General features: G+C 65.8%; 49 protein-coding genes, 1 tRNA gene, 1 pseudogene and 2 riboswitches (1 of these 53 cut by a window edge). Of the genes and pseudogenes, 25 read left to right on the forward strand and 26 right to left on the reverse strand.

Annotated features, from left to right (window positions below; translation table 11 throughout):
• Window positions 1–670 (reverse strand): AMP-binding protein (locus ABFX29_RS15980; RefSeq protein WP_346038506.1); only part of this gene is annotated, 670 nt, incomplete at its 3' end.
• Between the two features lie 334 nt (window positions 671–1004).
• Between ABFX29_RS15980 and ABFX29_RS15985 the strand changes: the two genes are divergently transcribed.
• Window positions 1005–2135, forward strand: coding sequence for a VIT1/CCC1 transporter family protein (locus tag ABFX29_RS15985; RefSeq protein WP_152229536.1), 1131 nt, complete (start codon window positions 1005–1007; stop codon window positions 2133–2135).
• A gap of 83 nt (window positions 2136–2218) precedes the next feature.
• Here ABFX29_RS15985 and ABFX29_RS15990 read toward each other — a convergent pair whose 3' ends face one another.
• The 3 genes from ABFX29_RS15990 to ABFX29_RS16000 all read right to left on the reverse strand — a co-directional run bounded on the left by ABFX29_RS15990 (window position 2219) and on the right by ABFX29_RS16000 (window position 5628).
• Window positions 2219–3856: an MDR family MFS transporter gene (locus ABFX29_RS15990; RefSeq protein WP_152229535.1), complete on the reverse strand. Its 1638-nt coding sequence runs from the start codon at window positions 3854–3856 to the stop codon at window positions 2219–2221.
• Window positions 3853–4491, reverse strand: coding sequence for a TetR/AcrR family transcriptional regulator (locus tag ABFX29_RS15995; protein WP_152229534.1), 639 nt, complete (start codon window positions 4489–4491; stop codon window positions 3853–3855). The genes ABFX29_RS15990 and ABFX29_RS15995 overlap by 4 nt, the downstream gene beginning before the upstream one ends.
• A gap of 81 nt (window positions 4492–4572) precedes the next feature.
• Window positions 4573–5628, reverse strand: coding sequence for a zinc-dependent alcohol dehydrogenase family protein (locus ABFX29_RS16000; protein WP_152229533.1), 1056 nt, complete (start codon window positions 5626–5628; stop codon window positions 4573–4575).
• Window positions 5629–5991: 363 nt separating this feature from the next.
• Between ABFX29_RS16000 and ABFX29_RS16005 the strand changes: the two genes are divergently transcribed.
• Together ABFX29_RS16005 and ABFX29_RS16010 are read left to right on the forward strand one after the other, a co-directional pair.
• Window positions 5992–6567, forward strand: coding sequence for a hypothetical protein (locus ABFX29_RS16005; RefSeq protein ID WP_152229532.1), 576 nt, complete (start codon window positions 5992–5994; stop codon window positions 6565–6567).
• A gap of 155 nt (window positions 6568–6722) precedes the next feature.
• Window positions 6723–8285 (forward strand): alpha/beta hydrolase, encoded by a 1563-nt coding sequence (locus ABFX29_RS16010; RefSeq protein WP_152229531.1) that lies wholly within the window; start codon window positions 6723–6725, stop codon window positions 8283–8285.
• A 58-nt stretch (window positions 8286–8343) separates the two neighbouring features.
• Here the strand turns inward: ABFX29_RS16010 and ABFX29_RS16015 are convergent, their stop codons facing one another.
• From ABFX29_RS16015 to ABFX29_RS16035, 5 genes are all read right to left on the reverse strand, one after another.
• The gene (locus ABFX29_RS16015; protein ID WP_152229530.1) at window positions 8344–9732 is read right to left on the reverse strand and encodes a sugar porter family MFS transporter; all 1389 of its coding nucleotides are present in this window, start codon (window positions 9730–9732) and stop codon (window positions 8344–8346) included.
• A 78-nt stretch (window positions 9733–9810) separates the two neighbouring features.
• Entirely contained in the window at window positions 9811–10713 is a 903-nt protein-coding gene (sucD, locus tag ABFX29_RS16020; RefSeq protein ID WP_152229529.1) for a succinate--CoA ligase subunit alpha, read from the reverse strand.
• A gap of 31 nt (window positions 10714–10744) precedes the next feature.
• The gene (gene sucC / locus ABFX29_RS16025; RefSeq protein WP_152229528.1) at window positions 10745–11914 is read right to left on the reverse strand and encodes an ADP-forming succinate--CoA ligase subunit beta; all 1170 of its coding nucleotides are present in this window, start codon (window positions 11912–11914) and stop codon (window positions 10745–10747) included.
• 201 nt (window positions 11915–12115) lie between these two features.
• Window positions 12116–14617 (reverse strand): DNA helicase PcrA, encoded by a 2502-nt coding sequence (gene pcrA / locus ABFX29_RS16030; RefSeq protein WP_152229527.1) that lies wholly within the window; start codon window positions 14615–14617, stop codon window positions 12116–12118.
• Window positions 14618–14690: 73 nt separating this feature from the next.
• Window positions 14691–15491 (reverse strand): inositol monophosphatase family protein, encoded by an 801-nt coding sequence (locus ABFX29_RS16035; RefSeq protein WP_152229526.1) that lies wholly within the window; start codon window positions 15489–15491, stop codon window positions 14691–14693.
• A 74-nt stretch (window positions 15492–15565) separates the two neighbouring features.
• Here ABFX29_RS16035 and ABFX29_RS16040 point away from each other — a divergent pair, with 74 nt between their 5' ends.
• Window positions 15566–16210 carry a hypothetical protein gene (locus tag ABFX29_RS16040; RefSeq protein WP_152229525.1) on the forward strand — a complete coding sequence of 215 codons (645 nt, stop codon included), beginning with the start codon at window positions 15566–15568 and terminating at the stop codon, window positions 16208–16210.
• A gap of 18 nt (window positions 16211–16228) precedes the next feature.
• On the opposite strand, the pseudogene ABFX29_RS16045 reads toward ABFX29_RS16040, so the two are convergent.
• A pseudogene (locus tag ABFX29_RS16045) lies at window positions 16229–18196 on the reverse strand (MMPL family transporter); the annotation flags it as partial.
• Between the two features lie 104 nt (window positions 18197–18300).
• Between ABFX29_RS16045 and ABFX29_RS16050 the strand changes: the two are divergent.
• Both ABFX29_RS16050 and ABFX29_RS16055 read left to right on the forward strand, forming a co-directional pair.
• Complete coding sequence (locus tag ABFX29_RS16050) at window positions 18301–18801, forward strand: MarR family winged helix-turn-helix transcriptional regulator (protein ID WP_170287823.1); 501 nt, start codon at window positions 18301–18303, stop codon at window positions 18799–18801.
• Window positions 18802–18881: 80 nt separating this feature from the next.
• Window positions 18882–18955: transfer RNA gene (locus tag ABFX29_RS16055), tRNA-Arg, on the forward strand.
• A 21-nt stretch (window positions 18956–18976) separates the two neighbouring features.
• Here ABFX29_RS16055 and ABFX29_RS16060 read toward each other — a convergent pair.
• The 3 genes from ABFX29_RS16060 to ABFX29_RS16070 form a co-directional block, all read right to left on the reverse strand.
• Window positions 18977–19891, reverse strand: a complete 915-nt coding sequence (locus ABFX29_RS16060) for a carbohydrate ABC transporter permease (RefSeq protein WP_211372437.1) — start codon at window positions 19889–19891, stop codon at window positions 18977–18979.
• 1 nt (window position 19892) lies between these two features.
• Window positions 19893–20816 (reverse strand): carbohydrate ABC transporter permease, encoded by a 924-nt coding sequence (locus ABFX29_RS16065; RefSeq protein WP_152229522.1) that lies wholly within the window; start codon window positions 20814–20816, stop codon window positions 19893–19895.
• Window positions 20817–20886: 70 nt separating this feature from the next.
• Window positions 20887–22119: an extracellular solute-binding protein gene (locus tag ABFX29_RS16070; protein ID WP_152229521.1), complete on the reverse strand. Its 1233-nt coding sequence runs from the start codon at window positions 22117–22119 to the stop codon at window positions 20887–20889.
• Between the two features lie 357 nt (window positions 22120–22476).
• Here ABFX29_RS16070 and ABFX29_RS16075 point away from each other — a divergent pair, with 357 nt between their 5' ends.
• From ABFX29_RS16075 to ABFX29_RS16095, 5 genes are read left to right on the forward strand one after another with little or no spacing between them, the layout of a single operon-like run.
• Window positions 22477–23409, forward strand: a complete 933-nt coding sequence (locus ABFX29_RS16075) for an SIS domain-containing protein (protein WP_246167757.1) — start codon at window positions 22477–22479, stop codon at window positions 23407–23409.
• An 8-nt stretch (window positions 23410–23417) separates the two neighbouring features.
• Window positions 23418–24356: an ROK family protein gene (locus ABFX29_RS16080; protein WP_152229520.1), complete on the forward strand. Its 939-nt coding sequence runs from the start codon at window positions 23418–23420 to the stop codon at window positions 24354–24356.
• Window positions 24353–25342, forward strand: a complete 990-nt coding sequence (locus ABFX29_RS16085) for a 1-phosphofructokinase family hexose kinase (RefSeq protein WP_152229519.1) — start codon at window positions 24353–24355, stop codon at window positions 25340–25342. Before ABFX29_RS16080 ends, ABFX29_RS16085 begins: the two co-directional genes overlap by 4 nt.
• Entirely contained in the window at window positions 25339–26199 is an 861-nt protein-coding gene (locus ABFX29_RS16090) for a class II fructose-bisphosphate aldolase (RefSeq protein WP_152229518.1), read from the forward strand. Before ABFX29_RS16085 ends, ABFX29_RS16090 begins: the two co-directional genes overlap by 4 nt.
• A gap of 6 nt (window positions 26200–26205) precedes the next feature.
• Window positions 26206–27000: a DeoR/GlpR family DNA-binding transcription regulator gene (locus ABFX29_RS16095; protein WP_152229517.1), complete on the forward strand. Its 795-nt coding sequence runs from the start codon at window positions 26206–26208 to the stop codon at window positions 26998–27000.
• A 4-nt stretch (window positions 27001–27004) separates the two neighbouring features.
• Here ABFX29_RS16095 and ABFX29_RS16100 read toward each other — a convergent pair whose 3' ends face one another.
• The gene (locus ABFX29_RS16100; RefSeq protein WP_152229516.1) at window positions 27005–28903 is read right to left on the reverse strand and encodes an ABC transporter ATP-binding protein; all 1899 of its coding nucleotides are present in this window, start codon (window positions 28901–28903) and stop codon (window positions 27005–27007) included.
• A gap of 217 nt (window positions 28904–29120) precedes the next feature.
• Here ABFX29_RS16100 and ABFX29_RS16105 point away from each other — a divergent pair, with 217 nt between their 5' ends.
• Complete coding sequence (locus ABFX29_RS16105; RefSeq protein WP_152229515.1) at window positions 29121–30803, forward strand: ATP-binding protein; 1683 nt, start codon at window positions 29121–29123, stop codon at window positions 30801–30803.
• Here the strand turns inward: ABFX29_RS16105 and fdhD are convergent.
• A complete protein-coding gene (fdhD, locus tag ABFX29_RS16110) occupies window positions 30800–31657 on the reverse strand; it encodes a formate dehydrogenase accessory sulfurtransferase FdhD (protein WP_152229514.1) in 858 nt (285 codons plus the stop codon). The genes ABFX29_RS16105 and fdhD overlap by 4 nt on opposite strands.
• 75 nt (window positions 31658–31732) lie before the next feature.
• On the opposite strand from fdhD, the gene ABFX29_RS16115 reads away from it, so the two are divergent.
• Window positions 31733–34084: an FdhF/YdeP family oxidoreductase gene (locus tag ABFX29_RS16115; protein WP_152229513.1), complete on the forward strand. Its 2352-nt coding sequence runs from the start codon at window positions 31733–31735 to the stop codon at window positions 34082–34084.
• Here the strand turns inward: ABFX29_RS16115 and ABFX29_RS16120 are convergent.
• The 8 genes from ABFX29_RS16120 to ABFX29_RS16155 form a co-directional block, all read right to left on the reverse strand.
• Window positions 34035–35324 (reverse strand): molybdopterin molybdotransferase MoeA, encoded by a 1290-nt coding sequence (locus tag ABFX29_RS16120; protein ID WP_170287822.1) that lies wholly within the window; start codon window positions 35322–35324, stop codon window positions 34035–34037. The two genes, ABFX29_RS16115 and ABFX29_RS16120, sit on opposite strands and share 50 nt — an antisense overlap.
• Window positions 35321–35605 carry a DUF6457 domain-containing protein gene (locus ABFX29_RS16125; RefSeq protein WP_246167755.1) on the reverse strand — a complete coding sequence of 95 codons (285 nt, stop codon included), beginning with the start codon at window positions 35603–35605 and terminating at the stop codon, window positions 35321–35323. The genes ABFX29_RS16120 and ABFX29_RS16125 overlap by 4 nt, the downstream gene beginning before the upstream one ends.
• Window positions 35606–35614: 9 nt before the next feature.
• Entirely contained in the window at window positions 35615–36295 is a 681-nt protein-coding gene (gene mobA / locus ABFX29_RS16130; RefSeq protein ID WP_246167753.1) for a molybdenum cofactor guanylyltransferase, read from the reverse strand.
• Window positions 36292–36789 (reverse strand): HNH endonuclease, encoded by a 498-nt coding sequence (locus tag ABFX29_RS16135; RefSeq protein WP_152229511.1) that lies wholly within the window; start codon window positions 36787–36789, stop codon window positions 36292–36294. The genes mobA and ABFX29_RS16135 overlap by 4 nt, the downstream gene beginning before the upstream one ends.
• 228 nt (window positions 36790–37017) lie before the next feature.
• On the reverse strand, window positions 37018–37782 hold the full coding sequence (locus tag ABFX29_RS16140; RefSeq protein ID WP_152229510.1) for an NlpC/P60 family protein: 765 nt from the start codon (window positions 37780–37782) through the stop codon (window positions 37018–37020).
• A gap of 29 nt (window positions 37783–37811) precedes the next feature.
• A complete protein-coding gene (locus ABFX29_RS16145; protein ID WP_152229509.1) occupies window positions 37812–38606 on the reverse strand; it encodes an NlpC/P60 family protein in 795 nt (264 codons plus the stop codon).
• Window positions 38607–38609: 3 nt separating this feature from the next.
• Window positions 38610–38766: riboswitch (cyclic di-AMP (ydaO/yuaA leader) on the reverse strand.
• A 125-nt stretch (window positions 38767–38891) separates the two neighbouring features.
• Window positions 38892–39656 carry a M23 family metallopeptidase gene (locus ABFX29_RS16150; RefSeq protein WP_246167752.1) on the reverse strand — a complete coding sequence of 255 codons (765 nt, stop codon included), beginning with the start codon at window positions 39654–39656 and terminating at the stop codon, window positions 38892–38894.
• A gap of 3 nt (window positions 39657–39659) precedes the next feature.
• Window positions 39660–39869: riboswitch (cyclic di-AMP (ydaO/yuaA leader) on the reverse strand.
• 85 nt (window positions 39870–39954) lie between these two features.
• On the reverse strand, window positions 39955–40656 hold the full coding sequence (locus ABFX29_RS16155) for an iron-dependent transcriptional repressor DtxR (RefSeq protein WP_152229508.1): 702 nt from the start codon (window positions 40654–40656) through the stop codon (window positions 39955–39957).
• A 224-nt stretch (window positions 40657–40880) separates the two neighbouring features.
• Here ABFX29_RS16155 and serC point away from each other — a divergent pair, with 224 nt between their 5' ends.
• Window positions 40881–42005 (forward strand): phosphoserine transaminase, encoded by a 1125-nt coding sequence (gene serC / locus ABFX29_RS16160; RefSeq protein WP_152229507.1) that lies wholly within the window; start codon window positions 40881–40883, stop codon window positions 42003–42005.
• Window positions 42006–42065: 60 nt separating this feature from the next.
• Here serC and ABFX29_RS16165 read toward each other — a convergent pair whose 3' ends face one another.
• From ABFX29_RS16165 to ABFX29_RS16175, 3 genes are read right to left on the reverse strand one after another with little or no spacing between them, the layout of a single operon-like run.
• A complete protein-coding gene (locus tag ABFX29_RS16165) occupies window positions 42066–43388 on the reverse strand; it encodes an MFS transporter (RefSeq protein ID WP_152229506.1) in 1323 nt (440 codons plus the stop codon).
• Window positions 43389–43442: 54 nt separating this feature from the next.
• A complete protein-coding gene (locus ABFX29_RS16170) occupies window positions 43443–43919 on the reverse strand; it encodes a DUF3027 domain-containing protein (RefSeq protein WP_152229505.1) in 477 nt (158 codons plus the stop codon).
• Window positions 43920–43934: 15 nt separating this feature from the next.
• A complete protein-coding gene (locus ABFX29_RS16175) occupies window positions 43935–44318 on the reverse strand; it encodes a cold-shock protein (protein ID WP_091607783.1) in 384 nt (127 codons plus the stop codon).
• A gap of 229 nt (window positions 44319–44547) precedes the next feature.
• Between ABFX29_RS16175 and ABFX29_RS16180 the strand changes: the two genes are divergently transcribed.
• The 11 genes from ABFX29_RS16180 to ABFX29_RS16230 all read left to right on the forward strand — a co-directional run.
• A complete protein-coding gene (locus tag ABFX29_RS16180; protein WP_152229504.1) occupies window positions 44548–44868 on the forward strand; it encodes a hypothetical protein in 321 nt (106 codons plus the stop codon).
• A gap of 40 nt (window positions 44869–44908) precedes the next feature.
• Window positions 44909–47344, forward strand: coding sequence for a helicase-associated domain-containing protein (locus tag ABFX29_RS16185; protein ID WP_152229503.1), 2436 nt, complete (start codon window positions 44909–44911; stop codon window positions 47342–47344).
• Window positions 47337–48983: a DNA repair helicase XPB gene (locus ABFX29_RS16190; protein WP_152229502.1), complete on the forward strand. Its 1647-nt coding sequence runs from the start codon at window positions 47337–47339 to the stop codon at window positions 48981–48983. Before ABFX29_RS16185 ends, ABFX29_RS16190 begins: the two co-directional genes overlap by 8 nt.
• Window positions 48984–49127: 144 nt before the next feature.
• On the forward strand, window positions 49128–49487 hold the full coding sequence (locus tag ABFX29_RS16195) for a DUF6507 family protein (RefSeq protein WP_152229501.1): 360 nt from the start codon (window positions 49128–49130) through the stop codon (window positions 49485–49487).
• Window positions 49484–50692 carry a glycine zipper domain-containing protein gene (locus tag ABFX29_RS16200; protein ID WP_170287821.1) on the forward strand — a complete coding sequence of 403 codons (1209 nt, stop codon included), beginning with the start codon at window positions 49484–49486 and terminating at the stop codon, window positions 50690–50692. The genes ABFX29_RS16195 and ABFX29_RS16200 overlap by 4 nt, the downstream gene beginning before the upstream one ends.
• Before the next feature lie 28 nt (window positions 50693–50720).
• Window positions 50721–51152 carry a hypothetical protein gene (locus ABFX29_RS16205; RefSeq protein ID WP_152229500.1) on the forward strand — a complete coding sequence of 144 codons (432 nt, stop codon included), beginning with the start codon at window positions 50721–50723 and terminating at the stop codon, window positions 51150–51152.
• Window positions 51139–51594 (forward strand): hypothetical protein, encoded by a 456-nt coding sequence (locus tag ABFX29_RS16210; protein ID WP_152229499.1) that lies wholly within the window; start codon window positions 51139–51141, stop codon window positions 51592–51594. The genes ABFX29_RS16205 and ABFX29_RS16210 overlap by 14 nt, the downstream gene beginning before the upstream one ends.
• Window positions 51587–52405 carry a hypothetical protein gene (locus ABFX29_RS16215; protein ID WP_152229498.1) on the forward strand — a complete coding sequence of 273 codons (819 nt, stop codon included), beginning with the start codon at window positions 51587–51589 and terminating at the stop codon, window positions 52403–52405. The genes ABFX29_RS16210 and ABFX29_RS16215 overlap by 8 nt, the downstream gene beginning before the upstream one ends.
• Window positions 52406–52573: 168 nt before the next feature.
• Entirely contained in the window at window positions 52574–55162 is a 2589-nt protein-coding gene (locus ABFX29_RS16220) for a winged helix-turn-helix domain-containing protein (protein WP_152229497.1), read from the forward strand.
• A 576-nt stretch (window positions 55163–55738) separates the two neighbouring features.
• Window positions 55739–56449 (forward strand): response regulator transcription factor, encoded by a 711-nt coding sequence (locus ABFX29_RS16225; RefSeq protein ID WP_091607814.1) that lies wholly within the window; start codon window positions 55739–55741, stop codon window positions 56447–56449.
• 3 nt (window positions 56450–56452) lie between these two features.
• Window positions 56453–57671: the 5' portion of a sensor histidine kinase gene (locus tag ABFX29_RS16230; protein ID WP_338079135.1), read on the forward strand. It continues 260 nt past the right edge of the window; the window shows 1219 of its 1479 coding nt (coding positions 1–1219); its start codon is at window positions 56453–56455; its stop codon lies off the right edge, out of view.

Raw genomic sequence — 57671 nt, forward strand, 5'->3', positions numbered from 1 at the left:
CGAGGTCGGTTTCCTTGGGGTGCGGATAGCGGCGCGGCAACGGCCGGTTGTCCAGCAGTTCCTTCCACTCAAGGACCCTTCGGCCGGCACTGCGCGGCTTCTTTTCCGGAGCCAAGGCGGCCCTGCTGCGGCGGGCCGCGGGAAGGGGAAGCTTCAAGGCCAGCCGGGTGGTGCGCGGCATGGCGCTGATCAGGTCAACGGACACGATGGTCCGGACCGGGATGTCTGCGGGCAGGGACTGGATCCGATCCGCGGCCTTGTCCCAGACGATGGCCACGGTTGCTCCGTGGTCCTCGAACTGGTGGCGCAGTTCGCGGTCGGTGTAGAGCGGATTGTGCTCCACTACCACTGCGCCCAGCCGCAGGACGGCGTAGAAGGCAACCACGTGCTGCGGCGCGTTGGGCAGGACCAGTGCCACACGGTCTCCGGGCCCGACGCCGAGGCGCTTCAGGCCCGCTGCGGCACGCCGGATCTGCTCCCCCATTTCCCGGTAGCTGGTGGTGGCACCGAAGAACTGCAGCGCGGGCTTGGAACCGTACCGGCTGACGGATTCCTCCACCATGTCCACCAGCGAGCCCTTGGGCAGCTTGAGGTTCTGCGGCACGCCTTCGGCGTAGTGGCGTGTCCACGGCCGGTGAAAGTCAGGGAATCCCTTGGAAGCTCTACTCACGGTTTGAACTCTATCCCTTGCTGGACGGGCGCCATGCACCCGGACGGAACGGGGGCCACCTGCATTTCGGTCACCCTCCTAAGCGGAATCGCGGCTGGTCTGAGCTACACTGAAAAGCTGAAGGGGAGTAGCTCCGGTACACCCCCAATTCTAGTTTCGGCTCCGGCCGCACAGAAATTGGGCTCAAGACCGAGGCCTGTCGACATACTGGCTGCGTAAGCAGCCCGGCAGTCCACCCGCGGTGCATGGCACCGGGGCGAGCGAGACCTTCGGCCAGTACGTAGAAGCTGGCCGGAGCCCTCCCAGTTCGCTCCGGCCATGACCAGGAGCGTGTGTGAAAAACCCACCAACTCAAGGGCAGCCGCCCCCTGAGCACCCCACCCCCAGCCCGGCCGACCGCCGTCGCTGGAGGCAGTACCTTGCCGATGAGCAGGCCGAAGCAGCCACCTACCGCTACCTGGCCGAACGCCGCGAGGGAGAAGAGCGGGACATCCTGCTGGCACTCGCCGAGGCAGAAGGCCGGCATGAGGAGCATTGGCGCCAGCTGCTTGGCCCCGAAGCAGACAAGCCCATGCGCCCGTCCCTGCGGAACCGCATGCTCGGGCTGCTGGCCCGCCGGTTCGGGTCGGTGTTCGTGCTGGCCCTTGCGCAGCGCGCCGAAGGCCGCTCTCCTTACAGCGATGACCCAAACGCCACCAGCGCCATGGCTGCCGATGAGCAGATCCATGAAGAAGTGGTGCGCGGCCTCGCAACCCGCGGCCGCACCCGCCTTTCCGGCAACTTCCGCGCCGCCGTGTTTGGCGCCAACGACGGCCTTGTTTCCAACCTGGCCCTGGTCATGGCTATTGGTGCTACCGGCGTTTCGAGCACGTTTGTGCTCTTCAGCGGCATTGCCGGCTTGCTCGCCGGGGCGCTGTCGATGGGTGCCGGCGAGTACGTCTCGGTCCGTTCCCAGCGGGAGCTGCTGGAAGCCTCCAGACCCACCCAGGTGACCCTGTCTGCGGCAAAGTCCCTGGACATTGACGCCAATGAGCTCGTCCTCGTGTACCGGGCGCGCGGCATGTCCCGGGAGGCGGCCGAGCACCGGGCAGCGGAACGCATGGGACTGTACACCTGCGACTGTGACCCGTCACTGTCCCTCCAGCCGGAGAAGATGAAGGAAGCCGGGGACGAGGACCACGAAACCGTGGGTACCGGGATCGGAGCAGCGCTCTCGAGCTTCTGCTTCTTCTCCTCCGGCGCCATCATCCCCGTGCTCCCGTACCTGTTCGGCATGGGCGGGCTCGCCGCCGTCGTGCTTTCCTGCGCACTGGTGGGGATTGCGCTGCTGCTGACGGGATCCATCGTGGGCCTGCTTTCCGGAGCGTCCCCGCTCAAGCGCGGACTGCGCCAGCTGGCGATCGGCCTGGGCGCTGCTGCCGTGACGTACGTCCTCGGGCTGCTCTTCGGGACCGGCCCGCTCTAGGCCCTTCCCCCTATCCAGATAACAGAAACTGCCCGTATGAGCGCTCATACGGGCAGTTTCTGTTATCTGGATGCCGCGTCTGCTTAGCGCGGAGTGGACGCGCTGACCTGCCGCAGCTCCGTGGTGCTGGGACCGTTGCCCTCGTCATCGGTGCTGATCAGTACGTTGCCTTCGCCGATCGCTTCGGGCATGACCTCAGGCTCGAGACGGGTCGCCAGCGGCTTTTCCTTGATGAACAGGCACAGGATCGTCGCCACCACTGCCATCGGAACCATAAAGAGGAACAGCGGAATCAGGGCCTCGTTGTAGGACCGGATGATGATGTCCTGGATCGCCTCGGGCAGCTCATGGACAAGCTTGGGGGTCAGTGAATTGCCGCCGCCGGTCGCCGAAGCCGCGCTGGCCGGAAGCCGCTCGCCCAGCAGGTCCGAGAGCCGGTGCGCGAAGAGGCTGCCGACGACGGCGGAGCCCAGCGTTGCACCGATCTGGCGGAAGTAGTTGTTGGCCGCCGTGGCCGTTCCTACCTGGCGCATCGGGAAGGAATTCTGGACCACCAGCACCAGGATCTGCATGTTCAGGCCCAGCCCGAGGCCCAGGATGCCGATGTAGACGCACAGCTGCCAGACCGGGGAATCGGCCGTGATGGAACCCATCAGCAGCAGCGCCAGGATCATGATCGCCGAACCGGCGATGGGCATCCACTTGTAGCGTCCGGTCTTGGAGACCAGGGAACCGGAGAGCACCGAGCTGAACAGCAGGGCTCCCATCATGGGGATCATCAGCATGCCGGCTTCGGTGGCGCTGGCACCGGTGGCCATCTGCAGGTACGTGGGCAGGTACCCGATCGCACCGAACATGGCCACGGAAGTGAGCAGGCCGGAGGCAGTGGCAAGGTTGAAGTTGCGGTCGTGGAAGAGTTCCATCGGAATGATCGGCTCAGCCGTCCGGCGTTCGACCATCACAAAGACGACGGCGGAGAGGATCGTGGCGCCAATGAGGCCCAGGATCACCGGGTCGCCCCACGCGTAGGTGCTGCCTCCCCAGCTGCTCACCAGCACCAGGCCGGTGGTGGCCAGGGCAATGAAGACCATGCCCCACAGGTCGATCTTGGGCCGGGAGGTGACTGCCCGCGGCTTCAGGAAGAACAGTGCGCCGAGCAGCGCCAGGACGCCCACGGGAATGTTGAACCAGAACGTCCAGCGCCAGCCCGGTCCTTCGGTAAGCCAGCCGCCGATCAGTGGTCCAACCACCGAGGAGAAGGCAAACACGCCGCCCATCCAGCCCATGTACTTGCCGCGCTCACGTGCCGGCACGACGTCGGCAATGATGGCCTGGGAGAGGATCATCAGGCCGCCGGCACCAATGCCCTGGATAACCCGGGCAACAATCAGCCAGGTCATGTCCGGTGACAGGGCACCGACCACTGAACCGGCCAGGAAGATGATGATCGCAGCCACCAGCAGGTACTTGCGTCCGATCAGGTCGCCCAGTTTGCCGTAGATGGGCATCATCACCGTGGAGGCCAGGATGAAGGCCGTGATGACCCAGAGCATAAGGTTGGCGCCGTTGAGCTCGCCCACGATCGTGGGCAGGGCGGTGCCAAGAATGGTCTGGTTCAGCGCCGAAAGGAGCATGGCCAGGACCAGGGCGGTGAAGACAAGCACGAGGCTGGGTTTTTTCCCGTGGCTTGCGGGCGCTGCAGCGGCAGCTGATTTCGTCATAGAAGTTCCTTGAAGACATCTCGAAGAAGTTCCAGGCCCTGATCGAGGGCCTGGAACTGGGCGGTGGCGGTCGGATTGGACCAGGTTTTCTGCATGACGTGTCGCATGCGGGTGCTTGCGGTGAGGACGATCGTGAAGGCGACGTCGTCGACGTCGTACCCCTGCCAGGCCGAACCCGCCGGCAGCTCGCGCCAGCGCCGGGACTCGGCAAGCTGGCTGCGAACCGTCTCAAGGACCAACTGCTCAACCTTGAGGATGTACTGGTAGCGCCTCAGGCGCAGGTTGGGGTAGGCCTCGTAGATGCGTCCGCGGAGTTCGGCTGAGTCGTCACCGCCCTGGATGGTGCGTACGACGGCGAGCATCAGGCGGCTGACTTCCGTCAGGAGATCGCCTTCCACGTTGAACGCCGCCAGCATCTCGGGCTCCACGCACGGTTCCTTCAGCCCCAGGACGGCGTCTTCCTTGCACGGGAAGTAGTTAAAGAAGGTCCTGGCGGAAACGCCGGCTTCCTCGGCGACCACTTCGACGTTGACGCCTTCCAGCCCCTCGTTGAGGGCGCGGCGGGCTGCGGCATCGTGCAGCGCCGCCCAGGTCTCGGCGCGCTTGCGATCGCGGAGGGAAGGTAGTTGACTCACCGAACTACTTTGTCATCCGCACCAAGATTTCACAACTGCAAAATTGCAGTTGTGCAAGGAATCACAGGGCTCGGCAGGCCCTTAGGGCTTGAGCATCACCTTTACGGCCTGGCGCTGGTCCATGGCGGCATAGGCCTTGGGCGCGTCCTCCAGCGGAAGCACCGAATCAAAGACCCTGCCCGGGTGGATCTTCCCGGCGAGAACGTCTTCGAGGAGCTCTGGCAGGTAGGTGCGCACGGGGGCCATGCCGCCGCCCACGGTAATGTTCTTGGCGAAGAGGACACCGATGGGGAGTTCCGCGCCGCCGGCGGGGACACCGACGAATCCGACCCGCCCGCCGGGACGGGTGGACCGCAGGGCCTGGTCCATCGACTCCGCCGTCCCGACGCACTCCAGCACCGCATCCGCCGGCACTCCCCCAAGCAGCTCGCGTACCCGTGCCGCACCCTCCTTGCCGCGTTCGGCAACGACGTCGGTGGCTCCGAATTCACGGGCGAGTGCCGCCCTGTCCTCGTGCCGGGACATGGCGATGATCCGTCCCGCACCCAGCCGCGAGGCCGCGAGCACCGCACAGAGTCCGACGGCGCCGTCGCCCACCACCACGACGCTCGCTCCAGGCGAGACTCCGGCGCTGACCGCTGCGTGGTGCCCCGAACCCATTACATCGGAAAGGGTCAGCAGGTCCGCGAGAAGGGCATCGTCCGGATCGGAGACCCCGGGAACCTTTACCAGGGTTGCCTCGGCATTGGGGACCCGGACGGCCTCGCCCTGGGCACCCTGGACGAAATCGCCGTGGGTGTCCTTGCTGCCCCAGCCCACCAGTTCCTCGCAGGCGACGGTGACGCCCGAACGGCACGGAGGGCACGTGCCGCAGTTGCCGGTAAACGGCGCAATCACGAAGTCTCCGGGCGCGAGGGACGTGACCTCCGTGCCGACGCTCTCCACCACGCCTACGAACTCGTGTCCAATGGCGCGGGGTTCAGGGGTTTCCCGGATCCCGCGGTACGGCCAAAGGTCCGATCCGCAGACACAGGCCGCGCTGACCCGCACCACCGCGTCCGTTCCGCGGAGGAGAGTCGGGTAATCCCTTTCCTCAACGCGGATGTCGCCGGGGCCGTGGATGATCGTGGCGCGCATGGCAGCCTTCCTGTTTGCGGGCAGAGGTTCCATACCAGCCTAATGCCGCAAGGGAAAGCGGGGTGCATGGGTAGTTCTCCCCATGTCGCCTTTCCAGGTTCCGGTCTAGCGTGAGCGTGAGGGCAGAAACGAAAGCTGAAGAACGAAGTCACGAGAAGCCAAAGGACAGGTGGAAGATGCTGAGGCACTGCAAGGGATTGCCGGTCCGGCTGGCTCCGCGGGAGCGGATGCCGCGCACTCTGTGCCGCCGGAACTGGAACCGAATCCCCCGCTGCGTTCGGGCAGCGTAGGAATCCACTACTCTCGACAGATTTTCTTCTCACCGGCACAATGCCGCAGATGAGAAGGCCAGATCCACGCTCCTTGTGCGTCGTAGCCGCCGGGATCGTGCTGGCAGCAGGCTCGGCAGCCCCCCAGCCGCCCGCTGCCCGCGCCGCCGGTCCCCCAGCCGGCGGCGCCGAACTTACCGCCGCCGAAATCGGCGAAGCGCAGCAGACTGTGGCTGGAGCGCTGCTGGCAGCCCTCGGTTCCTCCGGATGGACCGGGCCGGCCGGGAGCGCTCCGGTTCCGGGTGAGCTGCCCAAACCGCATGCGGTTGCCTGCTCCCTTCAGGGGACGGCAGTCACGCCCGGGTCCGGCCCCGGCGCGGGTGCCAGAAGGCACCTGCTTTCGCTTCAGCTCACGGGTCCTCTCCCCGAGTCTCCGGAACGGGCCCGAGACCAGGCCCAGTCCGTCCTCACTGCCCTGGGCGCCGAGATGCTCTCGGCGCTGACTCCGGGTCCGGATGCGCCGCCCGAAGCTGAGTTCACCTTTACGGCAGCCCACGACGGCGGAGTGGTGACGTACGCGGCCAGCGGCCAGCTGCAAAAACTCAAGATCACTTCTCGCTGCTCCGCGGACCCTGCGCTGGCCGCAGGGACAAGCACCCCCGCCACCTAAGCGTTTCGGCTTCCCGGCAAAAAACTTTGGACCTTCTCCGGCCTGATGGAGGCCGGTGCCTTGTCCGCCGATCTTTAGGGCACCTAGTCTCTGGCTAACCTACTGGCCGGTAGAAAAGAGCCGGCCTGACAAAGACGTCACAGAAAAGGTCCTCCATGCGAAAAACCCCAGCCCTGCTCGCCGCAGGCGCCCTCCTGGCAGCGTCCGTCCTGGCAGCGCCCCCGGCCTCGGCATTGACCGGGCCCGGCGCGGCGGCTGCGCCGCCGGCGGCGCGTACCGACGTCGTCGTTCCATCCTTCGACGGGACGCCGATCCATACCAACTTTTTCCCCGCGCTGGGCCTGCAGGCGGGCGAAACCGCACCCACCGTCATGGTGGGCCCGGGCTTCGGACTGCCGGGAAGCCGTACTCCGTCAACGACCACCAGCACCCTGATCGGCTCCATCGGGATCGCACCGCTGCGGGAAGCCGGCTACAACGTGGTGACGTGGGATCCGCGCGGCTTCGGCCTCAGCGGCGGGGAAGCGTATGTTAACAACCCCGCCTTCGAAGGCCGCGACGGGCAGGTGCTCATCGACTTCATTGCCCAGCAGCCGGAGGCGGAACTGGATGCTCCCGGCGATCCGGTGCTGGGCATGGCGGGGGCCTCCTACGGCGGCGGGATCCAGTTTGTCCTCGCCTCGCTGGATCAGCGCGTGGACGCCATTGCCCCCACCATCGCGTGGAACAACCTGACCACCAGCCTCTACAAGGCCGGGTCGTTCAAGTCCGGCTGGGGGACCCTGCTCTGCCTGGAGGGAACGCTGACCGGGCAGCTGGGGGAACTGGTCGGCAACAGCGGAGCACTTGCCGCTCCGGTGCGGAAGGCCTGCCGGGAAGGCATGACGTATCCGAACACCCTCAGCCCGGAATCGGTTGCCTACTTCGATTCCCTGACGCCGCAGAGCATGTTCACCTCCATCACGGCACCCACACTGATCATCCAGGGCACGGTGGACACCCTGTTCACCCTCGATGAAGCCACCCGGAACTACAACCTCATCAAATCCACCGGCACCGAGGTCAAGATGCTGCAGTTCTGCGGCGGCCACGGACTGTGCTCCTCCGGGGTGGCCGGACCGGACCGCATTACCGGCGCCGTGCTGGACTGGTTCAGCAAGCATCTGGACGGCAATGACGTTCCAACCGGACCAGGCTTCGAGTTCATCGACCAGCTGGGAACCACCAGGGCGGCCGAGGGATACCCTGCACCCGTGGGCTCCCTTATCGGGACGGGCAAGGGCACCCTGCTGCTATCCCCCGCGGCTGTCAGCGGGGGAGTCATCGCCGCAGCCTGGGCGCCGGTGTCCGTCAACGCCCCGGTAGCGGCCCCGGCCGAGGCCACGCAGGTCTTCGGGGCGCCCCAGCTGACGCTGACCTACAGAGGCACCTCCCGGACGCCGAACACGCACGTCTATGCCCAGATCATCGACAAGTCCCGGAGCTCGCTGGTGGCCGGGAACCAGGTGACACCGGTGCCACTGATCCTGGACGGCACGGAACGGACCATTACCGTTCCGCTGGAGGAGATTTCCTACCTGGTAACCCCGCAGAGCCGGCTGGTACTGCAGGTGACCCCCAGCTCCTCGGTCTACACCTCCCCGAAGGTCACGGCCCTGGCCTCCTTCACGGCCTCAGTCTCGCTGCCGGTGGTTGGCAACTACCCGGTAGTGCCGTAGCCGCGGCGTCCGTTCGCCGGGCCGCTGGGTGCGGTCCGGCGAACGGACCGCACCCAGGCTAGGCCTTGCGCAGCTTCAGTTCGACCTCTTCCAGGGACAGACCCCGGGTCTCCGGCATGAACCGGCGGACGAACAGCACGGCGCAGATGCCCAGGGCCACGAAGATGAAGAACGTGTTGGAAATACCCAGGGCGGCCATCAGCATGGGGAAGGAGAAGCCGACCGCGAAGTTGGCCATCCACTGCACGAACACGGACAGACCGATTCCCAGGCCGCGGACCCGCAGCGGGAAGATTTCCGCCAGCATCAGCCACGTCACCGGCGACACCGCACCCTGCTGGAAGGCCAGGAACAGGACAGTCAGGGACAGGACGGTGAAACCGCGGGCGGTGCCTTCGGGCATGAGGATCGAGGCAGCACCGATGAGCGCAAGGGTGGTGGTGGTACCCAGCAGGCCGGTGATGAGCATGGGCCGGCGCGATACCTTACCCAGCAGCCAGATGCCGATCAGGGCGGCGGCAACGGAGACAACGCCGTTCGCTATGTTGGCGGTCAGCGCCGCTTCCGTGCCGAATCCGGCGTCAGCCAGGATCTGCGTGCCGTAGTAGATGATCGCGTTCACGCCGGTAATCTGCTGCACGATGGACAGACCCATGCCGATCAGCAGGACGCGCAGCAGCCACGGCTCGGCGAAGTCCTTCAGCCGCCCGGTGCGTGTGGTGCCTGCCAGCCCCTTGATCTCTTCGTACTCCGCCTGGGCTTCTTCGGCGCTGCGGATCTTCTGCAGCGCTTCAAGCATCTGCGCGTACCTGCCCTTCGACCCCAGCCAGCGCGGGCTTTCGGGCACAAAGTGCATGCCGATCCACAGTGCTACTGCCGGAACGGTGGCCACCAGGAGCATCCAGCGCCACACGTTGCCTTCCTCGCCCCAGAGGTTGCCGATCACTGCGTTGCAGACGAAGGCGGCGAGCTGCCCGGTGACGATCATCAACTGGTCACGGGTCACCAGCTGGCCGCGGCGGGATGCGGGAGCAAGCTCGGCCAGGAACATGGGTACGACGGCGGATGCGCCGCCCACTGCCAGGCCCAGGACTACGCGGGCCAGCACCATCAGCCCTACCCCGGGCGCTGCGGCAGTGCCCGCGGCTCCGAGCATGAACACGACGGCGAGGATCAGCAGCAGCCGGCGCCGGCCCAGCCGGTCGGCCAGCTGCCCGGCTCCCACGGCGCCGAAGGCCGCACCGAAGAGCAGGCTGGAGGTGATCAGTCCCTCGGTAAAGGGGGTAAGGCCCAGGTCATCCTGCATGTAGGGCAGCGCCCCGTTGATCACTCCGGTGTCATAACCGAAAAGGAACCCGCCAAGGGTCGCGATCCAGGTGGCGCGGCGCAGGGCGCGCCGGTGATCTGCCGGCACCGGCGTACCGGGGGCGGCTCGCTTGGAACTCATCAATATGTCTCTCTGGTGATGGACGCACAAAACCCCCGTGCACCGGAAAACCGGGCACGGGGGTATGTGCTGGTGGAACTAGAGCGAAGCGAAAACTTCGCGCAGCAGTTCAGCGGTCTCGGACGGCGTCTTGCCGACCTTCACGCCTGCTGCTTCAAGTGCTTCCTTCTTGGCCTGTGCGGTTCCTGCGGAGCCGGAGACGATGGCGCCTGCGTGGCCCATGGTCTTGCCTTCGGGAGCGGTGAAGCCGGCCACGTAGCCAACAACGGGCTTGGTGACGTTGGCCTTGATGAACTCGGCTGCGCGCTCTTCGGCGTCGCCGCCGATTTCGCCGATCATCACGATCGCCTTGGTCTCGGGATCAGCTTCGAAGGCTGCGAGGGCGTCGATGTGGGTGGTGCCGATGATCGGGTCGCCGCCGATGCCGATGGCGGTGGAGAAACCGAGGTCGCGCAGTTCGTACATCATCTGGTAGGTCAGGGTGCCGGACTTCGAAACGAGGCCGATCGGGCCCTTGCCCGTGATGTTGTTCGGGGTGATGCCAACGAGGGCTTCGCCCGGGGTGATGATGCCGGGGCAGTTCGGGCCGATGATGCGGGTGACCTGGTTGCCGTCGGCGTCGACCTTGGACTGGGCGTGGGCCCAGAACTCGGCGGAATCCTGTACGGGAACACCTTCGGTGATGACCACAACGAGGCCGATGCCGGCGTCGATTGCTTCCATCACGGCGTCCTTGGTGAATGCCGGCGGAACGAAGACGATCGAGACGTCAGCCTCGGTCTTTTCCATGGCCTCGGCCACGGTGCCGAAAACGGGGAGCTCAACATCGCCGTGGGTCACGGTGGTGCCGGCCTTGCGGGCGTTGACGCCGCCAACAACCTGGGTCCCGGCCTTGAGCATCAGGGCGGTGTGCTTGGTGCCTTCGCCGCCGGTGATGCCCTGAACGATGACCTTGGAGTCCTTGTTCAAGAAGATAGACATGTGTGAATTCTCTTTCTGGGGATCGGCTCGGTCAGCGAGCTGCGTTGGCGAGCTCGGCAGCCTTGTCGGCGCCGTTGTCCATGGTGGTTGCGAGGGTAACCAGCGGGTGGTTGGCCTCGGCCAGGATGCGGCGGCCTTCCTCGACGTTGTTGCCGTCCAGGCGGACGACCAGCGGCTTGTTGGCCTCGTCACCGAGGATCTCCAGGGCCTTGACGATGCCGTTGGCAACGGCGTCACAGGCGGTGATTCCACCGAAGACGTTCACGAAGACGGACTTGACCTGCTCATCGTTGAGGATGACGTCCAGGCCGGCGGCCATGACGGATGCCGAAGCTCCGCCGCCGATGTCCAGGAAGTTGGCGGGCTTCACGTTGCCGTGCTTTTCGCCTGCGTAGGCAACGACGTCGAGCGTGGACATAACCAGGCCTGCACCGTTACCGATGATGCCAACTTCGCCGTCGAGCTTGACGTAGTTGAGGTCGTTCGCCTTGGCCTTGGCTTCCAGCGGGTCAGCTGCATCCTTGTCTTCCAGCTCGGCGTGGCCGGGCTGGCGGAAGTCAGCGTTCTCGTCCAGGGAGACCTTGCCGTCCAGGGCAACGATGTCGCCTGCGCCGGTCTTGACCAGCGGGTTGACCTCAACGAGGGTTGCGTCTTCCTTGGTGAAGACGTCCCAGAGCTTCAGGATGGCGTTCACGACGCCTTCGCGCAGTTCCGGAGCGAAGCCGGCTGCATCGACGATTTCTTCGGCCTTGGCCTGGTCGATGCCGACTGCCGGATCGACGGCAACTCGGGCAAGGGCGTCGGGGCGCTCGACGGCGAGCTGCTCGATTTCCATGCCGCCTTCAACCGAGCACATGGCCAGGTAGTTGCGGTTGGCCCGGTCCAGCAGGACGGAGAAGTAGAACTCCTCGGCGATGTCCGCACCCTGGGCGATCATGACCTTCTTGACCGTGTGGCCCTTGATGTCCATCCCGAGGATGTTGCTGGCGTGCTCGAAAGCCTCGTCAGCGGTCTTGGCGACCTTGACGCCGCCGGCCTTGCCGCGGCCGCCAACCTTTACCTGGGCCTTGACGACGACGACGCCGCCAATCTTCTCGGCTGCGGCTTTGGCTTCTTCAGGAGTGTGCGCCACGATTCCGGCAAGCACGGGTACTCCGTGCGCCTCAAACAGATCGCGCGCCTGATATTCAAACAGGTCCACGGGCTAGTGTCCTTCTACGTCGAAGTAGGTTTACATATTGATCAGCTGATCAAGAAGCAGATGCGTCGAGCCGGGCTGCCCCAATGGCACTTTAGTCCCTTAGCACCGGGGGCCCACCACAGACTACCGCTTTAGTGACGAAGGGCACAGTTCGACAGTTTGTAGAAGAACCGGCCTGTCCGCTATGGGCCTGAGGCTGTGTTATGACTCCTTGGTCAGCGGTGCATAACGCAGCAGCAGGCGCTTCTCGCCGACGTCGAACTTCACCTTCGCCACGGTCTTGTCCCCTGAACCTTCCACGGCCAGCACCTGACCGTGGCCGAAGGACGTGTGGTTGACCTTGTCCCCCACCGCAACCGAAATGACTTCCTTCTGCGGCTGGACACGGCCCATGGCCTTGGAGACAGGCGCAGCGGCGATGCTCCCGCCGGTGGACGACGCCGAGCCGGCACCCCAGTGCGACCCGCTGTAACGGCTGGAGGTGATGCTTCCGCCGCCGCCCCAGGTGGGCCGGTCCATGCCTTCGCGCTTCCACTCAATGAGTTCAGGAGGCACTTCCCCGACGAACTGGCTGGCCGGGTTGTACTGGCTCTGCCCCCACATGCTGCGGACCTCTGAGCGGGTCAGGTAGAGCCGCTGGCGGGCGCGGGTCAGTCCCACGTAGGCCAGGCGGCGTTCCTCGGCCAGTTCGGCCGGATCGGTGGCGGAGCGCTGGTGCGGGAAGATGCCCTGTTCCATGCCGGTCAGGAACACCACCGGGAATTCAAGGCCCTTGGCAGTATGCAGGGTCATCAGGGTTACTACGCCCTGGCGGCGGGATTCCTCGACGGCGGCTGCCACTTCCTCGGCGGAGCCTTCCGGCGCATCCGGGATCTGGTCCGCATCAGCAACCAGGGAGACCTGTTCCAGGAACTGTTCGAGGGTTCCTTCGGGATTGTCGCGTTCGAATTCGCGGACGACGGCGACCAGTTCCGCCAGGTTCTCCACGCGGGACTCGTCCTGCGGGTCGGCGCTGGAACGCAGCTGCGCCAGGTACCCGGTCTGTTCCAGCACCGCTTCCAGGGCCGCGGAGGCACCGGAGCCGGATGCCACTTCGGCCAGGTCGTCGATCAGCTTCACGAAGCCGTTGACGGCGTTTAGCGAGCGCGTTGCCAGTCCGGGAGCATCTTCGGCCCGGCGCAGGGCAGCCATGAAGCTGATCCGCTCCCGTTCCGCGAGTGCGGCCACCGAGTATTCCGCCCGGTCACCGATGCCCCGCTTGGGTTCGTTCAGGATGCGGCGCAGGTTCACGACGTCGTCCTGGTTCGCCAGCACGCGCAGGTACGCCAGCGCGTCCTTGATTTCCTTGCGCTCGTAGAAGCGGGTGCCGCCAACCACCTTGTACGGCAGGCCCACGCGCACCAGCACGTCTTCAAGCGAGCGGGACTGGGCATTGGTGCGGTAGAAGATGGCGACGTCGCCGGGGCGCAGGTCCTCTTCATCCTGCAGCCGGTCGATTTCCTCGGCGATGAAGCGGGCTTCCTCGTGCTCGTTCTCCCCCACGTAGCCGACGATCTTCGCGCCGTCGCCCTCTGCCGTCCAGAGTTTCTTCTCCGGACGGTTGGGGTTGCGGGAAATCACCGCATTCGCCGCCGAGAGGATGGTCTGGGTGGAGCGGTAGTTCTGTTCCAGCAGGATGGTGCGCGCGGACGGGTAGTCCTTCTCGAAGTCCACGATGTTGCGGACGTCCGCCCCGCGGAACGCATAAATGGACTGGTCCGAGTCGCCCACCACGGTCAGCTCAGCCGGCGGGATGTCCAGGTGGCCTTCGCCTTCCACTCCCACGAGCTCGCGGACCAGGGCGTACTGGGCGTGGTTGGTGTCCTGGTACTCGTCCACCAGGATGTGCCGGAACCGGCGCCGGTAGTATTCGGCCACGCCAGGGAAGGCCCGGAACATGTAGACCGTCTGGGCGATCAGGTCATCGAAGTCCATGGCGTTGGCCTGGCGCATGCGCTGGGTGTACCCGGTGTAGACCTGGGCCACGGCCTGCTCGAACGGGTCCGAGTAGTTGGCGCTTGAGGCGTAGGACTCGTCGTCGATGAGCTCGTTCTTGAGGCCGGAGATCTTGTTGGCAATGGCCTTGGGCGCGAATCGCTTGGGGTCAAGGTCCAGGCCCTTGGCCACCAGCGTGATCAGGCGCAGGGTGTCCGCTGAGTCGTAGATGGAGAAGTTGGAGTTCATCCCCACGGCTTTGGCTTCCCGGCGCAGGATCCGCACGCAGGAGGAGTGGAAAGTGGAGATCCACATGGTTTTGGCTACCCCGCCCACGAGAGACTCGATGCGCTCCCGCATCTCCGCCGCAGCCTTGTTGGTGAAGGTGATGGCTAGGATCTGGCCGGGGTTGGACCGTCCGGTGGCCAGCAGGTAGGCGATCCGGTGGCTGAGCACCCTGGTTTTGCCCGACCCGGCACCGGCGACGATCAGCAGCGGGGATCCGGCGTGCTTGACGGCCTCCTCCTGCTGCGGGTTCAGTCCGCGAAGGAGGTCCGCGGCCCGGGCTTCGTCCACGCGTCCGGAACCGGCGCGGGGCTGTCCGCCGGCCGCTGCGGTGTTGGCGCCCGGTTTCCGGCCGGCTTCTTCCCCGGCCGGGGCTGCATCGGGGTCAGCGGAGGCCTTGGTCTTGGCGGGCGTGGAAAAGTACGGATCAAAGAGATAGTCCATGGTGGTTTTAAGTCTAGGTGCTGGCCCCGACATTTTCCCGGACGCCGTTTCCGCCCGGCCGGCCCGGGCGCCCTTAGCTTTCCGCTAGCCGGTGCCGGATCTCCCGCACCGCCGTCGCAGGGCCGGCAATGTGCCAGCGGAACCCGTTAACTTCAAGAACCGCCGTCGTGCCGCCGGAAGCCTCCACAATCGCCTTCCCGGGCAGCCAGTCCCATTCCGGGCAGCTGTGCTGGAACCAGGCGCCGAGCCTGCCGGCCGCCACCGAACCCAGGTCGCAGGAACCGCTGCCCAGCATCCGCAGGGTTGCGGCGCCGGCAGCGGCACTGATCCATGGGCCGGCGACGTCGTCCCGGCGCAGCCAGGTTGGGTGCAGGTACGTGCCGGCGCTGAGACGATCCAGCCCCGCGTCAGCCTGTGGTGCCAGTACCGCTCCGTTCAACGTGGCGGGATGCCCCGGGCCACCAAGCCAGAGGCGGTCCTCCTGGGGCTGGTAGATGGCACCCAGCAGCACCTCGGGGTCTTCCGCCTGCGGGTCCGCCGGCTCGGCCCGCAGCGCCAGGGCCGAGCACCAGTACGTCGATCCCGAGAGGAAGTTATAGGTACCGTCCACGGGATCTATAACCCAGGTGCGCCCGGACGTTCCCTGATGGCTGGCGCCTTCTTCGCCGAGGATCCCGTCCTCGGGGCGCAGCCTGCGCAAGGTTTCAAGGACCAGCTTTTCTGCTGCATGGTCTGCTGCGGTCACGACGTCGGAGACCGAGGTTTTTTGTTTTCCCGTCAACCCTTCGCTGCGCATGGCCAGGGCAAGGGCACCGGCCTCCCGGACCAGGGACCCGGCAAGGGCGAAATCTTCTTCAGTGGCATTCGCGCTCATGGGCCTTAGCCTAAACCGTCCGTTCCCCGGCTGCCCGCAGGAATGCCCGCTGCCCCCTCCGCCATACTGGAAGCATGGGTAAAACTCCGGCACAGCGCGCCGCGAAGCACGGCGACAAGGCACAACTTCCGGCAGGGCAGCAGATCCCCGCCAATACAACAACGCAGCGGACGCCGCAGCAAGCCAAGACCAACGCCAATTTGGTCGTGATTGCCGCAGCGGCCACCGCGCTGTTTATGTTCTGGTACTACCACCTGCTGGTGCTGAACCAGATGACCCAGCTTTCGGGGGGCCTGGCCATGCCGGACTCGCTGATCGGCGGGTACGACATGGAGTACCTGGCGGCCCTGCGCTCGGCATTGGATGCCGATGCGCTGGGCCAGCTCAGCTATGTCCACAAGACGGCAGGTACCCTCTTTCCCCTGATGTTCGGATTCGCCTGGCTGCTGATCATCGGGCTCAATACCCGGCGACGTTCGCTTCGCTGGGTGTTGTGGGCCTTTCCGATCCTCTTTGCCATAGCGGATCTCTGGGAAAACGTCGCCATTGACGGCGTTCTGGGGTCCGCGGAGCTAGCGGCCGGTGACGCTGGCCTGGCCAGCATCCTCACGGTCGCCCGCTGGGTCCTCCTCGGGCTCAGCCTGGTGGCGTCCGTGCTTGCCGTTTTTAGCGCCCGGCCGGGACGGCCACCAGAACCTGTCACCGAGGACAAACACTAGGGCCGGCACAATAACGGTCCGCACGATCAGGGTGTCGAAGAGGACACCGATTGCCACGGTGAGGCCCACCTGGGCGAGCGTGACCAGCGGCAGCACACCCAGGACCACGAAGACTGCAGCCAGCAGGATGCCGGCACTGGTGATCACGCCGCCCGTGGAGCGCAGCGCTGCCAGCATGCCCTTCTTGGTACCCATGATGGCGGCGTTCTCCCGGGCCCGGGTGACCAGGAAGATGTTGTAGTCCACGCCCAGTGCCACCAGGAACAGGAAGCTGTACAGCAGGGTGAGCGTATCCAGGGCCGGGAAGCCGAGGACGTTGACAAACAGCAGCCAGCTAATGCCGCTGGCGGCGAAGAAGGTCAGCAGCACCGAGGCCACCAGCAGAACCGGCGCAACGAGGGACCGCAGCAGGGCCACGAGCACCAGGAACACCAGCAGGATCACCAGGGAGACCACCAGCGTCACGTCGTGCGTATTAGCGTCCAGCTGGTCAACCCGCTCGGCTGCTTCGCCGCCTACCAGGGCTTCGTAGCCCGGGTTCTCCGCGAGGTCCGAACGCAGGTCGCGGATGAAGGTGTTGGCCTCATCGGTTCCTGCTTCGTAGGTTGTGATCAGGTCGATCCGGGTCAGGCCGTCGTGTTCGTCGCTGATGGTGGCGTTGTCCACGCCGTCCACGCTGCCCAGCTCTTCGAGTGCGGCGTCGGCCTCGTCCGAGTTCACAAGCACGATTACCGGGAAGGTCGAGCCGGCTGCGAAGCCCTCTTCGAGGGTCTCAGCGGCGGTAACCGCTTCTGGCTTGTCCGTGAACTGTTCGTTTTCGCTCAGGCCGATCTTGGCGCTGAACAGGCCGCTGGCCATGACCAGGAGGACGATGACGGCGATCCCGGCGATGGTCTTCGGCTTGCGGGCCGTTGCGTCCCCGAGCTTGCCCCAGAACTTGCCCTCGCGCGCCGGGTCTCCGACCTTGGGCACGAACGGCCAGAACAGCTTCCGGCCCAGCAGTACAAGGGCCACCGGCAGCAGGAACAGTGCACTAAGGATGGCGAAGACAATTCCCACCGCAGCAGAGAAGCCCAGCCCGCGGTAGCTCATCGTGTCGGTGAACAGCAGGGTCAGAAGTGCCAGGATGACCGTGCCGCCGGAGGCGATGATTGCTTCGCGGGTGCGGCTCAGGGCCTTGCCCATCGCCGCGTAAACGCTGTCGTGGACGCGCAGTTCTTCCCGGTAACGGGCGATGAGCAGCAGGGCGTAGTTGGTCGCCGCACCGAAGACGAGGACGCTGGTGATGCCGACGGCGGAGGGATCAACCTCGATGCCGACGATGGGGGCCAGCACGTCCACCATGCGCAGCGAGAGCTGCTCGATGGTACCCACGATGGCCAGCGGGACGATCCACAGCCATGGAGAGCGGTAGGTGACGATCAACAGCAGTGCCACTACTGCTGCTGTTACTGCAAGAAGCGTGAAGTTAGCTCCGGCGAAGACGCCGGCCAGGTCGGCGGTGAACGCAGCACCGCCGGTGAGTTCGGCTTTGAGCCCCTGCGGAGCGGCGTCGCTGACTGCCCCGCGCAGTGCCTCGACTTCCTCGCCCACGGCATCGCCGTCGTCGGCGGCTGCCTGCAGCGTGACCGGAATGATCGCGACTACGCCGTTTTCGGAGACCAGCGGGGGAACCTGGGCGGGAGGAGCCTCGACGCCGGCGTCCGTTGCGGCCGCAGTGATTTCGGCAATGCCCGCTATGTCCGTCTCGCTCATTTCGCCGCCGTCTTCGCGGGAAACAACAATCAGCGCGGTGGACTGCTGGGCGTCAGGGAATTCCTTGAGCAGTTCCTGCACCTGGGTGACCTGGTACTTGTCGCTGAGCTGGCCGACCGTCGAGGTCTCGTTCGCAGGGACCGGAATGGCAAAGAGCCCCACGATCACCACCAGGCCGAGGAACAGCGTGACTAGCGCAGCCCTCGCCGATTTAACTATCTTCGCGCTCATGGGGTACTCCAGAGGTGTAGGTGTTGCAGCGGTCAAGTAACTAGAGAACAAAGTATCTCTTATTTAGAGATACTTCAACGTGAAGCTACTATATGGTGGTGGAGATGAACGCGCTGCGTCGTGAAATTGTGGAGGCTGTCCGGGGCATGGGGCTGGACGGCCAGCTCGTCGCGGACGCATTCGCCCATAAGCACGGTCTGAACTCGACGGATATGCGGGCGCTGACGCTGGTCATGGAAGCCGAGGTACGCGGTGTACCGCTGACCGCCGGACGGCTGAGCACGCTGCTGGGAACATCCACGGGCGCAACCACGGCCGTGATTGACCGGCTGGAACAGATCGGCCACATCCACCGGGCCCGGTCCGAGGCAGACCGCCGGAAAGTGACCCTGCACTTTGAACCCCTGGCCCGCGAACTGGCCGGCGCCTACTTCGGTCCGCTTGGGGCTTTGACCACCGAGGTCATGGACCAATACTCGGAAGCTGAGCTTCAGACCGTCCGCAGCTTCCTCATCGGGATGCGGCAGGCGTACACCACCTACCTGCAGCATCTGGAAGATTCAGCGAACAGCCCCGCTCCGGCAGGACCCGCACCCAAGGCATAGCAGCGTGTCCATGCAGGCCGCGAGGCACCTGCAGCCGAAAACAGGTAAGCTGTTTATCGCTGCCGGGCACCGGCGGCGACGCCTCCGTAGCTCAGTAGGATAGAGCGGCCCTCTCCTAAAGGGCAGGTCGTCGGTTCGATTCCGGCCGGGGGCACTTTTTTGTATCCGGCGGCCGCTATTTGACGGCGCCGGCGGTCAGGCCGCCGATGAGCCGCTTCTCGATCACGGCGAACAGAATGATCACAGGAACAATCGCGACGATCGATATCCCGAAGACGTACTGCCAGCTGGTGGAGTACTGCCCAATGAACTTGGTCAGCGCCACCGAGAGCGGCTGGTTCTCCGCCGTCGACATGATCACCAGGCTGGCAGCGAATTCATTCCAGGCGGAGACGAAGGTGAAGATCACCGCAGTGACAATGCCCGGCCAGACCAGCGGCAGGTTCACGGTGAACAGCACGCGCAGCCTCCCGGCGCCGTCAATCTGGGCAGCCTCGTCGATTTCCTTGGGGATGGCCGCGAAGAAACTGTGCATGATCCACAGGGCGAAGGACAGGTTGAAGGCCGCGTTGATGAGGATCATGGCGAGCCAGGTGTCATTCAGGTCCAGCCAGAGCATTTGCCGGAACAGGCCTGCGGTGAGTACTGCGGGCTGCAGCATCTGCGTGACAATCACCAGGAAAAGGAACACCATTCGGCCGGGGAAGCGGAAACGTGCCGTGTAGTACGCCGCCGGCGTCGCCACCAAAAGCACAAGGATCGTGGAACACACCGCAATGATGATCGTGGACATCAGGTTGAACGGCAGCGGTGTTTCCGGGGTATCCCACATGGTGGTGTAGTTCCCGAACTGCAGCCCGTCCTGCGGCAGGTAGGCCGGCGGAACACCCAGGATCTCCGACCGGGTCTTCAGCGATCCGACGGCCATGATCAGGTACGGCGCCAGGAACGCCAGGGCAATCACGGCTCCGATGGCTGAGCGAACTGCCATCCTGCGGCTGCTGGAACCGTCCGACCGCGTCCTTGCGGTGCTTGCGGGCAGCTGCAGCGGTGACTGGGTCTTGACCGGGGCGGGGGCGGTGGCGGCCATCTCAGACCTCCTTCATGGGCTTGACGAGTTTGACGTAGACCGCGACTATCACCAGCACCACCGCGAAGTTGACCACACTGAGGGCGCTGGCAATATCCAGCCGCCGCTCGTACTGGAGCACCTTGAAGATGTAGGTCATCAGGGTGTCTGCGTTATAGCCCGGTATTGAACCCGTCATGATCCGCAGGATTGGCAGGTTGTTGAAGACGTTGATGATGTTGATGAGCACGGAGACGGCCAGGGCACCGCGCAGCTGGGGAAGGATCACGCCGAAGAAGGTGCGGACCGGCCCGGCACCGTCCATTTTGGCGGCTTCAAGCGTGTCCCCGGGGATGGCCTGGAATCCGGCGAGCAGGGTGTAGGTGGTGAAAGGCAGGGAGACGAAAACACCAATCACGATCGCTGCCGCCAGTGCCGAGGCAACGTTCTTGGTGAAGCCGTACGGGGAATCCATGAGGCCGATGTCCACCATGAACTTGTTGATGATGCCGTAGTCCCGGTCAAGTCCGTAATAGAAGACGGTGGTGGTCATGACGACGCTGGCGGCCCAGGGCACAACCACGGCCATCCGCACCAGCGTGCGTCCCGGGAAGGGCTTGTTCAGGAAGTTTGCCAGCGCCAGCGAGAGCAGCACCGTCAGGGTGACCACCACAACCACCCAGATGACCGTGTTCAGCAGGATCCGGGGAAGGTTGGGGTCCGCGAACACCGTCGCGAAGTTCGCCAGGCCAACGCCTTCAACGTTGGTTCCGGCCTGGCTGATCCGCCGGGTGGAGCTGTAGACCATATAACCGGCAGGAAAGATCACCACGCCGAAGATCAAAAGCAGTACCGGCCCGATCCAGGGCAGGGCGGCCAGGATCTCCCTCGCCTTGCGTGGTTTCTGTGTGGTGGCCGTCGTCCGCGGCCGGGTCAGTGTGCTCATCTGCTGGTCCCGTTCTTGGGCTGAGGGGCCGGCTCCCCGTGCAGGAAGCCGGCCCCGGGTGGGGCTGCTTCTAGGAGGCGTCAGCCTTGGACTGGATCTGTCCAAGCACCTCGGCAGCGTCCTGGTCCTCCAGCTGGCCCATCAGCGACTTGAACGCTCCGTCAGTGGCGTTCCATGCCGGGTTGGTGGTCGGGTAGAAATTGGCGCTGGGCAGCATCTCCAGGAACGGCTTGAGCGTCTCGTCCGATCCCATGGCTTCGGAGCCGCTCTTGGTGGTGGGCAGGAACCCTTCGGTCTGGACCCAGTTGACGTACTGGTCTTCGGCGAAGAAGAAGTCCATGAACTTAGTGATGGCTTCAGCCTTGTCACCGTCATTCTTGAAGGCCATCAGGCGGTCCGCCACACCCAGGGTGGAGGGCTCGCCGGTGTTGGTGGGAACGCTGGCCACGCCGTAGTTCAGGTCCGGATTGGCTTCCTCAATCTGCCCGACGGTCTGCGGCAGGGCATAGACCATGCCGATCTGGCCCTGGGCAAAGACATTGAGCATGGGCGTGCGCTGGGTGGCTCCGGGGTCCGGCTGGGTCACGCCGTCGGTGATCATCTTCTTCATGAACTCCGCGGCCTCGATGTTTTCGGGGCTGTCCACCGTAATGGTGGACTCGTCCCCAAAACCTCCGCCGTTTCCGGCGAACCAGATCAGGCTTTCACCCTGGGCTTCTTCGGAGCCAAGCGGCATGCCGTATCCGGGGGTTCCGGTAGCGGAGATCTTCTTGGCGGCATCGTAGAGCTCATCCCAGGTCTCCGGCGGCGCTTCCACTCCGGCCTGGTCGAACAGGTCCTGGTTGTAGAACAGGGCCCGCACCGAGGCGATCAGCGGGAGGCCGTACTGGGTCCCGTCCAGCGCCTCGTTCTCGGCGAAGGATTCCTGGAAGTCGCCGATGGTCGATTCGGAGGCAACTTCCTCCGCGGGGTAGAGCAGGCCTTCTTCGGCGAAAGCAGAGAAAGCACCGCCGTTGTAGATGTCCGGCGCCTCTCCGGCCTGGATCTTCGTCTGCAGGACGGACTCGATGTTCTCCCAGGATTCCACCTGGAGAACGACGTCGATGCCCTCGTTCGCTGCCTCGAAGTCCTCGATGACTCCTTCCCACAGCGCCTTGGTGCCGTCGGAGTACGTGGGAACAAGCATGTTCAGGGTCGTGGCGCCGTCTTCGCCGCCGCCTCCCCCGCCAAAGCCGCAGGAGGAGACCGCCAGGGAGCCCGCAGCTGCCACGGCGATCAGGCCCAGGGGGAGTTTTCGCTTCATTGAGTCCTCTTTCAAGTGATGGAACCGGCAGCGCACCCGGGCCGCCGCTGATCGCGGGACACCTGGTTACCGTCGCGGATGATGCGTTATGACTTTTTCTGCCCACTCACAATCACGATTGAGCAGACGATTTCCACATAGTTTCCTGCTGAATGCGCGGAGTCAAGAGTTTTCTAAAAGATTCACGGGCCTGAAACATTGCCTGTGGCGGGCTGCGGCAATACCGGGCAACCCATTGCAGTCGGTCGAGGAATGTGATTATTTGTGATTGTTGGACCGTAGAACCAATCATTGATCACCATGAAGCATCCATGCGTCCCTGCAGCGGGACGCATTCCCAAAAGGAGCGCACCCCGCATGTCCGAAACTGCACCCGCATCAACGCCTGCCGCCGCACTGCCTGGCCAGTGGATGCGGGAAGAGCTCCGGTCCCAGCCCGGCGTCTGGGAACTCGCGGTTCAGCAGGCGAAAGCTGAAAACCTGCTGCCGGCACCAAACGCCCGGGTAGCCGTGGTGGGCTGCGGCACCTCCTGGTTCATGGCCCAGGCCTACGCGGCAGCACGGGAGTCCTCCGGGCAGGGAGCCACGGATGCCTTTGCCGCATCGGAAGCGGAAGCTGTCCTGCAGCGCGGATATGACGGGGTCATCGCGATAACCCGCTCGGGCACCACCAGCGAAATCATCGACCTGCTGGCCCGGCTGCGCGAAACCGGAACACCGACGGTGCTCATTCTCGGAGCGGAGGGCACTCCCGCTGCCGGTCTTGCGGACGCCGTCGTCGCCCTTCCCTACGCCGATGAGACCTCCGTGGTCCAGACCCGGTTCGCCACCGCCGCGCTGTGCTATCTGCTCACCTCCCTGGGCTGGGACCTCTCCGATGCGGTCGCGGATGCCCGCGAGGTGCTGGATGAATCTATTCCGGATGAGCTGCTGGCGGCCGGGCAGTTCACCTTCCTGGGCCGCGGCTGGACCGTTGGGCTGGCCCACGAAGCGGCGCTGAAGATGCGTGAAGCTGCCCAGGAATGGACCGAGTCATACCCCGCCATGGAATACCGCCACGGACCGATCGCGATTGCGGCCCCCGGACGGGTCACCTGGCTGCTGGGGACTGAGCCCGCCGGCCTGAGCCGGGACGTGCATGCCGCCGGAGCACGCTTCGAGGCCACCGGGCGCCATCCGCTGGCCGAGCTCGTGCGGATTCACCGCCTGTCCCTGGAACGTGCCCTGGCAGCCGGCCTGGACCCGGACAGTCCGCGCAACCTCACCCGTTCCGTCATCCTCGCGGGCTAGTTTCCGCCATGCACAGCGCAGCGCCGCCGGACGGGGAAGGACTCGTCCTTGCCCTCGACGTCGGCGGAACGGACATAAAGGTTGCACTCCAGGATTCCACCGGCGTGTTCCACGGCCTTCGCCGGCTGCCGACGCCGCGGGACCGGCAGGCCCCTGGAGACGTCATAGTTGCCGAGACTGCACGCCTGCTCGGGGAGTACCGGGCACTTGCTTCCGGTGTGCCCATCCGCTCGATCGGGCTGGTTGTGCCCGGCCTGGTCGATGAAACGGCCGGGATCGGCATCCTCTCCGCAAACCTTGGGTGGCGGGACTATCCGTTCTCCGCCGAGGTCCGGAACGCCACCGGGCTTCCCGTGGCCTTCGGGCACGATGTGGGCCTGGCCGGTGAAGCCGAAATGCGGCTTGGGGCCGGGCAGGGGCTGCGCGACGCCGTCGTCATGGTCATCGGTACCGGAATCGCCGGAGCCGTGTTCAGCGACGGACGCCGGGTCCACGGTGGAGGATTCGCGGGCGAGATCGGGCATGCTCCCGTGCCCGGGGGCCTCCCCTGCGCCTGCGGCGCCGTCGGCTGCCTCGAGACCGTTGCCTCGGCCGGTGCCATCGGTCGGCGCTGGGCCAGCCACACGGGTACGGACAATGCCGGCGCACGGGAAGTGCTGGCAGCCGCTGCTGCCGGGGACCCCACGGCGTGCAATATCTGGGACGAGGCCCTTGAAGCACTGGCTACCGTGATCAGCCAAGTAACCGCCGTCTTGGGAAGTGAAGCGGTAATCCTTGGCGGAGGCCTGTCCCAGGCCGGCCCGGCACTGCTGGGCCCGCTCGCCGGGATCGTGAACAGCCGGCTCTCCTTCCACCGCCGTCCACGGCTGCTCCTCTCCGCCCTGGGGCAGGACGCCGGGCTGGCCGGGGCCGGAATGGCCGCCCGTGACCTGCTGGTACCGGCATGAATCCGCTGAGCGGCCGGGTCGCTGGCACCGTACTGACCGTGACTCCCAACCCGGCTCTGGACGAGACTTACCAGGTGCGGAAGGTAACTCCGGGAAGCACCCACCGCGTCCGGCCACCGCTGGCCCGCGCCGGAGGGAAAGGCCTGAACAGCGCACGGGTAATACATCAGCTCGGCTACCCGGCCCTTGCCGTTGCACCACTGGGCGGTCCTGCCGGAGAAGCCTGCCGAACCGAACTCGCCTCCGCCGGCGTCCCCCACCGGCTGGTGGAAGCCTCGGCCCCTACCCGGCGGAGCATGGCATTTGTCGATGAGGAAAACGGACTGACCAGCATCTTCAACGAAATGGGCTTTCCGCTGCGCCCCGAGGAATGGAAGGACCTGTTCCAGGTCCTTGAGCATGAGGTTCCTCAGGCAGCCTGCGTTGTGGGCGCCGGAAGCCTGCCGCCGGAGGCTCCCACCGATTTCTTCGCGAGGCTCGTACGTCTCAGCGACCGGGCCGGCCTGCCCTGCATCATCGACACCTCCGGCGCCGCCCTGCTGGAGGCCGCCGCAGCCGGTGCCTTTGTGCTCAAGCCCAACCGGGAGGAACTGCTGGAAGCGACACAGTGCCCGGATACCGCTGCCGGGGCGGACATGCTGCTGGCCGCAGGCGCCCAAAACGTCCTAGTCAGCAACGGTGCGGAAGGCATGCTGCTTTTCAGTGCCGGGACACCGGGAACCTGCCTGGCCGCAACGCTGGGCCGCTCGCTGCCGGGCAACCCTACCGGGGCGGGAGACGCCGCCGTCGCTGCCCTTGCCGTCCTGCTGGCATCCGGAGAACGCGATCCCGAGCCGCTGCTGCGTGCTGCCACGGCGTGGTCCGCGGCCGCAGTCCTGATGCCGGCAGCTGGAGAGATCTCGCCGCGCTACGCCGAGTTCGCCGGACAAGTGCACATCCGCCACATCACCCGCGGGGAAATCCGCACCCAGGAGGGAACCACATGAGTCTCACCCCCACCCGCACGCTGGTCCAGTCCGCGGCGGAGGCCGGCACCGGAATTGGAGCCTTCAATGTCCTGCATCTGGAGACCGCAGAGGCAATTGTCCAGGGCGCCGAGGAGGCAGGGCTGCCTGTCATCCTGCAGATCTCGGAGAACTGCGCCGCCTACCACGGGGCCCTGGAGCCCCTGGCTCGTGCCTGCCTGGCAATTGCCTCAAGCGCCGCTGTTCCGGTTGCCCTGCATCTTGACCACGCCGAAGACGAGGACCTGGCGTACCGCGCCGTGGACCTGGGCTTCGGGTCAGTCATGTTCGACGGCTCCCGGCTGCCGTACGCCGAAAACGTTGCCGCCACGGCCCGCGTGGTCAAGCACGCCGAGGCTGCGGGGGTTTTCGTCGAAGCGGAGCTCGGCGAGATCGGCGGCAAGGACGGCGCGCACGCTCCGGGGGTGCGCACCGATCCGTTTGAAGCCGTGGATTTTGTCCTGGCCACCGGGGTGGGGGCCCTTGCCGTCGCCGTCGGGTCCTCCCATGCGATGACCGAACGCAGGGCCGCCCTGGACCTGGAACTGGTGGCTGAGCTCCGCCGCTCGCTGGACGTTCCGCTCGTCCTGCACGGCTCCTCCGGCGTGAGCGATGAGATGCTGGTGTCCGCCATTCGGGCCGGGATGACTAAAATCAATGTTTCCACGCATTTGAACACCTTCTTCACCCGTGCCGTCCGCGGGGTCCTGGAAGACAACCCGTCCCTTGTGGATTCACGGAAGTACGTCCACGCCGGCCGGCAGGCGCTGGCCCCCGAGGCGGGGCGGCTGCTGGCACTTTTCTCGCTCCGCGGGGGCCTCCCCGCCGGCGAAGACTAGGAACACATGGAAAAATCAGAGCGGCTCAACGCGATCCTTGACCTGCTGGCCGAACACGGGCATGTGCAGGTGGAGGACATCGTCTCCGGGCTCGGGGTTTCCCCGGCCACGGCCCGGCGCGACCTCGACGCCCTCGCCGCCCAGCGCCTGCTGACCCGAACCCGCGGCGGCGCCACCATGGAAGCAGTCGCCTATGACCTGCCGGCCCGGTACACCCGGGACGACCAGGCCGCACAAAAACAGGCAATCGCCCAGGCTGCGAGCGCCCTGGTACCGCGGGGCGCGGTGATCGGGCTGTGCGGCGGCACCACGAGCACCGCCATCGCGCACGAGCTGGGGATGCGCAGGGACCTCATGGAACCCTCCAGCAAGCCCACGCTCACCGTAGTCACCAACGCCATCAACATCGCTGCCCAGCTGGTTGTCCGGCCCAACATCCGCGTCATGGTGACCGGCGGCGTCGTCAATCCCCGCTCCTACGAACTGGTGGGTCCGTATACCGACACCATCCTGCAGCGGGTAGCGCTGGACTTCGCCTTCGTGGGTGTCAACGGGCTGGATCCGCAGGTGGGTCCCACCATCAACGACGAAGCCGAGGCAGCCGTGAACGCTCTGATGTCCCGGCGCGCATCGGAAACCTACGTGGTGGCCGACTCTTCCAAAATCGGCAGCCGCAGTTTCGCCACGCTCAGCGGATTCGTGTTCAGCAATCTCATCACGGACAGCGGAATCACCGACGAGGCTAAGGCCGCATTCGAGTCCTCCGGCACCCGGGTGATCGTGGCAGCCCCCAGGAAGTAGCCCGCTACTGCGCGGGAGACTGCCCGCTGAGCGCCTCGGGCTCAGCGGCAGCGAACTGGGTGTTGTAGAGCTCGGCGTACCGTCCGCCCTTCGCCAGCAGCTCCGTATGCGTTCCCTGTTCCGCGATCCGCCCGTCCTCGATCACCAGGATCCGGTCGGCGTTGCGGATGGTGGAAAGGCGGTGGGCAATCACGACGGCGGTGCGTCCTTCCAGCGCTTCCGTCAGGGCCGCCTGGACTGCAGCTTCCGACGTCGAATCCAGTGCCGCCGTCGCCTCGTCCAGGACCACGATGCGCGGCTGGGCAAGCAGCAGGCGGGCGATGGTCATTCGCTGGCGTTCGCCGCCGGAGAGGCGGTAGCCACGCTCCCCCACCATTGTTTCCAAGCCGTCCGGCAGCGAGCTGATCAGGTCCTGCAGCCGGGCACGGCGCAGCGCGTCCCAGATTTCCTCCTCCGAGGCTTCCGGGTTGGCCAGCAGCAGGTTTGACCGGATGCTTTCGTGGAACAGGTGCCCGTCCTGGGTCACCATGCCCAGGGCACCGCGCATCCCTTCAAAGCTCACGTCCCGCACATCCGTGCCGGAGAAGCGCACCGCACCGGCGTCGACGTCGTACAGGCGGGAAAGCAGCTGCGCGATCGTCGACTTGCCGGCGCCCGAGCTGCCCACCAGCGCCACGGTCTGGCCCGGTTCGACCCGGAAGGACACTCCGTGCAGCACGTCTTCGCCCCCGCGGCTGTCCAGCACTGCCACGTCCTCGAGGGAAGCCAGGGAGACCTTGTCCGCCGTCGGGTAGGCAAAGGTGACGTCGTCGAACTCCACTCCCAGGGGCCCGTCAGGCACCGGCTTGGGATCTTCCTTCTCCTGGATCAGCGGCTTAAGGTCAAGGATCTCGAAGACCCGCTCGAAGCTGACTACTGCGCTCATGATCTCCACCCGGGCGTTGGCCAGGGAGGTGAGCGGGGCATAGAGCCGGGTCAGCAGCAATGCCAGGGTCACCACGTCGCCGGCGTTGAGGGTACCGGTCATGGCGAACCAGCCGCCGAGTCCGTATACCAGGGCCAGGGCAAGGGCGGACACCAGGGTCAGGGCCGTCACGAAGACGGACTGCATCATGGCGGTCTTGACGCCAATATCGCGTACCCTCGCGGCACGCACGGCGAACTCCGTGGATTCCTGGTCCGGGCGGCCGAACAGCTTGACCAGCGTGGCTCCCGGAGCCGAGAACCGCTCCGTCATCTGGGTGCCCATCGACGCGTTGTGGTTCGCGGCCTCGCGCCTCAGGGCGGCCAGGCGGCTCCCCATCCGGCGCGCGGGCAGGAGGAAGACCGGCAGCAGCAGCATGGCGAGGATGGTTACCTGCCAGGAGGTTGTCAGCATGACGATCAGGGTCAGGATCAGGGCTACGAGGTTGCTCACCACTCCGGAGAGGGTTCCGCTGAAGGCCTGCTGGGCACCAATGACGTCATTGTTGAGCCGGCTGACCAGGGCGCCGGTACGGGTGCGCGTGAAAAACGCTATGGGCATGCGCTGGACGTGGTCGAACACCTTGGTCCGGAGGTCCAGGATTACCTGCTCGCCGATGCGCGAGGAGAACCACCGGGTGGCCAGGGACACCCCTGCGTCCGCGATGGCGACCACCGCGATCAGGACAGCCAGCCACACCACGGTTTCCACGGACGTTCCGCCCACGATCGCGTTGACCACCTCACCGGCCAGGACGGGAGTGGCGACGGCGAGGAAGGCCCCGGCCGTGGAGAGGGCCAGGAACCCAAACAGCTGCCGCCGGTACGGAGACGCGAACGCCAGGATCCGCCGAAGCGTTTCCCTGGAGATCTTGTTGTCGGTGCCCTTGGCCGTGGAGATCTTGTAGAGCGAACTCCAGGCCGCACTTTCCATGCTCATGCTGATTTCTTCTTTCACGTAGCCCGGTATCCAGCTTAGGCGCGGGACCGGCCTTTCCCGAGTTCCATAACCGCTGCACAGGACGCGGAATTCCCGCATTTGGGCAGCCCCGGCTCGACACAAAACCGGTGTGCGTTTCACCACAGGTAACAGGGGCCACACTGGGGTACACTGCAAATCGGTCCGACCTGCACGGACCCCAGAACGAAAGGCCCCTATGCCGACGGCGCCGACTCACGAGGGCCTGTCCACGGACTCCCTCCGCGAGGACCTGCCGGCTCTCGTAGCCGTCAGCGACCCGCAGCTGCGAAGCGAGGTGGAAGAGGCACTGGGATTTGCCGGGCTGCGTCCCGTTCTGCACGGGACCGCCCCGGAATCTCAGCTGCCCGTGCTGGCCGTCGTGGACACCACGGCCCTCCAGCAGGCAGGCACCGACCTGCGCCGCTGGCTCCTGCCCGCTGCAGACGGTTCCGGGCCCCCTGTCATCCTTGTGACTCCCGGTGAACTCCTCGACGTCGAGGACATGGTTCGCCGGGGCATCACCGACTTTGTCCTCAGCCCCGTCTCGGGCAGCGACCTCTCCTACCGGGCGGCCCTGATCCGCGCGGAGACCCTGGCAGTTCGGCGGCGCCGCGAGGTGAATGCCGTCCTCCGCGGAAAAACCCGTGTCATCTCCGCAGCCGTGCGGGCCACCAATGATCCCCACGTCATGTCCGAGGCCGTGGTCTCCGGGCTGGGAGACGCCTTCCGGGCAGACCACGTAGCCCTCACTACGTTCCCGGACGAACGGGTCCCGGAACTCCTGACCTCCTGGAGCCGGCCCGGCTCCAGGTGTGCCATTCCCGCTCCGGATCCGGAACTGGCCGCGGACGTGGCGGAAATGCTCTGGGACTCGGGAAAGATCCTCGCCTCACGCGACCATCAGGATCCGGACCCGGACGTCCATCCAATCCTCCACCCGGCACCCCGGGACGCCGGCCTGCGGACATCCGTAATTGTTCCCCTGGGGCACGGTGACCGCCCGTTTGGCCTCATCTGGCTGGCCGGCGAGAACGCGGCCCGCACCTGGACACCCACCGAGCTCTCCCTGATACAGCACGTCAGCGGGAACCTTGCCCACGGCCTGGTGCAGGGGCACCTCATCACTGCCCAGCGGACGGTCCTTGCCCGGCAGCGCGAACTGGACCGGGAGAAAACCGACTTCGTCGCCACGATCAACCACGAGCTGCGCACTCCGCTGACGTCGATCACCGGTTACCTTGACCTGATCCTGGACGGCTCAGGCGGCGGAATCTCACCCGAAGTCGCCCAGATGCTTGAAATCGTGGGACGCAACGCCACCCGGCTGAACCACCTGATCGGGGACCTGCTCACCATTTCCAGGGCAGACGCGGATGAAACCCGGATGGACGTCGAAGAACTCGTGCTGCGGGACCTGCTGGAGCAGGTCATCGCTTCCCTGACCCCCGCGGCAAGCAGCCGGAACATCGAGCTCACGCTTGACGAGCTGGACCCGGAACTGCGCCTGGACCTGCGCCTTGACGGGGACCGGGAGCAGCTTGAACGGGTTTTTATGAACCTGATTTCCAACGCCGTGAAGTTCACCCCGCCCAGCGGCTCGGTGCGCCTGACTGCCGGGCTGTGCGAGCCCGGAGACGGAACCGCACCCATGATCCGGGTCTGCGTGCAGGACACCGGAATCGGGATCCCGGAGGAGGACCTTCCCAAGCTCTTCAGCCGCTTCTTCCGCGCATCCAACGCCACGGCTGCGGCCATCCCCGGAACGGGCCTGGGCCTGTCCATCGTGCAGGACATCGTCAACCAGCACGGCGGCAGGCTTTCCATCTCCTCAACCATCGGAGAAGGAACCTGCGCTGAGGTAATGCTGCCCGCGAGCTAGCTTCCCGCGGCCGCCGGCGCGGGCACCTGGGCCTGGATCCGCTCCGGGAAGCAGTAGCAGTTCAGGGAGTTACCCCGGCTGAAGCCCACCAGGGTCATGCCGGCATCGCGCGCCAGGTCCACGGAGAGAGCCGACGGCGCAGAGACCGCGGCAAGAACCGGAATCCCTGCCAATTGGGCCTTTTGAACAAGTTCAAAAGATGCCCGTCCGGATACCTGCAGCACCTTGCCGCGCAGCGGCAGCATTCCTGCACGCAGCGCCCAGCCCACCACCTTGTCCACGGCGTTGTGCCGTCCCACGTCTTCACGCAGGCACAGCAGTTCCCCGTCGGCGGTGAACAGTCCGGCCGCGTGGACGCCTCCGGTCTTCTCGAACAGCGCCTGGCTTTCGCGCAGCCGGTCGGGCAAAGCGGCCAGGACCTCAAGCGGCACCCGGACGCCGTCGTCCGCGACGTCGAAATGGGACGATTTCCGCACCGCTTCGATGGACGCCGTGCCGCAGATACCGCAGGAACTGGAGGTGTAGACATGCCGCTCCATGCCGGTATCCGGCAAGGCCGTCCCGGGCCGCAGCTGCACATCGACCACGTTGAAGGTCTGCTGGCCCTCCTCGTCCACGCCGGCGCAGTACCGCATGGAGATCAGCTGGCCGGCTTCCCAGATAACACCCTCAGAGACCAGGAAACCGGCCACCAGGTCAAAGTCGTCGCCGGGAGTACGCATGGTTACGGTGAAGGATTTGCCCTGGAACCGGATCTCCAGCGGCTCCTCTCCGGCGAGCACGTCATCGCGCCGGCTCACCGTGCCGTCCGTGCGGAACCTCGTGACGCGGGCACGCCGTGAAACCCGTCCCATCCCATCGCTCCTCAATAAGTCTTAGACTGGCCTCACTTCAGACTAGGGGATTTCCTACACAAGGACGTGGTGGCTGTGCCAAGCAAGGCTCCGAAAGATGGAATCAACGAATCAGAGCTGCGGGTTGGTGATCCGAAAACGCATGCCGTCGGGCTGCCGGCAGTGATCAACTCGCTGCGCATTTCCTTCGACCAAATGGGCCCGCTGCGCAGTGCCAAAACGCTGCTGAACGTCAACCAGAAGAAGGGTTTCGACTGCCCCGGCTGCGCCTGGCCGGAAGGAGATAAGCGCCACGCGGCGGAGTTCTGCGAAAACGGCGCCAAGGCTGTGGCGGAAGAAGCGACCAAGCGGAAGGTGCCGCCGGAGTTCTTTGCCGAGCACTCCGTCGCCGAGATGCTGGGCAAGGACGACTACTGGCTGGGCCAGCAGGGCCGCCTCACCCACCCCATGGTCCTTGAAGCCGGAGACACCCATTACCGGCCGATCAGCTGGGACGGTGCCTACACGATGATTGTCGAAGAGCTGGCCGCGATGGACAGCCCGGACCAGGCGGTCTTCTACACCTCCGGCCGGACCTCCAACGAAGCCGCTTTCCTCTACCAGCTGATGGTCCGCGGCCTGGGCACCAACAACCTCCCGGACTGCTCCAACATGTGCCACGAGTCCTCCGGATCGGCCCTGACGGAAACCCTCGGCGTCGGCAAGGGCACCGTCAGCCTGGATGATGTGCAGGGTTCGGACCTGATCATCGTGGCCGGACAGAACCCCGGCACCAACCATCCACGCATGCTGACTGCCCTGGAGCGCGCCAAGAAGAACGGTGCCGCCATCGTGGCCGTGAATCCCCTGCCGGAGGCAGGCCTGCTCCGCTTCGACAACCCGCAGACGGCCGGCGGCCTGCTGGGCTCCAAGTTCGGCGGCGGCACCCAGCTGGCAGATGATTTCCTGCAGATCCGGTTGGGCGGGGACCAGGCCCTCTTCCAGGGGCTGGGCAAATACCTGCTGGAACAGGAAGAGGAACACGGGAACGTCTTTGACCACGCTTTCATCAAGGACTACACCGATGGGCTCGATTCCTACCTGGCGGAGATCCGGAATACGTCCTGGGACGAGATCTGCCTTGCCAGCGGGCTGACCCGCGCGCAGATCGAAGCCACCGGTGCCCGGCTGATCGCTTCAAAATCCACCGTGGTGTGCTGGGCCATGGGCCTCACGCAGCACAAGCACTCAGTGGCCATGCTGCGCGACATCGTCAACGTGCTCCTGCTGCAGGGCAACGTCGGACGGCCCGGAGCAGGCGTCTGCCCGGTCCGCGGGCACTCCAACGTCCAGGGCGACCGCACCATGGGCATCTTCGAGCGCATGCCCGAAGCATTCCACGACAAGCTCGACGCCGAGTTCAGCTTTGCCTCGCCGCGGCGCCACGGGTTCGACACAGTCAACGCCATCCGGGCCATGCGGGACTCCAAAGTCCGGGTCTTCATGGCGATGGGCGGCAATTTCATCCGCGCCACCCCGGATTCCGCCGTCACCGAGGACGCCCTGCGCAACACTGAACTCACAGTCCAGGTGTCAACCAAGCTGAACAAGTCCCATCTGGTCCACGGCCGCCGGGCCCTGATCCTTCCCGCGCTGGGCCGGACGGACCGGGACACCCAGGCAAGCGGTGACCAGAGGGTCACGGTGGAAGACTCAATGAGCGCAGTGCATGCCTCGCAGGGACGCCTTGATCCCCCCGGACCCGAAGTCCGGTCAGAGGTGGCGATCGTGTGCGAGCTGGCCGAGCGTCTCTTCGCCGGGGAGAACGCCCCCTTCCGCGCAAATGCCCCGCAGCTGGACTGGATCGCCTGCCGTGCCGACTACTCGCTCATCCGCCGCCGGATCGAGAACGTCATTCCCGGCTTTGAAGGCTTCGAGTCCAAGATCAAGCGCGGGGGCGGTGGATTCGTCCTGCCCAACGGACCCCGTGACGGCCGCAGGTTCGCCACGGCAACCGGCAAGGCCCGCTTCACCGCCAATGAACTGGACTATCCCAGGGTGCCCGAGGGGCGGCTGATCCTGCAGACCCTGCGTGCGCATGACCAGTACAACACCACGGTCTATGCCAAGGACGACCGCTACCGCGGCATCTACGGCGGACGCCGGGTGGTGTTCGTGAATGAAAAGGACCTCGCGGCAGCCGGCTTCAAGGACGGAGACATGGTGGATATGGTCTCCGAATACGAGGACGGCGTTGAACGGCGTGCCGAGTCCTTCCGTGCGGTTGCCTACAACACGCCCGTGGGATGCGCTGCTGCGTACTATCCGGAGGCGAACGTGCTGGTGCCGCTGGACTCCGTAGCCGAAGTCAGCGGCACCCCGACGTCCAAGTCCGTGATTATCCGGCTGGAGGCTGCTGCACCGGCCACGGCAGCGGCAGCGCACTGACGGACTGGTCGGCGGTGCAGCCCTCTTCGGGCAGCACCATGATGGCGTCCGCCTCAGCCAGGCCGCGGAGCATGCCCGAGCGGAAGTACTGGGAAGGAATGGCGCGCCCGTCCTGGATCCGGCACGGGACCAGGCGGGTGCGTCCGGGCAGCGGCGCCACATCGACGCCGGCCAGCACATGGTAGTCCTTTCCGGCCGGCGCACCGCGCAGTCCCTGCAGCAGCGGCTCGAGCACTGTAAAGACAGCCATCATGGCCGCCAGCGGGTTACCGGGCAGCGCCACGACGAACCGGCCGTCCTGCAGCCGCGCCATCAGCGTGGGATGGCCCGGCCGCATGGCGATGCCGTCGATCAGGAGTTCTGCATCCACGGCTTCCAGTGCCCTGCGCAGGTGGTCGGCGTCGGAAATCCCCGTGCCGCCGGTGGTCACCAGGACGTCGCCTGAAGACATGGCCAGTGAATGCTCGTCCACTGCGTCGGTGCTCAGGGCGGCAATCACGTCATCCAGGCGATCCGGCAGACGGCGCACCACATCCACGCGTCCGCCCAGCATCTCCACCAGCTGCGGCAGCTGCGGTCCGAACGTGTCACGGACCTGGCCGGAGTCCGGCAGGCCCGACTCAATGACTTCGTCGCCGGTGAAGAGCATGGAAACGCGCGGAGCCCTCAACACAGGCAGCGTGTCATGGCCGCATACTGCCGCCAAGGCAATGTGTGCCGGGTTCAGGACCGTACCGGCAGCTATCGTGATCTCTCCCGCAGCAGCTTCTTCGCCGGCGGGGCGGATGTGCTCACCGAGCCGCGGTTCGTCTTCCCGGGCGGTGGCCGCACGGCGCAGTACTGCAGGATCTCCCGGGGACAGCTCCCCGTTCTCCGTCCGCAGGATCGCCTCCGCACCCGCCGGAACCAGGCCACCGGTCAGGATGGATACCGCTTCGCCTGACTGCAGCGGACGCCTGCCGGATTCCTTGTGGATCTGCCAGGGTTCCGGTTCCGGTTCGGGCACAACGATCGTCCACGGTTCCGGGCCGGCCACCGCCCACCCGTCCATTGCGGAGGAGGCGTAGTGCGGTACCTGGTGGAGGGCGACGGCGTCGGAGGCGAGGGTGTGCCCCAGCGCCTCGGCGAGGGGAACAGTTTCAAACGGAAGCGGACGGGCAGCCGCGTACGCTGCCTTCCTCGCTTCCTTCCATGAGGTGTTCGGCTGCAAGGGCAGGATCACGGGTGCGGAACCGTTCACTTTGACTCCTTCCGGTCTGCTTCGGCGTCGCATTCACGCTGGGCTGCCCGGATGGCCGCCCGCATGGCCACGGACTCGTCCGCCTGCCCGCTTCCGGCCGCGAGCCCCGCGGCGAATCCCGCAACAAACGTAGTGAGGGGCGCAGCCGGGCGGACCACGTTGTGGGCGGCCGCAGCCGCGAGGTCCAGGACAGCGTCGATGTCCACCTGCGTCCCGTCCAGCTCAAAGGCCTGCAGTAAACGCTGCGTCCACTCCTCGAGTTCCTGCTGCTGGGTTCCCATGCTGACTCCTTAGTCCTTGGCTGCAGCTGCGGATCCGGATGACGGAGCGGCGGTGCGTGCCCGGGACCGGATACCCCATTTCCCGGCATCGTCCCAAGTGTCCACGTCCGCAGTGCTTCCTTCCGGAACGGCAACCTCTCTCCACTGCACCCTAGCAAGCATGCTGAACATTGAGAGATTTGCCAGCGCACCGGGGCCTGACGCCACGGCTTCAAGCAGGGCTTCGGTGCGGTACACGCCGGCAAGCGGCTGTGTTTTGCCGGCCGCGTCCACCGCGAGCACCGAACAGCTGGGATCCGCGTGCACTGCAGCGAGCAGCACCGGAACGGCGCGATGTGCCTCGGGCATGTCGCAGGCCAGGATAAGCGTCCAGGGGCTGCGGGGCGTACCGCTCTCAGCCGAATGGCTCCCGATGGCTGTCAGCGCGGCCCCCACCGCCGCCGCCGGACCGGCAAAGGGTGGGTCCTCCCTCACCAGCAGAGGAGCAAAGCCCGAGTTTGAGAGGGTCCGCGCCAGTGACGGGGGTCCGGCCACAGCCACATTCACCGCGCCCTTCACGGCGCCCAGCGTGCGCACCAGCAGGGTCTCGCCCTCAACCACCAGTTCTGCCTTGGGTTCGCCCCCTAACCGCGAGGACCGCCCGCCGGCCAGGATGACGGCGTCGTAACCTGCCGGCTGCGGCCCGCTCATGCAGCCGTATCTCCCAGGAAAGGGCTCCACTGGTCAGCAGGCTGTTCCAGTTCACGTATCTGCCAGCGGGTCCCGTGCGGGGCCCGCGGAGTGAAGCGCAGTTTCCAGCCGAGCTGGTTCAACGTCCTGTCCCCCTTCTTGTTATTGCAGCGAAGGCAGCACGCCACCATGTTCTCCCAGCTGTCCTGTCCCCCGCGTGACTTTGGCACCACGTGGTCCACGGTTGCTGCTGCCTTGCCGCAGTACGCGCAGCAGTGGCTGTCCCGGCGAAGTACGCCCCTGCGCGTCGCGACGCTTGAATCACGGTACGGAATATTCACGTACCGGTTCAGCAGAATCACCGAGGGGCGCCCGAAGACGTCGCCGGGACCCACAACCGGGTCTCCGCTCTCGGCCAGGACGCTGGCTTTCCCGGAAAGGACGAGTACCAGCGCACGCCGGAAAGTGACCACAGCCAGCGGTTCATAGCCCGCGTTCAGAACCAGGGTTCGCATGCACGTTCCTCTTCGCCTGCCCGCCGCCGGCAAAAAACAACGTCCACCGGCCGCGCGGTACTTCGAATGTTCACTGCAAGGGTAAGCCGCGCAGGCCGATCCCGCCATTAAACAGGTCCGAGTTGGCCTGATCCCGTCGGCGGACCTTCCGGGGCCTGCCTGGCCCCGGAAACGGCAGAAGGGCCCTGCCGTTTCCGGCAGGGCCCTTCTCTGTGTCATTCGTGGTTCTTAGCCGCCAACGCGGATGTAAACTCCGCCGGAACCAAGCTCAGCCGGAGCAACCACGGTCTGGTTTCCGAAGAAACCTCCATGGACTGCCTGGCCGTTGCCGACGTAGACCGCGATGTGGGCCATGCCCATGCCGCCGTCGGCGTAGTAGATCAGGTCGCCGGGAATTGCTTCCCCGGCGCTGACCGTACGGCCCAGGGAGAGGTATCCGGCCGGCCAGCCGTGGTAGTTGATGCCCGCCGCTGCCAGTGCATTGGTGGCAAGCATCGTGCAGTCCTGCATGACGCCCAGCTGGGCGTAGGCAGCTGCAGCAATGGTTGCCGCCACGCCGGAAGCAGCCACGGCGGGAGCCGGAACAGCCTGGGCTGCGGCGGGTGCCGCTGCGGTGTTGCCTGCAGCGGTGTTGCCTGCCACAGCTTCCTGCACTACCGGAGTATTCACTTCCTGGGACTGGACGGTGACCTCGGGGGCCACCGTTACGCCGGGAACGGGAGTGAGCGTCAGGTTCGGTCCGATTGCATCGGCCGGAACCTGGAGCGGAATGGAGGACAGATCCAGCTTGCTGGTCTGCACATCGCGGGAAACCTCGGGTCCGGCCGCGTTTGCAGCCACACCGGTGCTGAGGACAAGACCGGAGGCAGCAGCGATAACTGCTGCCTGGCGGCCGACGGTGCCAGCGCTGCTGACAGCATCGGCAAGGGCAGTCAGGGAAGCATTGCGCTGCACGGGCGCACGATGGCGCGCACGCTCAGTTGACGTGGTCATTTTTCTCCGTGGATTCTGGAAACTGAGCGTTAGCTGACGCGGACGAAGCTTGCGCCGGGCAGGTCGGACAGGGAGTGGAGGCCGGTGTTCATACCGTTCAGGCCACCGCTGATGACCTGGCCGTTGCCGACGTAGATAGCGACGTGGCCGCCGGTGATGACAAGGTCGCCGGCCTGGGGGCTGCCAACAACGGTGCCGTAGGCGAAGAACTGGCCGGGAGCCAGGTCGCCAACAGACTTGCCGACCGAGCGCAGTGCCTTCTCCACCATGGCGGTGCAGTCCTGTGCGACGCCGATCTGGGCGTAGGCGGATGCAACGAGGCCCGCAGCAACGCCGCTGGCGCTGACCGGAGCGGAGGATGCGGTGGTGACGTTCCCGGCAGCCTGGGCTCCCTGGGCAGCCGGAGCAGGCGCTGCGGCCTGCCGTGCGGCGGCGGCCTGCTGCTGTGCTGCTGCGGCAACTGCGGCAGCTTCCTCAGCGGCAGCCTGCTCGGCAGCGGCGATCTGTGCGCGGGTTTCGGCTCCGGAAACGGAACCGGCCAGCGGCTGGACCGGGAGTTCGAACGGTGCCTGCTCGGAAACCGTGACGGTTCCGTTGGAGGTCACAACGTTAAGGGGTGTGGATTCAAGGGCCTGGCGGTCGGTCGAGACCGGGGCTGCCTGGGCCGGCATGCCTGCGGCCAGGACAAGGCCGGAAGCAGCGACGACGACGGCGGCCTGGCGACCTACGGAGCCTGCGTTGGCGGTAACAGCTTTGGACAGCGCGGTAAACGGAGTTACCGGCGCAGTGGCGGCACGACGGCGGCCGGAATTGACTGATGACACAGTTTTGCCTCTCCCAATGCCTGCGAGGTGAGCTGTCGGATTCGGATGGGAGTCACCCGGTTGCTGGACTGCTAGGTCCGGCAACTTAACCCCAAGGGCTTCTTTCGAAACCCGAAATTGGTTCCCCCGCCTCTGCCATGCGATTTTGCGAACGGATCTCGGACAGTGGCAGAGCTCGGCAATCTGTTCGAGAGTGCCCGATCTTTGGCGAATCAGGCACGGTGACGAGAATATAACAACATCACTGAAATGTCACGCTCAGGTCACGAAAGCGTGTTGAGGCGGTCACAACCAGCCCAGGGGGTCGACGGGAGTGCCGTTTACGAGTACTTCGAAGTGCAGGTGGCACCCGGTTGAAGCACCGGTGCTGCCACTGGCGCCTACCAGGTGTCCTCGCTCCACCGTGTCCCCGACGGACACGCTGATGGCGGAGAGGTGGTTGTACGTGGTTTCAACGCCGTTGCCGTGATCCACCACAACGCGGTTGCCGCCGCCCAGCGCATGCCAGCCGGCTGATTTCACTGTGCCGGCGGCCGCGGCGGTTACTTCCGTGCCGCACGCTGCGGCGAAGTCCTGGCCCGTGTGCAGTTCACCAGCGGTACCGGTAATAGGGCTTACCCGGTACCCGAAGGATGATGTCTGGACCAGGTCGGACTTCAGCGGCGTTGCCAGCGTGCCCTTGGCTGCCGCCGGCGTGACGTCCGTTCCGGCGACGCTCAGGCCGCGGAGCTTGGCGTCCGGATCGAATTTGGAGCTCAGCGCTGCCCGCTCAAAGTCCAGGACCGCATTTGCATCCGCGGAGACCGGATCGGCAGCGACCGGCTGCGGCTCAACGGCTGGATCGGTGGCTGCCGCCGTCGTCGGTACCGCTACCGTCAGCACAATCCCGGAGGCAGCTGCGGCAATGGCAAACTTCTGGGCGGCCCCGCCCATGGGGCGGTGTACGGGTTCAGCGCGGCGCCTTCCGGCGGTCCGGACAGCGGTGCGTGGGCGCAATTCGACGGCCGGCGTTTCAGCCCTGCGCCTGCCCGAAGCAGCATGCTTCGACAAGTGGTTCCCTCTCTAACAAGCCTGCGAAGTTAGCTGTCGGATTCGAGTAGAGAAACTCGGCCCACGACGCACGGTCCAGTCCGGTATGGATTGTGCCGTGCTGCTCGAAGGCTTCACCCCAAGGCAGTCATACTGCCGCTTGGTGGGTCCTCCGCCCCTGCCCGCGAACGGTTGCACCTGCGGTCCAGTGGCAGGGTTAGGCTGTTGGACCGGTTAACGGTGTTGCTGCTGTAGTCAGATGCCACTATAGGCGAAAAATCCCAAAAGATACCATTCCGTTATCTGGCGCGGCGGCAGGTCACGAAGCGGGTGCGGAGACAAAGACGTGCGAAGCCACCTCTGCAGGCAGTTCAAGGGCACCTTCGATGCCTGGAACCCGAACGGAGATGTAGCCGCCCACAACCTCTGCGGTGATGGTGGCGCCTGGTCGCAGGCCTGCCTCGTCAAGCTGGGTCAGGAGTTCCGGATCCACCTGGATCGGTTCGGCCAGGCGTTCAAGGAGCATTGACTGCCCGGCGCCGGACTCCGAAACGGCGGAGAGCAGGTCCCGGTACGGGGTCAGCGGCTGCACCGCTGCCTGGCCGCCGAGGGCTTCCAGCCCTGGAATCGGGTTGCCGTAGGGTGATTCCGTTGGCTTGCCCAGCAGATCATAAAGCCGGCGCTCAACGCGCTCACTCATCACGTGCTCCCAGCGGCAGGCCTCGTCGTGGACGTAGGCCCAGTCCAGGCCGATGACATCTGCCAGCAGGCGCTCCGCCAGGCGGTGCTTGCGCATGACTTCGGTGGCGCGCCGCCTGCCGAGATCGGTCAGTTCAAGCTGCCGGGTCCCGGAGACCACCACAAGGCCGTCCCGCTCCATTCGCCCAATGGTCTGGGAAACGGTGGGGCCGGAATGGCGCAGGCGCTCGGCAATCCGAGCCCGCAAAGCCACGATGTTCTCTTCTTCCAGCTCAAGGATCGTCCGAAGATACATCTCAGTTGTGTCGATGAGGTCCGTCATGACCAGCCGCTCCTAGCAATCGTGCAAAAGAGAATCACCACAGCGGCGCAGAACGCGCCGGCAGTTTTGTTCCCACGTTAGCCCATCGCCGCAAGCCCGGGAGAATTCCTCCACCCGCCCCTGCTGCTGGAACAGCCGGTCACAAATAGGACCGGTGCGGGCGCGGGGTGTTGAATGGAAGAGTACGTGAAGCACCCTGCCAACCCGCTTGGAGCATACAGAAAATGGGCGATACCGCCGTTACGATTCCCGCTGAACTTCTCCCCAAGGACGGGCGCTTCGGAGCCGGTCCTTCCAAGGTCCGTCCCGAACAGATCCAGGCACTGTCCGACGCCGGAGCCAAGCTGCTGGGCACCTCCCACCGGCAGGCCCCGGTCCGGAACCTGGTGGGAAGCATCCGCGAGGGCCTCTCTTCACTCTTCTCCGCCCCTGAAGGATACGAAGTAGTCCTCGGCGTCGGCGGCTCCACGGCCTTCTGGGACATCGCATCCTTTGGCCTGGTGGAGAACAAGGCCCAGCACCTCTCCTTCGGGGAATTCGGCTCCAAGTTCGCCGCCGCCACCAACAAGGCACCGTTCCTTGCTGCGTCCAGCATCATCAAGGCCGAGCCGGGCACCCGTCCGGAGGCAGCCGCCGAAGAGGGCGTGGATGTCTACGCCTGGCCCCAGAACGAAACGTCCACCGGCGTGGCCGCTCCCGTCCGCCGCGTTGCCGGAGCCGACGAAGGTTCACTTGTCCTTATTGACGCTACGTCCGCTGCCGGCGGCCTGGACGTGGACCTCGCCGAGGCTGATGTCTACTACTTCGCTCCGCAGAAGAACTTCGCTTCCGACGGCGGACTGTGGCTGGGCATGTTCTCCCCCGCCGCGCTGGAACGCGCTGCCCGGATCAATGCCTCTGGCCGCTGGATCCCGGATTTCCTGAACCTGCAGACGGCCGTGGACAACTCGCGGCTGAACCAGACGTACAACACGCCCTCGCTCTCCACCCTGGTGACCCTTGATGCGCAGATCCAGTGGCTGAACTCCAGCGGCGGACTGGACTTCGCCTCGGCCCGCACCGCGGACTCGGCCGGGCGGATCTACTCCTGGGCGGAAAAGTCCGGTGTCGCTTCACCGTTCGTCACCCGCCCCGAGGACCGTTCCAACGTCATTGCCACCATCGACTTCGATGAGTCAATTGACGCGGCAGCCATCGCCAAGACGCTGCGTGCCAACGGCATCGTGGATGTGGAGCCCTACCGGAAGCTGGGACGCAACCAGCTGCGCATCGCCACCTTCGTGGCAATCGAGCCCGACGACGTCAGCGCCCTGCTGCAGTGCATCGACTACGTGATCGAGCACGCCTAACCGAACGCTGCCGGCCGGCTTAGCCAAGGCCGTGTACCCGGAATCAGGACCCCGGTCCCGCTAGCGCGGGCCGGGGTCCTCTTTCGTCAGGCCCCCGGCGGCGTCCTCGCCGGTGTCCTCGGTGGTGTCCTCGGTGGCGCTGCTCGTCAGGTACAGGCGCCGGCGTGCCGAGCGGTCGTAATGCAGGCGAAGGTGGTGTGAGCGCCAGGCCCAGACCAAGCCGATCACGGCAGTGACCAGGCCGGAGGCAGCGGCTACACCCAGGCTCCAGCGCGGGCCGAAGGCGTTGGAGACCCAGCCCACGATCGGGGCTCCCAGCGGAGTGCCGCCCAGGAAAATCGCGAAATAGAGTGCCATCACCCGGCCCCGCATCACGGGCGTCGTGGTGGTCTGGACGTAGGCATTGGCGCTGGTCATCAGTGTCAGGGCGAACAGGCCCACCGGGATCAGGGACAGCGCAAAGATCCACAGGTTCGGTGAGAGGGCTGCGATCAGGCAGGCCACGCCAAAGGCGCCCGCTGCGCCGAAGATGAACCTCAGCCGCGGTTTGTCCCGGCGGGCGGAAAGCAGCGCACCGGCAACCGAGCCAATGGCCATGATCGAGTTCAGCAGGCCAAAGATCCCGGCGTCCTGGCCGAATTCGGTTCGTGCCATGGCCGCGATATACACCGCGAAGTTCAGTCCGAAGGTACCCACGATGAAAATGGCCACCAGCACCATGACCAGGTCCGGCCGGTACCTCACGTACTTCAGGCCGGCTCGGATCCTGCCCTTGCCGGGCGGGGCCTTGGGCAGCACGCGCAGCTCCGAGGACCGCATTTTCAGGAGCGCCAGAACCATAGCCGCGAAGGTCACGGTGTTAATGAGGAACACCCATCCCGGTCCAACGGCTACGGTCAGCAGGCCGGCAGCCGCCGGGCCAACCATGCGCGCCCCGTTAAAGGAGGCACTGTTAAGCGCGACGGCGTTGGGCAGGTTCTCCTCGCTGACCACTTCGGAGACGAAACTCTGGCGGGCGGGTGCATCGATTGCCGAGACCACTCCGAGTGCCAGTGCGAAGGCATATACGTGCCAGAGCTGCGCGTGGCCCGAGAGCACCAGCAACCCAAGTCCTGCGCCCAGGGCCGCCATGGCCACCTGCGTAGCAAGCAGGACCTTGCGCCGGTTATAGGTATCCGCGACCAGCCCTGCCCACGGAGCGAGCAGCAGCTGCGGACCGAGCTGGAGCGCCATCACAATGCCCATGGCCGCAGCATCCTGGTTGGTCAGGATGTCATAGACCAGCCAGTCCTGCGCGGTGCGCTGCATCCAGGTTCCGATATTGGAAACCAGTGCTCCCAGGAACCAGATGCGGTAGTTGAAGATGCGAAGGGAACGGAACATTTAGGTTCACTTCCCCCTTCCGGGATAGTGAACCGCGTTCCGTGCACTCACTGCTTATTCGTCCTCCGCTGCCGCAGGCGTGCCTGCGGTTTCTTCCTCTGCCACAGTCTCCGATGCCGCGGCGTCCTGTTCCTTCTCAGCTTCCTGCGCAGCCACGTCCTCCGGCCGGACACGCATGGACCACGGCACCCACTCCGGTGCCAGGACAGCGTCAGCCGAGGGCAGCAGACCTACTTCGCAGACCGTCGCGGCCTTGCCGCGCGGAACCCGTGCTACAGTGGCGAACCATTCCCAGCCCCGATAGCCGGGACGGTTGGCCCGGAACCGGTGGGTGACCAGCCGGTCCGCGTCGGGAACAGCGCTCAGCCACTCCCCTATCTGCTCTTCCGGCACAACTTCCAGCAGGCCGGCACGGGCCGTCTCGACGGCAGCGGCAAGCACCGCGTCCGGCTTGGACGGCTTGCGCGGAGGTTTCCGCGCGGCAGCAGGCTTCGGCGTTTCCTGGGTATCGCTCGCTTCGGTGGTTTTCACTCGGTGGTTCTGCCCCTATGCATCAAGGTCGTCTGCAACAGCCCGCAGCACCGCAGCCACCTTGGTTGCATGCTTCTTCTCCGGGTACCTGCCCCGGCGCAGTCCGTTGGAGATTCCATCCAACAGTTTAATGAGGTCTTCGGTAATGACGGCCATGTCGTCCGCCGGCTTGCGGGTGGCCTTTGCCACCGACGGCGGGGCCTCCAGGATCCGGGCAGAGAGTGCCTGCGGTCCACGGCGTCCGTCAGCTACGCCGAACTCCATCCGGGTCCCGGGCTTCACCTCGCTGACACCAGCGGGAAGCGCAGAAGCATGCAGGAAGACTTCCTGGCCGTCGTCAGTGGCCAGGAATCCGAATCCCTTGCCAGTGTCGAACCACTTGACCTTGCCGATGGGCACTTCGCTTACCTCGTTCTTAGGTGTCGGGTGCGGGCTTTCGACCGCATCTGGTGATGAAAGGGGTGTTACGTCCGCGCGTATCCGTCTTCCGGAGTCCAATCGGACCGGCGGCGGATGCCTGTTGAGATACTACGGGGAAGAGTCTTCCCTTTAGAATATCCCGAGCGCCCTAATGCTGGACCCGTCCCGCTTTGGGTGGGCAGAATTTTAGCTGTTAGCGTTAAATACCATGGAGCATTTGGGCCCAAGCCCCGCAGACAAAGCAGCCGGCACCGGCACCGCCCTTGGCCGGGGAACCGGGATTCCCGACGCCGCCCCGCAGGGCGCGGAGCGGAAGAAACGCTCTGCCCTCCGCCTGCTGGCAACCACGCTGGCCGCAGTACTTGCCGTGGCCGGCGTCGTGAGCCTGGCCGCCCTGCTGCTGGAAGCACTTCGCGGAGAAACCGTCTGGCCCGGATTCGCTGCCGGCGCGTTCTACTGCCTGCCCCTGGCCTTCCTGATGATGGCCGGGCTGGTAATTGACTCAATCGTGCGGCGGCGCCGGGGCTGACCCGTTTGTTTTCGGTCCCACTCGGGTAACGTATTGGACGATGTCCGCGATCCGAGCCTTGGCTGAAGACCTTGCAGCGCGCAGTGACGAACAACTGCGTGAGCTCCTTCTCGCCCGACCGGACCTGGCACTTCCCCCGGTGCCGGATTTCCAGGCCCTCGCAGCCCGGGCGTCAACGCGCATCAGCGTACAGCGTGCGCTCGAAAAACTCACGGCACCCCAGCTCCAGGTCCTTGAAGCACTCGACCTGACCACCAACGAAGACTCGCACCTGAGCACCACCGCGTCCTGGCTCAAGTCTTCAATCTCCGGGTCCACCATCAAGGCCCTGGACGCGATCTTGGGTTACCTCCACAGCCTTGCCCTCCTGCGCCGGGCAACCCCGCATCCCGGAGCTCCGAAGGCCGACGCCGGACGCCGGTTCTACCTGCCGGTCTCCGTCATGGGCGAAGCGCTGGGCGCCTACCCGGCCGGCCTGGGCCGGCCCTATTCCACGCTGGCCGCCCAGCAGCCGGAATTCGGGCAGCGGCTGGTGGGAATCGTCGAAGGGCTGCGCCAGCGCGGGCTTCCCATCGAGAAGGCAGACACGCCGTCCACGGCAGCCCATTCCCTGCATCACCTGGTCTCGGATCCGGCCGGCTGGGAAGCCCTGTTGGCCGACGCCCCGCCGCAGACCCACGACCTCCTTCGGCGGTTCAAGTACTCGCCGGTGGGCACTATCCCGCGCAAGGCTGCCATTAGCCGCGCCGTCCTGGACAACCCCTCCCCCACCCCCGTGGAGTGGCTGGTTGCACATGGTCTCCTGGTGCCCCTGGATGCCCTGCACGTTGAACTGCCCAGGCCGGTGGGGCAGGCTTCCCGCGGCCATGTGATCGTTTCCGACTTCCAGCTTGACCCTGTCCCTCCAACACCCCGCCCCGTCCCCCATGCGCTGCGGGACAATGCGGCCTTCGGCGCCGTGGCGGAGACGCTGCGGCTGGTTACCGAGCTGCTGGCCCTTGCCGCCGAAGCCCCGATCGGCACGCTCCGGTCCGGCGGCGTCGGGGTGCGCGAGGTCCGGCGTGTCTCAGAGGCCCTGCGCCTGGACGGACCGGCCACCGCCTGGCTGCTTGAGCTTGCTGCCCTGTCCGGGCTTCTGGTCCTGGACGCGGCAACGTCCCGCTGGGGCACAGCGGAGAGCGAATGGCACACCATGGACCGCGAACTGCAGTGGCAGCACCTGGTCCGGGCCTGGTTGGAGGCAGAGCGGGCGCCGTCGCTGGTCGGCGGGCCACTGCCCGGTGGAGGCTCCGTCAACGCCCTGGCCGGAGAACTGTCCCGCCCGGATGCGCCGCTGGTCCGCCGGCGAACGCTGGAGATGCTTTCTTCCCTCGCCGCAGCGGAAGTCATGGACGAAGGACATTCCGGCGCCTATGACGCAGAAGACCTGATCAGCGCCCTGACCTGGCACCAGCCACGGCTGCAGCGCCGCTTCGCCCGCCTGGTCCCCGGCATCTTAAAGGAAGCCGCGCAGCTGGGGCTGATCGGCTCCGGAGCCATGACCGAACTTGGCCACGCCGTCGCCGCCGGGGAGCTGGACCGCGCCGTGGACCGGCTTCGGGCGGCCCTGCCCGAGCCGCTGAGCTCCTTCCTGCTGCAGGCAGACCTCACTGCCGTCGCTCCGGGGTACCTGGATCCCAAGGTTGCCCGGCAGCTGGCGCTGCTGGCAGATGCCGAAGGACAGGGGCCGGCTACGATCTACCGCTTCTCTGCAAACTCGGTGCGGCGAGCGCTGGACGCCGACCTGGACGCGGCGTCGATCCTTGAATTCCTGGCTCACTACTCCGCCACCGAAGTTCCGCAGCCGCTGCGCTATCTGGTGGAGGATACCGCCGCCCGGCACGGACGCCTGCGCATTGGCGCGGCATGGTCCTACCTGCGCAGCGACGACGAACCCGGGCTGAACGCCCTGATGGCCGATCCCCGGGCTGCCGTCCTGGGCCTGACGCGCATCGCCCCTACCGTCATTGCGTCCGCCGCGACTCCGCAGGAACTCGCGCTGGCGATCCGAAACCTGGGCTACGCGCCGGTCATGGAGGGGCGCGCACGTGAAGCATCCGGTTCCCATGCCAGGCCGCCCGTCCCGGCGCCGTCCTCATCCGCCACCCGCGTGAACCAGTGGGAACTGACCGAGGAAGACCTCGAGGCTCAGCTCGCTGCGCTGCGCGGCCGGGGGCCGGCCGTAGCGGCCAAGCCGGACGAATCCGTTCCGCTGGTGGGCCTGGAGACCCTGCGCAAGGCCATCCGCACCAAGAGCTCCGTGCGAATGGGGGTGGTGGACAGCCAGGGGAATGAACGCCAGGAAATCTTCGTTCCCCTATCGGTAGGCGACGGCCGGGTACGGGTCTTCGACCCCCGCCGGGACGTTGAACGCGTAGTGTCGATACATCGGATAATGGATGTGGAAATAGTGGAGGGCAGCCCAGCACATGGTTGACGGACCTTTGATCGTCCAGAGCGACAAGACCATTCTGCTGGAAGTGGACCACCCCCAGGCCGTAGAGGCCAGGCACGCCATCGCAGCGTTCGCGGAACTTGAGCGGGCCCCCGAACATATCCACAGCTACCGCCTTACCCCGCTGGGGCTTTGGAACGCCCGGGCCGCCGGGCTGGACGCCGAGCAGGTGCTGAACACCCTGCTCACCTATTCCCGCTTCCCTGTACCGCACACCCTGCTGGTGGACATCGAGGAAACCATGTCCCGGTACGGGCGGCTGCGGCTGGAGAAGGACCCGCAGCACGGACTGGTGCTGCGCACCAATGACTACCCTGTCCTCGAGGAAGTGCTGCACGCCAAAAAGATCCAGCCGCTGCTGGGTCCGCGGATCGACGGTGAAACGGTGGTGGTGCAGTCCGCGATGCGCGGCCAGCTCAAACAGCTCCTGCTCAAGCTCGGCTGGCCGGCGGAAGACCTGGCCGGGTATGTGGACGGCACGCCGCACCCAATCCTGCTGAACGAGGACGGCTGGGCGCTGCGCCCCTACCAGAAGCTGGCCACGGAGAACTTCTGGGCCGGCGGCTCGGGAGTGGTGGTGCTGCCCTGCGGTGCCGGCAAAACGCTGGTGGGTGCCGCCGCCATGGCGACCAGCTCCACGACCACGCTGATCCTGGTGACCAACACGGTGTCGGCCCGGCAGTGGAAGGACGAACTGCTTCGCCGCACATCGCTGACCGAAGATGAAATCGGCGAGTACTCGGGTGCGGTCAAGGAAGTCCGCCCGGTAACCATCGCCACCTACCAGGTGCTCACCCTCAAGCGCGGCGGACTGTACCCGCACCTGGAGCTGTTGGATGCCAACGACTGGGGCCTGATCATTTACGACGAGGTCCATCTGCTCCCGGCACCGATCTTCCGCATGACCGCTGACCTGCAGGCCCGCCGCAGGCTGGGCCTCACCGCCACGCTGGTGCGCGAAGACGGCCGCGAGGGCGAAGTGTTCTCCCTGATCGGTCCCAAGCGCTACGACGCACCCTGGAAGGACATCGAGGCACAGGGCTACATTGCCCCGGCAGAGTGCATCGAAGTCCGGGTGGATCTGCCGCGGGACGAACGCGTTGCCTATGCCATGGCCGAGGACGGGGACAAGTACCGCCTGTGTTCAACGTCGGAAACCAAGTCCAAGGTGGTGCAGGACCTGGTCCGCCGGCATGAAGGCGACCAGATCCTGGTGATCGGGCAATACATCGACCAGCTGGATGAGCTGGCTGAGCGGCTGGATGCACCCGTGATCAAGGGCGGAACGCCGGTCAAGGAACGCCAGCGGCTGTTCAGCGACTTCCGCGAAGGCAAGCTGAAGACCCTGGTGGTGTCCAAGGTTGCCAACTTCTCCATCGACCTGCCGGAAGCTTCGGTGGCCATCCAGGTCTCTGGATCCTTCGGTTCCCGCCAGGAGGAAGCCCAGCGGCTGGGCCGCCTGCTGCGCCCGAAGTCCGACGGCCGGGCTGCCCACTTCTACACCGTCGTCGCGCGCGACACCCTGGACCAGGACTTCGCCGCCAAGCGCCAGCGTTTCCTGGCGGAGCAGGGCTACGCGTATTCCATCCAGGACGCCGCAGACATCGAAAAGCCCGCCTAGCTTCCTTCGCTTTCCCACGCCCGTAAGCATCCCCCATGGATAGTTCTCCCCATGGGCCCCCTGTGTGTCCTGCGCTAGGCTCTTCGCGTTACGAATGCTTTGAGCACATGGAACGTAAGTTGTTCTGCAATACAGGGGGAAGAAATGCCGGTCAACGGCTGGGATATCCAAGTCGCCACAGTCCGTGGCGTCATTGGGAAGGCACGCGCCACGGTGGAAGATCTGATCGCCGAGGAGACCACACTCCAGAACGCAGTCACCTCTGCTGCCGGTTCGGCCAACAGCCCCGTGATCCTTCAGGCGCTCACGGAATGCTATGCGGACTATTTGTCCCGGCTGATCAACAGCGGCACCGTCCGCAGCGAAAACGCCTGCAATTCGACCAGCGAGGCTGTGGACCACTATGTGCGCGGCGACGAAGAGATGGCCGGCAACGCGAATCGGATGGCCGGCGAATCCCCCGCCGCCACCTCGGACGAGGACAGCGCAGGAGGCGGACGGTGAGTGCAGGAAACCTCCCCGTACTGCCGGACACCGGTGCCGTCCGCAATGACGCGGCAGCGATCGACGCGTCGGGACAGCGGGCGAAAGGCTACGGCCAGGATCTGGTTGCAGCCTGGACCGGGCTCCAGGACAGCTACCAGGCCCCAGAGCAGGACATAGTCCACGGTGCCATGGCCAAGGCAGCCGTCTACACGGACGCAACAGCGGATGTGACCGGCGCAATCCGGGATGCGCTTGATGCCTACGCGGATGCCGTTGACGCGCTTCGCCCCCGCTACGATGCTCTGTTGGCTGCACTGGATGCCCACGCCTGCCGGCCGCTGGACGACGACAGCCAGGAAAGCGCTTCCGCCGCCCGGTCAGAAGAAGCACGCCTCACCCGTGAGTCAGCCTCTATCGCCGCCGAGCTCCAAGCTGCCGAAGACGCCTGTGCTGCGGCGATTTCCGGCCTGCACACGTCATTTTGGGAGCCGCACAGAGTCGCAACGTCGCCCTACGCCGCGGTCGCCGTCGGGCTGGCGTCCAACGGATTGGTTTCAGTGCACAGGCACCCCGGCCGGAGGCTCATTAGGATCGCTTTGGATCCCGGTTCCAACAGGCGCCAGCTCAATGTGCCCGGCTCAGTGACCTTGCGGCTGAACCGCCGGCCGTACCGCTACCTCCCGGCTGGCAGCCTCATGGCCTCGTTGCTCGCGCCACTAGGTGCGCGGGCACTGACCATTCACCTACCGGTTTTCCGCGACCCGAAGGTCCCCGGAGCCCGGCGGCGGACCACCGCGAATGGAAACAGCGCGGCTGCTCCGGAGCTGCCGCGCTGGGCGAACAGGGCCTCCAATGGACTGGGCGTGGTCGACGGCGCCTTGTCCGTCTACAAAAACTGGGCGGAGCAATGGAACCAGGACCAGCTGGACCATCCTGAGATGGGTACGGGAGACCGTGTCATCAGCGCCGCCGCCACTGCCGGAGTCGAAGGAGGCGCGTCCATGGTAGGCAGTTCACTCGGTGCCGCGGCAGGAGCCACGCTCGGCAGTTTCATCCCCATTCCAGTGGTCGGGACCCTCGTGGGAGCAGCTGTGGGAGGGTGGATCGGCGGAGCCGTCGGAGAAGGCGTCGGGAATTTCCTCAGGAATGCCGGAGAGAAGGGCATCGCAGAAGGCGCAAAGGGCGGCCTCAAGGAAGCATGGGAAAACCTCAAGCTATGGTGATCCGGGAAGCATGGGAGAATGCAACGTCATGGACGTACTAGCAATACTGTTGGCCGGCGCCGTCATGCTCTTGATAACGCTCTACTGTGTAATTTCCGGGGTTGCAGCGATGAAAGGAACCTGGCGCAGCTGGGCGGCGAAGAGGAACATGTATCAATTCGGCAGGCACAGCTATTTCGGCTTCCTGGGCATCTACCTGCTGCCGTTCTTACTCGTGGGCAGCTTCCTCGCTGTCTGTGCGGAACTCGGCCTCAACTGGTTTGACGGTGTCAACACCACCTATGTCCTTGCACCGTTCATGCTCTTGGCGGTCGCCTGCTTGTTCCGTCTCCCCCGTTTTATGCTGCCCGCTTGGTACAAAGACTGGCTGGATCGCGGTGCGAATAAAGACGAAGTCCTGAAACCCGAGTATTCGTCCCCGTTCACCTGGCTGCGAAGGAGCGGGAATGTTCACCGCTGAGTACAGCACCAACGTCGCCCTTGAGCGCCCGTCAGACTGGGAAGTCATTCCGCACCCGGACGCGGAACTGGTGGTGGCAGCACCGCTCACGAAGTGGATGGAGGAGGGCGGCTTCCGCCCGAACGTCGCCGTTACGGTATTCCCCTTCCCCGGCACCGTAACCCAACTGAGCACGGTCGTTATGGCATCACTGCTGACTTCCCTGGCGGACCCCTATCTGCTTGCTGTGGACCCGGTCCCCCAGCTGGAAGCCGTCCGCCGGCTCGAGTACCTGCACCGGGGATCCGGGGGGCTGATCCACTGCAGCCAGCTGCTGTTGTTCCGCAACGGACTGGCCGCTTCTGTGACCACCTCCTGTGCCGCCAACCAGCTGACCGCCTACGACGAGGTCCTGGGCGCCATCGCGCTCTCGGCCGCACTGAAGGACCCCTCCAATGGTTGATGTTGTCCCGGACCGTGAACCGGCGCTGGATGAGGCCGCGAGCCGGATTCTTGGAGCCGACCTTGAAGAACTCGGTGGTCTGTCCGACCGGCAGCCCTTCAGTTCCCGGGGGCCGTGGCTGAACGGGGAAGCGGTACATCTGCTGGACGCAGCCGCGGAGAGCGGCTACGCCGGACGTTTCCAGCGAGCCGGCCGAAAAGCGGGCCTTGCCGCCCTGGTCGAGGCCGGGCTCATGGATACCGCAGGGCGCCTGACGCCGGAGGGCATCACCGTCACGGCACCGCTAACCTCGACACGTGCCTCCGTCAGCATCCATTGCCTGCATCCCCAGGGATCCACCGAGCTGCAGATACAAATCGATGACGAGAATGCCCTGGTACTCGCCGGCCCCTCCCGGGCGGAACTCGACGCCGGCCGCATCGACCGATATGAGTCCCTCGTCCAGCTGGATTTCGTGGGTCTCCCCGATCTGGCCCAGGTGGCAGCTTCATGGCTGGGCCTTGGTCCCGCCTGGACCCTCACGGCAGGTGTCCTCGATTTCCCGACCGAGGTCTTCGACCGCCGTATCGCTTCCGTCGATGAGCCGGCGCCCACGGACGATCCGGCGTGGATCCGGATGTGGTGCGAGCCGTGGTTCATCTGGCGCGTCCAGGTGCAAACCGCGGCCGGCGCGGTCCCTGAGTGGGGCTACGTGGACGCCGGCCGGGCAGGTCAGCATCTGCTCACCGTCGACGAAGAACATGCCACGCTGGAGCCGGTGACCTCCGGAATGGCCTACCGCGACCTCGTTTCCGCATTGACAGTCTTCTGACGCTCCCGGGTACAGAGTTCCCGGGTCATCCAGCTGCCCGCCTCACAGGCCTGGGACGGCGTCACATAATAGCGTCCCGGGATTCGCAGCGGATATCTTGAAACTGCTTCCGGGCGCGCTTCGGCGCGGCTTCGGGCATCCACGTCCCGCCGAGCCGGATCCAGCCACATGCCGCACTTCGCCGTAGTCCCGGGCCCCCCGCGCCCGAATCCGCTCGTCCTCTCCCGCGCCAGGCTGCTGCACGCGCTCGACGACGCCGCTGCCGCCCCGCTCACGCTCGTGCGCGGCCCTGACGGAGCGGGAAAAACCACGCTCCTGCAGGACTGGGCCGCTGCGCGGGACCGGCCTGCTGCATGGGTTTCGGCCCGCAGGAGCGCAATGGCGCCCGCCGAGCAGCCCGGCCCGTCAGCCAGGTTCCTCTCAGCACTGCTGGCCGGTGCCTTTGAAGTGCCGGGACCCGCCGACGCCGCCCTGATTGAGGAAGTTGGACGGGAGGCGGCCGAGGGAGCTGAACTCCGCTCCGTGCTGTCCCGCCTGGCGCACCTGCCTGCCAGGGACCTGCTGATCCTGGAGGACCTCCACCTGGCTACCGGGTTTCCTGCAGAGGACCTGCTGCTCGACATGTTGCGGGCGGTGCCCGGCCTGCGGATAGTGGCCAGCACGGCAGCGCTGGGAAGCATCGAGCTGCGAAAGGCGCTTTTGGAACTGGACGTCGCAGTGATAGGCCCGGAACAGCTGGCGTTCACCGTGGAGGAATGCGAACGTGCGCTGGCCGGCTCCGGGCTGCGGGCCCAGGCGGAGGAAATCCGGACACTAACCAGCGGCCTGCCGCGATGGGTCCGGTTTATGGCACTTTCCTCCGCGCCTGTTCGCAGCCGCCCGGGACGGCAGCTGCCAGCCGTGCTGGACGCCGTCGCCGCGGACCTCGCTGAGCTGCTGTCCCCGCCCAGGGTCTCCGCCGCGCTCGCTGATTTCCTGCTGGGCGCCTGCGTGCCCGAGGAACTTCCGGCCTCCCTTGCGGCACATATTTGGGGCAGCCAAAACGCTGACACGATGATCCGCGAGGCTGAACAGAAAGGCCTCCTCACCCGGAGCAGCGACGGCGGCGCCGTGATGATCCCGCTGCTGCGCAGCGCCGTGCTGGCCGGTGCGCGGAAGTCGTCCCCCGCACGCGTGCACGTCCTGGAAGAGATCTGCGGACGGTACTTCCTGGAACAGGGGCAGCCCCTCGAAGCGCTGCGCCACGCCATGGCTGCGGACAGCCTGGACCTGGCCACGGAAATTATCCGCCACCGGGCCTTGGAGCTTTTCACATTCCACGGTCCCGAGACCAGGAAGCTCCTTGAAGGCGTCTCCCTGCGCAGGCTGGCCCGGCAACCTGCACCCGCCCTTGCCCTCGCCGTCCTCTACAACTCCTCCGCCTTTCGCCGCGTTCGAGGTGCGGAGCTGGCAACTCTGGCACTGTCAGGTGCACGCCTGCTCTTCCGCTCCATGCCCGAAGCAGAGCGGCTGCTGCTGATGCTGGTTGAGGCAGTGGCACTGCGGGGAAGCGGCCAGCTGGACAGGTCGGCGGCGCGTGCAAGGTCGGGGCTGCAGACCTACATGGAAATGCCCTTGGGCGAACGTGAGCGGATTGGTCCGCTCGAATCCGTTGCCGTTGCGCACCTGGGCATCTCACTCTGGCGGGCCGGAGCCACGGAGGAAGCCGAATCCGCGTTCACGCAGGCTGCTTCCCTGGCAGCAGCCCAGCACCAACCGGACTTTGAGGGCTACTACCATTCCCTCAGCGCCTGCCTCCTGGCCGGGCGAGGCGATATGACCGGCGCAGCTCATTTCCTGCGGCTTTGCAGCGACTTGGAATGGGGCAGAGGGGAACTGCATCATTATTCGGAAACACCCCTCCGGCTGGCCGAGGCAATGACGGCGCTGGAGGCCGGGGACGCCGCTGCCGCCAAAGCCGCCCTGGCGGGTGTCCTGGACCGTGCGGATGCAATGGAACTATGGCCGCGGGTCAGGTATCTGGACGCCCTGTCGGACCTCGCTGCCGGCAACCCGGAACCGGCCGCGGCCCGCCTGGAGGAGGTGCTCTCCCAGCGGGACGGGCTGCCGCCCGTCAGCGGGCCGGAGCATGCACTGCTGGTCCGGGTGCAGTCGCTCCTTATGCTCGCGGCCGGGTTCCCCGGCCGCGCCCTCGCCATGGCTGGAAGCCTGCCAAAGACCGAACGGGATCTGGTGACAGCGCGGATCCACCTCGCAACCGGGCAGGCCGGCAAGACCCTCAGCGCCGTCATACGGCTCGGTGCCGGCGGTTCCCTGCGCCGGCAGGCAGAGGTAGCCGGATTGTCGGCCGCAGCCCGCCTGCAGATGGAGCCCGGGCTGGCCCCCGGGGTGAAACTGGAGCTCGCCCGCCTGTCGGTCCTGTACCAAAGCCATGGCCTCCGGCTGTCCACTGCCCTTCTTCCCGCTGCGGACCTGGAGCGCGTCCGGGACGCCGCGGCGGAAGCCGGTCTCGACGTCGGGCTGGAGCCGTTTCCGGAAAGCGTCATCGGAAGCACCGCGGGGATGCCCGAGCTGACACCGCGCGAGCTGGCCATCCTGAATTCGCTGGCCCAATCAGGTTCACTCGCGGAGATAGCAGGCATGCATTTTGTTTCGGTGAACACGGTCAAGTCCCAGCTCCGGGGGCTCTACCGCAAGCTCGGAGTTGCCGGCCGGGACGAGGCCCTGAACGAAGCGCTGCGCAGGGGCCTGCTCTAGCCGGGAACCCAGGCTTCGGCGAAGGAAGCCTGGATTCCCGCGAGGCGGCTTCCGGGTGTTGGGGTACCGGGTTGCCGCAGCAGGCCGCAGGCAGCCGGGTTGGGGCCCGGCCGCACTCCGGCGGTCTTGGGTCGGCACGAACCGCTGCTTTCAGCTAAGGAAGCGGAGCCTGTTCCTGCCGGTAAAAGCTCACCGGCCAGTGGCCTGCGATGACGACGCCGACGGGGGCGGGCCTCCGCGTTCCAGCGGTCGGCGGCGCAGCCGTTAATGGCGGCGGGTTGCCTGCCGAAGGCCCGCCCGCGGGCCCTGTCGCTCCGGCGTCGTCTTCAGCTTGAGGGGCCACGCAACGCCTGGACCCCGGCGCAGTTCCCAGCATCTGTGTTCCGCTTTCTCCGGTTCATCCGCAATGTGCTTTCAGTCCATGCTCGCCGCCTGCAGGTACGGGGCTCCGGGATAAAGGCGCGTTTCATCCCGAACTTCACCCTTCCCCAACCAGCCCAAGTTCCCGCTATTCATCCAGCGGACGCTGAGTTAGCATTCAGGGAACCATCAGCCAAATGCTAGAAACTAGGACACGTGACTAAATCTGCTCCTGAGGCCAGGCTCCTTGTTGTCGATGACGAACCCAACATCCGCGAGCTTCTCTCCACGTCGCTGCGCTTTGCCGGCTTCGACGTGGTCGCTGCGGGTAACGGCCGGGAAGCCCTGGCCGCGGTTGATGAGCACAGCCCGGACCTGGCTGTACTGGACGTGATGCTTCCGGATATGGACGGCTTCACCCTGACCCGCCGCCTGCGTGCCGCCGGCCGTCATTTCCCGGTCGTGTTCCTCACCGCCCGGGACGACACCGAAGACAAGGTCACCGGGCTCACGGTGGGTGGCGACGATTACGTCACCAAGCCTTTCAGCCTCGACGAGGTGGTGGCCCGGATTCGTGCCGTCCTGCGCCGGACCCAGCCCCTCGACGACGACGACGCGGTTATCCGGGTGGAAGACCTGGAGCTCGACGACGACGCGCACGAGGTGCGGCGCGGCGGAGTCACGATCGAGCTGTCTCCCACCGAGTTCAAGCTGCTCCGCTACCTGATGCTGAACCCAAACCGGGTTCTTTCCAAGGCGCAGATCCTCGACCACGTGTGGGAATACGACTTCAACGGCGATGCATCGATCGTGGAGTCCTACATCTCCTACCTCCGCCGCAAGATCGACAGCAGCCCGGATGCGCCTGCCCTGATTCAGACCAAGCGCGGCGTGGGTTACCTGCTGCGCACGACGGAGAAGCGCTAAGCCTTGCTCCGCCGCTGGAAGTCCGCCTCGCTGCGTTCGCAGCTGGTGGTCATCATGGCCGTGCTGATGGTCGTGACCGTCACCATCACGGGCCTCGCCACCATCTACGTCCTGCGCCAGATCCTCATCAGCCGGCTGGATACCGATATCCAGGACAACGCAGGTGCAATCTCCCGGTACCTGGTCTCCGGCAGCCCGTCTACCGATGCTTCCCTCTTCCGCTTTTACGGCCTCTACCTCAACGAGGACGGCAGCCACGGCCCGGAAACACATTCCGAGCCAACCTTCGATACCCCCGTCATTGATGATCTGACCGCAGCAGATGTTGATGCCAAGGGCGGACGAGGCTTCGATGTGCCCGGCACCGCGCCCGGCAGCAAGGGCTGGCGCGTGATGGTCTTCCACATCGCGAATTTCCCGGGATCCATCGCCGTCGCAGTGCCGCTGGACTCGGTTGCGGAAACCGTTGACGAGGCGGCCTCCCTGGTCTTTTCAGTGGGACTGCTGGGAACGCTGGGAGCTACCGGCATTGCCTACTGGGCCGTGACCCGCCAGTTCCGGCCCCTGAGCCAGGTCGAAAAGACGGCTGCGGCCATTGCCGCCGGTGATCTCTCCCGCCGCGTGGAAGTGGGCAATCCGGCCACCGAAATCGGCAGGCTCTCCCGGTCGCTGAACGCCATGCTGGCGCACATCGAAACCGCTTTCGCCGCCCGGACAGCCTCTGAACAGAAGATGCGCCGGTTCGTCCAGGATGCCTCCCACGAGCTGCGCACGCCGCTGGTAACCATCCGGGGATTCTCGGAACTGTACCGGCAAGGCGCCCTGCAGAAACCCGAAGACGTCGGCGCAGCAATGGGCCGCATCGAGAGTGAGGCCAAGCGCATGGGCCAGCTCGTCGAGGACCTGCTGACGCTGGCCCGCGTCGATGAGCAGCGCCCGCTGGAATACGGTCCCGTTGACCTCATGATCCTGGGTAACGACGCCGCGCTGGACGCCCGTGCCAGCGCACCGGACCGCGAGATCCGCGTGATCGGCCTGGACGGCAACTCACCGCGAAGCGCGCCCACCATGGGCGACGAGGCAAGGCTGCGGCAGGTGGTTGCCAACCTCATGACGAACGCACTCCGGTACACCCCTGCCGGCAGCCCCATCGAGGTGGCAGTAGGTGTTGCGCCGGTGATCCATGACCGTATGGACGCCGTCCTGGAAGTACGGGACCACG

It is taken from the genome of Arthrobacter gandavensis, from assembly GCF_039528575.1.
Taxonomy (GTDB): Bacteria; Actinomycetota; Actinomycetes; order Actinomycetales; family Micrococcaceae; genus Arthrobacter_B; species Arthrobacter_B citreus_B.

Bases quoted from the DNA above. Each gene is read 5' to 3' on its own strand.
- ABFX29_RS16095 (WP_152229517.1), top strand. From the start codon at position 26,206: ATGGAAAAATCAGAGCGGCTCAACGCGATCCTTGACCTGCTGGCCGAA.
- ABFX29_RS16135 (WP_152229511.1), bottom strand. From the start codon at position 36,789: ATGCGAACCCTGGTTCTGAACGCGGGCTATGAACCGCTGGCTGTGGTC.
- ABFX29_RS16040 (WP_152229525.1), top strand. From the start codon at position 15,566: ATGGGTAAAACTCCGGCACAGCGCGCCGCGAAGCACGGCGACAAGGCA.
- sucD (WP_152229529.1), bottom strand. From the start codon at position 10,713: ATGTCTATCTTCTTGAACAAGGACTCCAAGGTCATCGTTCAGGGCATC.
- ABFX29_RS16080 (WP_152229520.1), top strand. From the start codon at position 23,418: ATGCACAGCGCAGCGCCGCCGGACGGGGAAGGACTCGTCCTTGCCCTC.
- fdhD (WP_152229514.1), bottom strand. From the start codon at position 31,657: ATGGGACGGGTTTCACGGCGTGCCCGCGTCACGAGGTTCCGCACGGAC.
- mobA (WP_246167753.1), bottom strand. From the start codon at position 36,295: ATGAGCGGGCCGCAGCCGGCAGGTTACGACGCCGTCATCCTGGCCGGC.
- ABFX29_RS16000 (WP_152229533.1), bottom strand. From the start codon at position 5,628: ATGCGCGCCACGATCATCCACGGCCCCGGCGACATCCGCGTTGAGGAA.
- ABFX29_RS16085 (WP_152229519.1), top strand. From the start codon at position 24,353: ATGAATCCGCTGAGCGGCCGGGTCGCTGGCACCGTACTGACCGTGACT.
- ABFX29_RS16155 (WP_152229508.1), bottom strand. From the start codon at position 40,656: ATGACGGACCTCATCGACACAACTGAGATGTATCTTCGGACGATCCTT.
- ABFX29_RS16105 (WP_152229515.1), top strand. From the start codon at position 29,121: ATGCCGACGGCGCCGACTCACGAGGGCCTGTCCACGGACTCCCTCCGC.
- ABFX29_RS16100 (WP_152229516.1), bottom strand. From the start codon at position 28,903: ATGAGCATGGAAAGTGCGGCCTGGAGTTCGCTCTACAAGATCTCCACG.
- ABFX29_RS16015 (WP_152229530.1), bottom strand. From the start codon at position 9,732: ATGAGTTCCAAGCGAGCCGCCCCCGGTACGCCGGTGCCGGCAGATCAC.
- pcrA (WP_152229527.1), bottom strand. From the start codon at position 14,617: ATGGACTATCTCTTTGATCCGTACTTTTCCACGCCCGCCAAGACCAAG.
- ABFX29_RS16125 (WP_246167755.1), bottom strand. From the start codon at position 35,605: ATGGGAACCCAGCAGCAGGAACTCGAGGAGTGGACGCAGCGTTTACTG.
- ABFX29_RS16140 (WP_152229510.1), bottom strand. From the start codon at position 37,782: ATGACCACGTCAACTGAGCGTGCGCGCCATCGTGCGCCCGTGCAGCGC.
- ABFX29_RS16075 (WP_246167757.1), top strand. From the start codon at position 22,477: ATGTCCGAAACTGCACCCGCATCAACGCCTGCCGCCGCACTGCCTGGC.
- ABFX29_RS16060 (WP_211372437.1), bottom strand. From the start codon at position 19,891: ATGGCCGCCACCGCCCCCGCCCCGGTCAAGACCCAGTCACCGCTGCAG.
- ABFX29_RS16215 (WP_152229498.1), top strand. From the start codon at position 51,587: ATGGTTGATGTTGTCCCGGACCGTGAACCGGCGCTGGATGAGGCCGCG.
- serC (WP_152229507.1), top strand. From the start codon at position 40,881: ATGGGCGATACCGCCGTTACGATTCCCGCTGAACTTCTCCCCAAGGAC.
- ABFX29_RS16195 (WP_152229501.1), top strand. From the start codon at position 49,128: ATGCCGGTCAACGGCTGGGATATCCAAGTCGCCACAGTCCGTGGCGTC.
- ABFX29_RS16010 (WP_152229531.1), top strand. From the start codon at position 6,723: ATGCGAAAAACCCCAGCCCTGCTCGCCGCAGGCGCCCTCCTGGCAGCG.
- ABFX29_RS16220 (WP_152229497.1), top strand. From the start codon at position 52,574: ATGCCGCACTTCGCCGTAGTCCCGGGCCCCCCGCGCCCGAATCCGCTC.
- ABFX29_RS16205 (WP_152229500.1), top strand. From the start codon at position 50,721: ATGGACGTACTAGCAATACTGTTGGCCGGCGCCGTCATGCTCTTGATA.
- ABFX29_RS16070 (WP_152229521.1), bottom strand. From the start codon at position 22,119: ATGAAGCGAAAACTCCCCCTGGGCCTGATCGCCGTGGCAGCTGCGGGC.
- ABFX29_RS16190 (WP_152229502.1), top strand. From the start codon at position 47,337: ATGGTTGACGGACCTTTGATCGTCCAGAGCGACAAGACCATTCTGCTG.
- ABFX29_RS16065 (WP_152229522.1), bottom strand. From the start codon at position 20,816: ATGAGCACACTGACCCGGCCGCGGACGACGGCCACCACACAGAAACCA.
- ABFX29_RS16210 (WP_152229499.1), top strand. From the start codon at position 51,139: ATGTTCACCGCTGAGTACAGCACCAACGTCGCCCTTGAGCGCCCGTCA.
- ABFX29_RS16090 (WP_152229518.1), top strand. From the start codon at position 25,339: ATGAGTCTCACCCCCACCCGCACGCTGGTCCAGTCCGCGGCGGAGGCC.
- ABFX29_RS15990 (WP_152229535.1), bottom strand. From the start codon at position 3,856: ATGACGAAATCAGCTGCCGCTGCAGCGCCCGCAAGCCACGGGAAAAAA.
- ABFX29_RS16180 (WP_152229504.1), top strand. From the start codon at position 44,548: ATGGAGCATTTGGGCCCAAGCCCCGCAGACAAAGCAGCCGGCACCGGC.
- ABFX29_RS16165 (WP_152229506.1), bottom strand. From the start codon at position 43,388: ATGTTCCGTTCCCTTCGCATCTTCAACTACCGCATCTGGTTCCTGGGA.
- ABFX29_RS16050 (WP_170287823.1), top strand. From the start codon at position 18,301: ATGAACGCGCTGCGTCGTGAAATTGTGGAGGCTGTCCGGGGCATGGGG.
- ABFX29_RS16035 (WP_152229526.1), bottom strand. From the start codon at position 15,491: ATGAGCGCGAATGCCACTGAAGAAGATTTCGCCCTTGCCGGGTCCCTG.
- ABFX29_RS16185 (WP_152229503.1), top strand. From the start codon at position 44,909: ATGTCCGCGATCCGAGCCTTGGCTGAAGACCTTGCAGCGCGCAGTGAC.